25 protein-coding genes and 1 pseudogene (1 of these 26 only partly in view) are annotated in these 44822 nt (G+C 75.9%); 17 read left to right on the top strand and 9 right to left on the bottom strand.

Annotated elements, in window-relative coordinates:
• From ACIQTO_RS28420 to ACIQTO_RS28410, 3 genes are all read left to right on the top strand, one after another.
• Positions 1-2619: type I polyketide synthase (locus ACIQTO_RS28420; RefSeq protein WP_402393672.1), on the top strand; the 2619-nt coding region annotated here is incomplete at its 5' end.
• A complete protein-coding gene (locus ACIQTO_RS28415) occupies positions 2612-14482 on the top strand; it encodes an SDR family NAD(P)-dependent oxidoreductase (RefSeq protein WP_402393669.1) in 11871 nt (3956 codons plus the stop codon). The genes ACIQTO_RS28420 and ACIQTO_RS28415, both read left to right, overlap by 8 nt.
• Before the next feature lie 90 nt (positions 14483-14572).
• Positions 14573-21163: a type I polyketide synthase gene (locus tag ACIQTO_RS28410; RefSeq protein ID WP_402393666.1), complete on the top strand. Its 6591-nt coding sequence runs from the start codon at positions 14573-14575 to the stop codon at positions 21161-21163.
• 79 nt (positions 21164-21242) lie between these two features.
• Here the strand turns inward: ACIQTO_RS28410 and ACIQTO_RS28405 are convergent, their stop codons facing one another.
• A complete protein-coding gene (locus ACIQTO_RS28405) occupies positions 21243-22937 on the bottom strand; it encodes a fatty acid CoA ligase family protein (protein WP_402393663.1) in 1695 nt (564 codons plus the stop codon).
• A gap of 433 nt (positions 22938-23370) precedes the next feature.
• Between ACIQTO_RS28405 and ACIQTO_RS28400 the strand changes: the two genes are divergently transcribed.
• The gene (locus ACIQTO_RS28400) at positions 23371-24270 is read left to right on the top strand and encodes an SDR family NAD(P)-dependent oxidoreductase (RefSeq protein WP_402393660.1); all 900 of its coding nucleotides are present in this window, start codon (positions 23371-23373) and stop codon (positions 24268-24270) included.
• A gap of 11 nt (positions 24271-24281) precedes the next feature.
• On the opposite strand, the gene ACIQTO_RS28395 is transcribed toward ACIQTO_RS28400, so the two are convergent.
• Both ACIQTO_RS28395 and ACIQTO_RS28390 read right to left on the bottom strand, forming a co-directional pair.
• The gene (locus ACIQTO_RS28395; RefSeq protein WP_402393686.1) at positions 24282-25007 is read right to left on the bottom strand and encodes an alpha/beta hydrolase; all 726 of its coding nucleotides are present in this window, start codon (positions 25005-25007) and stop codon (positions 24282-24284) included.
• A 197-nt stretch (positions 25008-25204) separates the two neighbouring features.
• On the bottom strand, positions 25205-25558 hold the full coding sequence (locus tag ACIQTO_RS28390; protein ID WP_402393657.1) for a DUF6401 family natural product biosynthesis protein: 354 nt from the start codon (positions 25556-25558) through the stop codon (positions 25205-25207).
• 163 nt (positions 25559-25721) lie between these two features.
• On the opposite strand from ACIQTO_RS28390, the gene ACIQTO_RS28385 reads away from it, so the two are divergent.
• From ACIQTO_RS28385 to ACIQTO_RS28360, 6 genes are all read left to right on the top strand, one after another.
• Positions 25722-26648, top strand: coding sequence for an LLM class F420-dependent oxidoreductase (locus tag ACIQTO_RS28385; RefSeq protein ID WP_402393654.1), 927 nt, complete (start codon positions 25722-25724; stop codon positions 26646-26648).
• Positions 26649-26991: 343 nt separating this feature from the next.
• On the top strand, positions 26992-27645 hold the full coding sequence (locus ACIQTO_RS28380; RefSeq protein ID WP_402393652.1) for an AAA family ATPase: 654 nt from the start codon (positions 26992-26994) through the stop codon (positions 27643-27645).
• Between the two features lie 293 nt (positions 27646-27938).
• The gene (locus ACIQTO_RS28375; protein ID WP_402393649.1) at positions 27939-28949 is read left to right on the top strand and encodes a zinc metalloprotease; all 1011 of its coding nucleotides are present in this window, start codon (positions 27939-27941) and stop codon (positions 28947-28949) included.
• A gap of 256 nt (positions 28950-29205) precedes the next feature.
• Positions 29206-29667, top strand: a complete 462-nt coding sequence (locus ACIQTO_RS28370; RefSeq protein ID WP_402393646.1) for a universal stress protein — start codon at positions 29206-29208, stop codon at positions 29665-29667.
• Between the two features lie 71 nt (positions 29668-29738).
• Positions 29739-29951: a cold-shock protein gene (locus tag ACIQTO_RS28365; RefSeq protein ID WP_402393643.1), complete on the top strand. Its 213-nt coding sequence runs from the start codon at positions 29739-29741 to the stop codon at positions 29949-29951.
• Between the two features lie 49 nt (positions 29952-30000).
• A complete protein-coding gene (locus ACIQTO_RS28360) occupies positions 30001-30858 on the top strand; it encodes a DNA-formamidopyrimidine glycosylase family protein (protein WP_402393640.1) in 858 nt (285 codons plus the stop codon).
• Here the strand turns inward: ACIQTO_RS28360 and ACIQTO_RS28355 are convergent.
• The 3 genes from ACIQTO_RS28355 to ACIQTO_RS28345 form a co-directional block, all read right to left on the bottom strand.
• The gene (locus ACIQTO_RS28355) at positions 30806-31441 is read right to left on the bottom strand and encodes a uridine kinase (protein WP_402393637.1); all 636 of its coding nucleotides are present in this window, start codon (positions 31439-31441) and stop codon (positions 30806-30808) included. The genes ACIQTO_RS28360 and ACIQTO_RS28355 overlap by 53 nt on opposite strands.
• A gap of 94 nt (positions 31442-31535) precedes the next feature.
• Positions 31536-32858: a PQQ-binding-like beta-propeller repeat protein gene (locus tag ACIQTO_RS28350; protein ID WP_402393634.1), complete on the bottom strand. Its 1323-nt coding sequence runs from the start codon at positions 32856-32858 to the stop codon at positions 31536-31538.
• A gap of 172 nt (positions 32859-33030) precedes the next feature.
• On the bottom strand, positions 33031-33354 hold the full coding sequence (locus ACIQTO_RS28345; protein WP_402393631.1) for a DUF4326 domain-containing protein: 324 nt from the start codon (positions 33352-33354) through the stop codon (positions 33031-33033).
• A gap of 193 nt (positions 33355-33547) precedes the next feature.
• Between ACIQTO_RS28345 and ACIQTO_RS28340 the strand changes: the two genes are divergently transcribed.
• The 3 genes from ACIQTO_RS28340 (at position 33548) to ACIQTO_RS28330 (ending at position 38544) form a co-directional block, all read left to right on the top strand.
• Positions 33548-35974 (top strand): SpoIIE family protein phosphatase, encoded by a 2427-nt coding sequence (locus ACIQTO_RS28340; RefSeq protein WP_402393628.1) that lies wholly within the window; start codon positions 33548-33550, stop codon positions 35972-35974.
• Between the two features lie 125 nt (positions 35975-36099).
• Positions 36100-37782 carry a sensor histidine kinase gene (locus ACIQTO_RS28335; protein WP_402393625.1) on the top strand — a complete coding sequence of 561 codons (1683 nt, stop codon included), beginning with the start codon at positions 36100-36102 and terminating at the stop codon, positions 37780-37782.
• Positions 37783-37875: 93 nt separating this feature from the next.
• Complete coding sequence (locus tag ACIQTO_RS28330) at positions 37876-38544, top strand: response regulator (RefSeq protein ID WP_402393623.1); 669 nt, start codon at positions 37876-37878, stop codon at positions 38542-38544.
• A gap of 75 nt (positions 38545-38619) precedes the next feature.
• Here the strand turns inward: ACIQTO_RS28330 and ACIQTO_RS28325 are convergent, their stop codons facing one another.
• Positions 38620-39051 (bottom strand): Lrp/AsnC family transcriptional regulator, encoded by a 432-nt coding sequence (locus ACIQTO_RS28325; RefSeq protein ID WP_402393621.1) that lies wholly within the window; start codon positions 39049-39051, stop codon positions 38620-38622.
• A 70-nt stretch (positions 39052-39121) separates the two neighbouring features.
• Between ACIQTO_RS28325 and ACIQTO_RS28320 the strand changes: the two genes are divergently transcribed.
• From ACIQTO_RS28320 to ACIQTO_RS28305, 4 genes are all read left to right on the top strand, one after another.
• Entirely contained in the window at positions 39122-39805 is a 684-nt protein-coding gene (locus ACIQTO_RS28320; protein ID WP_402393618.1) for a LysE family transporter, read from the top strand.
• A 526-nt stretch (positions 39806-40331) separates the two neighbouring features.
• Positions 40332-41117 (top strand): transglycosylase family protein, encoded by a 786-nt coding sequence (locus tag ACIQTO_RS28315; RefSeq protein WP_402393616.1) that lies wholly within the window; start codon positions 40332-40334, stop codon positions 41115-41117.
• Between the two features lie 237 nt (positions 41118-41354).
• Positions 41355-42110, top strand: a complete 756-nt coding sequence (locus ACIQTO_RS28310) for an SDR family NAD(P)-dependent oxidoreductase (RefSeq protein WP_402393613.1) — start codon at positions 41355-41357, stop codon at positions 42108-42110.
• A 161-nt stretch (positions 42111-42271) separates the two neighbouring features.
• On the top strand, positions 42272-42871 hold the full coding sequence (locus ACIQTO_RS28305; RefSeq protein ID WP_402393610.1) for a TIGR03086 family metal-binding protein: 600 nt from the start codon (positions 42272-42274) through the stop codon (positions 42869-42871).
• Between the two features lie 44 nt (positions 42872-42915).
• Here the strand turns inward: ACIQTO_RS28305 and ACIQTO_RS28300 are convergent, their stop codons facing one another.
• A complete protein-coding gene (locus tag ACIQTO_RS28300) occupies positions 42916-44154 on the bottom strand; it encodes an alpha/beta hydrolase family protein (protein WP_402393608.1) in 1239 nt (412 codons plus the stop codon).
• A gap of 228 nt (positions 44155-44382) precedes the next feature.
• Positions 44383-44822, bottom strand: a pseudogene (locus ACIQTO_RS28295) ((2Fe-2S)-binding protein); its annotated part runs 7 nt beyond the window's last position; the annotation flags it as partial.

Below are 44822 nucleotides of genomic sequence, written 5' to 3'. Positions count from 1 at the left end.
GCCGGGGGTGGTGGGTTGTCGGTGGCGGCGGTGAACGGGCCGAACTCGGTGGTGGTGTCGGGGGATCCGTCGGCGTTGGCGGGGCTGTTGGCGGAGTGCGAGGCGCGGGGGGTGCGGGCGCGTCGGGTTCCGGTCGACTACGCCTCGCATTCCGCGCAGGTCGAGTCGGTGCGGGAGCGGTTGCTCGATGTCCTGGGCGAGGTCACGTCCCGGTCGGCGGATGTGCCGTTCTATTCGTCCGTGACGGGTGGCCTGTTGGATCCGGCGGTGTTGAACGCGGAGTACTGGTACCGGAATCTGCGGGAGCCGGTGCGGTTCGACGAGGCCGTCCGGGCCTGTGCGGCCGACGAGTTCCGGGCGTTCGTGGAGAGCAGCGCGCACCCGGTGCTGAACCTGGCCGTGGAGGAGACGGTGGAGGAGTCCGGCGGCGCGGCCGTCGCGGTGGGGTCACTGCGGCGGGGGGAGGGCGGCCTGGACCGGTTCCTCACTTCGGCCGCACAGGTCTGGGTGCGCGGTGTTCCGGTGGACTGGAGCGTGGCCGCTGCCGGTGGGCGTCGGGTGGATCTGCCGACGTATGCCTTCCAGGGTGAGCGGTTCTGGCTGGAGCCGGCCGGTGCTTCGCCGCTGAGTGCGGTGGATGCGTTGCGCTATCGCGTCGGGTGGCGGCCGTTGGAGGTGGTGGCTGCCGCGGAGGTGTCCGGGGGCGAGTGGTTGCTGGTGGTGCCGGACGGAGCTGGGGACGGCGAGCGGGCCGCGGCGCTGGAGGCGGCGTTCGCCGAACGTGGCGTGGGTTCAGGCACGTTGGTGGTGGAGGAGACGTGTGACCGTGAGTCGCTGGTGGCGCTGCTGAAGGGCCGGGAGCCGGCCGGTGTGGTGTCGCTGCTGGCGGCTGGACCGGGGTCGGCGGTCGGTGGTGGGGCGGTGCCGTGGGCGCTGGCGGCGACGGTGTCGCTGGTGCAGGCCCTGGAGGACACGGGTGTTGCGGCGCCGCTGTGGTGTGTGACGCGTGGCGCGGTGGCGGTCGGCGCCGACGAGCAGGTGCCGAGCCCGGAGCAGGCCACGGTCTGGGGCCTGGGCCGGGTGGTCGCCGCCGAACTGCCGGACCGGTGGGGCGGCATCGTGGACGTGCCGGAGTCCGGCGGCGGCGAGGTGGCGCGGGCCACCGTCGCGGCGCTGCTCGGGGGGCACGGCGAGGACGAACTGGCGGTCAGGGCGGCAGGGTCGTTCGTCCGCCGGTTGGAGCGGGCGCCGCTGGCCGGCGTGGCGCCGGTCCGTGCCTGGGAGCCCCGGGGCACCGTGCTGATCACCGGTGCCACCGGTGCCCTCGGCCGTCACGTCGCCCGTCGGCTGGCCGGCGACGGCGCCGAGCACCTGCTCCTCCTGAGCGAAGCCGGCTGGGAGGATGACGAGTTCGTTGCCGAACTGACCGCTTCGGGTGCGCGGGTCGCCATGGCTGTCTGCGACCTGTCCGACCGGGCCGCGGTGGCGGAGGTGCTCGCCGGGTTGCCGGCGGAGTACCCGCTCACCGCCGTGCTGCACACGGCCACCCTGCTCGACGACGCCCTGATCGGTGATCTGACGGTTGATCAGATGGAGCGGGTGCTGAGTGTCAAGGTCGGTGGCGCCCGGGTGCTGCACGAGCTGACCGAGGGCCTGGACCTCTCCGCCTTCGTGCTGTTCTCCTCCTTCGCCGGCACCTGCGGCCTGGCCGGCCATGCCAACTACGCGCCGGGCAACGCCTATCTGGACGCCCTGGCCCACCACCGGCGCGCCAACGGCCTGCCCGCCACCGCGATCGCCTGGGGCCACTGGGACGGGGCCACCCCCGGCGTCGAGGAGCGGATCCGCCGCCACGGCGCCCAGGACCTCGACCCGGAGCTGGCGCTGGACGTCCTGCGGGGGATCCTCGACCACGACGAGACCTCCGTCGCCGTCCTGCGCTGTGCCTGGGACGACCCGGCCTGGAGCGTGCCCCTGCTGGCCGACCTCCGCGCGGTGCGGCGCGGTGCCGCCGCCCCTGACCCGGTGGCCGCGACCGATCCGGACGGGCTCTCGACCGGCCTGGCCCGCCGCCTGGCGGAGCTGCCGGAGGCCGAGCGCCCCGGGGCGCTGCTGGAGCTGGTCCGGCCGGTGATCGCGACCGTCCTGCGGCACTCCTCGCCGGAGGCGATCGAGCCGGACCAGCCGTTCAAGGACCTCGGCTTCGACTCGCTGACCGCCGTCGAACTGCGCAACCGCCTGCGGGCGGCCACCGGCCTGCGACTGACCGCCACCCTGATCTACGACCATCCGACGCCGGCGGCGCTCGCCGATCACCTGTACGCCGAGCTGGCCCCGCGCCCCGACACCACGGTGGTGCCGATCCTGGCGGAACTGGACCGGCTGGCGGCGATCCTGGCCGCCGCCGCGGTCGCGGGGGCCGAACGGCAGGCGGTCGGCGACCGCCTCCAGGACCTGCTGGCCGGCTGGCGCGCCACCGCGCCGGGCGCCGCCGCCGGCCCCGCCGACACCGTCACCGAACTCGAAGCCGTGACCGACGACGAACTGATCGGACTCCTCGGCGACGAGTTCGGCATCTACCAGCCCGATGACTCCGCAGAGGGAAACGCTCATGAATGACGACCGGATGCGCTACTTCCTCAACCGGGTGACCGCCGAGCTGCGCGAGACCCGCGACCGCCTGCGGGAGGTGGAGGACAGCCGGCAGGAGCCGATCGCGATCGTCGGCATGGCCTGCCGGCTGCCCGGCGGGGTCACCTCGCCCGAGGGTCTCTGGGACCTGGTGGCGGCCGGCGCCGACGTGATCTCGGAGCTGCCGGCGAACCGGGGCTGGGACCTCACGGACTTCTACGACCCGGACCCCGACGTACCGGGCCGCTCCTACGTCCGGGCCGGCGGGTTCCTCCACGACGCCGCCGACTTCGACGCGGCGTTCTTCGGGATCTCGCCGCGCGAGGCGCTGGCGATGGACCCCCAGCAGCGGCTGCTGCTGGAGACCGCCTGGGAGGCCTTCGAGCACGCGGGCATCGATCCGGTGTCGGTCCGCGGCACCGATACCGGGGTGTTCGCCGGGGTGGTCTACGGCGACTACGCGCGGCGCGGTGCGAAGATCCCCCCGGATCTGGAGGGGCACGTCGGCACCGGCAGCGCCGCCAGCGTCGCGTCGGGCCGGATCTCCTACACCCTGGGCCTGGAGGGCCCGGCGGTGACGGTCGACACGGCCTGTTCCTCGTCGCTGGTCGCCCTGCACCTCGCCGTCCAGTCGTTGCGGTCGGGCGAGTGCTCGCTGGCGCTGGCCGGCGGCGTGACGGTGATGCTCACCCCCGAGGAGTTCGTCCGCTTCTCCCGGCTGCGCGGTCTGTCCACCGACGGGCGTTGCCGGGCCTTCGGGGCGGGCGCGGACGGCTTCGGCATGGCCGAGGGGGTCGGACTGCTGCTGGTCGAGCGGTTGTCGGACGCGCGCCGCAACGGCCATCAGGTCCTCGCCGTGGTGCGCGGTTCGGCGGTCAACCAGGACGGCCGGTCCAACGGGCTGTCGGCGCCGAACGGCCCCTCCCAGCAGCGGGTGATCCGGCGGGCTCTGGCCGATGCCCGGCTGTCCGCCGCGGAGGTCGACGTGGTCGAGGCGCACGGGACGGGGACCAAGCTGGGTGACCCGATCGAGGCGCAGGCGCTGCTGGCCACCTACGGCCGGGAGCGGCCGGAGCAACAGCCGCTGTGGCTGGGCTCGTTGAAGTCCAACGTCGGCCATGCCCAGGGTGCGGCCGGCGTCTCCGGGGTGATCAAGATGGTGATGGCGATGCGGAAGGGGGTGCTGCCCAGGACGCTGCACGCCGAGGAGCCGTCCCCGCACATCGACTGGTCCTCGGGAGCGCTCCGACTGCTGACCGAGGCCCGGCCGTGGCCGGCGCTCGACCGTCCGCGCCGGGCCGGGGTCTCCTCGTTCGGCATGAGCGGGACCAACGCGCACGTCGTCCTCGAACAGGCGCCGGCCGCGTCGGAGCCGGAGCGGGACGAGGCCCCGGTCGCCCCCGCGCCGGACGCCTCCGCCGCCTCCGCCCCGCCCGCCGTGGTGCCGTGGCTGCTGTCGGCGCGCAGCGCGCCCGCGCTGCGCGAGCAGGCCGTGCGACTGCGGTCGGCCCTCCTCCAGGAGCGTCCGACGGCTGACCGCGTGGCCGACCGTGCGACCGGCCGTGAGGCCGACGCCGTGGTCGGCCCGTCGGCGGTCGGGCACGCGCTGGCGACCACCCGGGCCGTCCTGGAACACCGCGCGGTGCTGCTCGGCGCCGACCCGGACGAACTGCTGCGCGGCCTCGCCGCCGTGGCCGGGGACTTGCCGGCGCCGGGTGTGGTCCGCGGCGTGGCGGCGGGGCCTGGCCCCGGCCGGACGGTGTTCGTCTTCCCCGGCCAGGGCGCGCAGTGGGTGGGCATGGCGGTCGAGCTGGCGGAGGCCTCGGAGGTGTTCCGGGCACGACTGGCCGAGTGCGCCGAGGCGTTGAAGCCCTTTGTCGACTGGGACCTCTTCGCCGCCCTGCGCGGCGGGCCGGACGCGCCGTCCCTGGAGCGGGTCGACGTGGTGCAGCCCGCGCTGTTCGCCGTCATGGTGTCGCTGGCCGAGCTGTGGCGCTCCTACGGTGTCGAGCCGGCCGCCGTGGTGGGGCACTCGCAGGGCGAGATCGCGGCGGCCTGTGTGGCGGGCGCGCTGTCGTTGTCGGACGCGGCCCGGGTGGTCGCCCTGCGCAGCCGGGCGCTGACCGCGCTGGCCGGCGGCGGGGGTATGGTGTCCGTTCCGCTGCCCGCCGACGAGGTCGGTGAGCTGCTCGTCCGCTGGCAGGACCGGATCCAGATCGCGGCGCTGAACGGCCCCGCCGGTACCGTGGTGGCCGGTGAACCGGGCGCCCTGGAAGAGCTGTTGACGCACTGTCAGAAGAAGGACCTGCGGGCCCGGCGGATTCCGGTGGACTACGCCTCCCACACCTCGCAGGTCGAGTTGCTGCGCGCCGAGCTGCTGGAGGTGCTCGCGCCGATCGAGCCGGGTCCGGCGGTCGTGCCGTTCTACTCGACGGTGGACGAGCGGTGGCTGACCGGTGCCGAGCTCGACGCCGACTACTGGTACCGCAACCTGCGCCGGACCGTCGCCTTCGAACCCGCGACGCGGGCGCTGGCCGAGCAGGGCCACGGCGTCTTCGTGGAGATCGGCCCGCACCCGGTGCTGACGACGAGCGTGCAGGAGACGCTGGCCGCGGCCGGGAGCCAGGGCATCACGGTCGGCTCGCTGCGCCGTGACGACGGCGGACTCGCCCGGTTCCTCGCCTCGGTCGCCGAGGTGCACGTCCAGGGCCGGCCGGTGGACTGGTCGGCGGCCTTCGGCGGCGTGCCCGCGCGGCGGGTGGAGCTGCCGACCTATCCGTTCCAGCGGCAGCGGTACTGGCTGAACGCCTCCGGGCTCGCGGCCGGCGGGCTGACCGGCGCCGGTCTCGGTACGGCGGACCACCCCCTGCTCGGCGCGGTGATCGAGCCGGCGGACAGCGACGAAGTCCTGTTCACCAACCGGCTCTCGCTGGACAGCCACCCCTGGCTGGCCGACCATGCTGTGGCGGGCACCGCCATCCTGCCGGGGACGGCCTTCGTCGAACTCGCCGTCCGGGCCGGTGACCAGGTGGGCTGCGAGCTGCTCGACGAGCTGGTGATCGAGCGGCCGCTGGTCCTGCCCGAGCGGGGCGGCCTCCAGTTGCAGGTGCGTGTGGGTGCCGCGCAGCCGTCCGGCGTGCGGCACGTCGGGATCCACACCCGGCCCGAGCAGGGCGGCGACGGGCCGTGGAGCCGGCACGCCACCGCCGTGCTGGCCCCCTTCGGTCCGGCCCCGGAGCCTTCGCCGGACGCCTTCGACGCCGGGGTGTGGCCGCCGCCGGGGGCCGTGGCCCTGGACACCGCGGGGCTGTACGAGCGGTTGGTGGCGGCGGGCTACCACTACGGGCCGGCCTTCCGCGGGCTGCGCGCCGCCTGGCGCCGAGGCACGGAGGTGTTCGCCGAGGTCGGCCTGGACGAGGAGCAGTCGGCCGAGGCCGGCCGGTACGGGCTGCACCCGGCGCTGCTCGACGCCGCCCTGCACGCCACCTTCCTGGCCGACGCGACCGACACGGCAGACGCAGCCGACACGGCTGGTGCGACCGCCGCCGCCACCCCGGCCGATGAGACCCCCATCCCCGCCCGCCTCCCCTTCGCCTGGAACGAGGTGCGCGTCCACGCGGTGGGCGCCTCGTCCCTGCGGGTACGCCTGCGCCCGGACGGGTCCGACCGGATGGCGCTGGCCGTCGCCGATCCGGCCGGCCGGCCGGTGGCGAGCGCGCGCTCGCTCGCGCTGCGCCCCGTCTCCGTCGAGGAGTTCGGCGGCGCCGGGGCCACGGCCGGGGACGCCCTCCACCGGATCGCCTGGGTGCCGGCGCCCGGCCGGTCCGGGGCCGCCGTCCCGGCGGCGTCGGCCGCCGAGGAGGCCGCCGAGGAGGCCGCCGTGGTGGTCGAGCACTTCCCCGCCCCCGGGGCCGACGAGGCCGACCCGGCGGGGGCGGTGCACCTGCTGGCCCGCCGGGCGCTCGAAACCCTGCAGTCCTGGCTGGCCGACGAGCGGTCGGCGGACCGCCGGCTGGTCGTGGTGACCCGGTCCGCGGTCGCCGCCCGGCCCGGCGAGGCCGCCGACCCGGCCGGTGCGGCGGTCTGGGGCCTGGTCCGCTCCGCGCAGGCCGAGCACCCGGGTCGCTTCGTCCTGGTGGACATCGACGACCCGGAGGCCGTGCCGCTGCTGCCCCCGGCCGTGCTCGGCTCCCCGGAGCCCCAACTGGCGCTCCGGGCCGGCGAGGTACTGGTGCCCAGGTTGGTGCGGGCGGTTCCGTCCGAGGGCGCCGCGCCGGCTTCGCGGTTCGGCCCGGAGGGTACGGTGCTGATCACCGGTGGGACCGGCACGCTGGGGTCGTTGCTGGCCCGGCATCTGGTGCGGTCGTACGGGGTGCGGCGGCTGTTGCTGGTGGGTCGGAGCGGTCCGGCGGCCGAGGGTGCGGGTGCGCTCGAAGCCGAGCTGAGGGAGCTGGGCGCGGAGGTGACGATCGCCGCCTGCGACACCGCCGACCGGGACGCGCTGCGCGCGCTGCTGGCCGGCCTGGAGCGTCCGCTGACCGGCGTGGTGCATGCCGCCGGGGTGCTGGACGACGGCCTGGTGGCCGGTCTGACACCGGAGCGGATGGCCGCGGTGCTGCGGCCGAAGATCGATGCCGCCCTCGCGCTGCACGAACTCACCGCCGACCAGGACCTCGCCGCCTTCGTCCTCTTCTCCTCCGCCGCCGGAGTGCTCGGCGGGGCCGGTCAGGGCGGCTACGCGGCGGCCAACGCCGCCCTGGACGCGCTCGCCGAGGCGCGCCGGGCGCGGGGCCTTCCGGCCGTGTCGCTGGCCTGGGGCCTGTGGGCCGAGGCCAGCGGTATGACGGGCCATCTGGACGGCGCCGACCACCGTCGGATCGCCCGGAGCGGGGTCCGGCCGTTCTCCTCGGCGCAGGGGCTGGCGCTGTTCGACGCCGCGCTCGCGGCGGGTGACGCCGTCCTGGTGCCGATGGCGCTCGACCTCGCCGGGCTCCGTGCGGCGGACGCCCCCGTCCCGGCCCTGCTGCGCGGCCTGGTGCGGCCGGGGCGGCGGGTCGCCCGGGCCGCCGAGGGCCGGGCGGACGGCACCCTGGCGGAGCGGCTCGCCGCCCGTCCGGCCGGTGAGCGCGGGCGGGCACTGCTGGAGCTGGTCCGCTCGCACGCCGCGACGGTGCTCGGCCACAGCACCACCGCCGGGGTCGAACCGGCACTGGCCTTCCGGGAGTTGGGCTTCGACTCGCTGACCGCCGTGGAGCTGCGCAACCGGCTCGCCGCGGCCTCCGGGCTGCGACTGCCGGCCACCCTGGTGTTCGACCACCCGACCCCCGCGGCGCTGGCCCGGTGGCTGGAGGCCGAGCTGTTCGGGGCGCCGGCGGCCGCCCGCGCGGCCGCCCCCGCCGTCGCGGCGCCGGACGAGCCCATCGCGATCGTCGGCATGTCCTGCCGGTTCCCCGGCGGCATCGACTCCCCGCAGGACCTCTGGGAGACGGTCGCGGCGGGCCGGGACGTGGTCGGGAACTTCCCGGAGAACCGGGGCTGGGACCTCGACGCGCTGTTCGACCTCGACCCGGACCGTCCCGGCAAGAGCTATGTCGACGCGGGCGGGTTCCTGGCCGACCCGGGTGAGTTCGACGCGGAGTTCTTCGGGATCAGCCCGCGCGAGGCGCTCGCGATGGACCCCCAGCAGCGGCTGCTACTGGAGGCCTCCTGGGAGGCGGTCGAGCAGGCGGGCATCGACCCGGCGTCCCTGCGGGGCAGTGACACCGGGGTGTTCGCGGGGCTGCTGTACCACGAGTACGGCGCACTGCTCGAAGGAGCCGAGGGCGCCTCCGAGTTGGAGCCCTACGCGGGTACGGGGGGTGCGGGCAGCGTCGCGTCCGGCCGGATCTCCTACTCGCTCGGGCTGGAGGGCCCGGCCATCACCGTCGACACCGCCTGCTCGTCCGCCCTGGTGGCGGTGCACCTGGCGAGCCGTTCGCTGCGCTCCGGGGAGTGCTCGCTGGCGCTGGCCGGCGGCGTGACCGTGATGACCACGCCGGCCGCGTTCACCGGCTTCTCGCGGCAGCGCGGGCTGGCGGCCGACGGCCGGTGCAAGCCGTTCTCGGCCGCGGCCGACGGCACCGGCTGGTCCGAGGGGGTCGGCCTGCTGGTCCTGGAGCGGCTCTCCGACGCCCGCCGCCACGGGCACCGGGTGCTCGCGGTGGTCCGGGGCAGCGCCGTCAACCAGGACGGTGCGAGCAACGGGCTGTCCGCACCGAACGGACCGGCCCAGCAGCGGGTGATCCGGCAGGCTCTGGCCAACGCGGGGCTCTCCGCCGACGCGGTGGACGCGGTGGAGGCGCACGGGACGGGGACCAGGCTGGGTGACCCGATCGAGGCGCAGGCGGTGCTGGCGACCTACGGCCAGGACCGGCCGCAGGACCGCCCGGTGTGGCTCGGGTCGGTGAAGTCGAACCTCGGCCACACCCAGGGGGCCGCCGGCGCCGCCGGAATGATCAAGATGATCCAGGCGATGCGGCACGGGGTGCTGCCGGCCACGTTGCACGTGGACGAGCCGTCGCCGCAGGTGGACTGGTCGGCGGGTGCGGTGGAGCTGTTGACGCGGGCGCGGCCGTGGCCGGAGACGGGGCGGCCGAGGCGCTCGGCGGTGTCCTCGTTCGGGATCAGCGGGACGAACGCGCACGTGGTGCTGGAGGAGGCGCCGCCGGAGGAGACCGAGCCGGTGGACGGCAGCGCGGACGGCGGGGTGCCGTGGCTGCTGTCGGGCGGTGACGAGGGTGCCTTGCGCGCCCAGGCGGGGCGCTTGGCGGCGCAGCTGCGGGAGCGGCCGGAGCTGGGAGTGCGAGACGTCGGGTACTCGTTGGCGACCACCCGGGCGGCGTTGCCCGAGCGGGCGGCGGTGCTCGGGGCGGACCGGGAGGCGATGCTGAGCGGCCTGGACGCGCTGGCCGAGGGCCGGCCCGCCGCCGGGACGGTGCGAGCCGGGGCGAGCGCCGACGACCGGGTGGCGTTCGTCTTCCCGGGCCAGGGCTCGCAGTGGCTCGGGATGGGTGTCGAGCTGCTGGCGGAGTCGGAGGTCTTCGCCGCCCGGATGGCCGAGTGCGCGGAGGCGCTGAAGCCGTTCGTCGACTGGGATCTCTTCGAGGCCCTGCGCGGCGGGCCGGGGGCGCCGTCGTTGGAGCGGGTCGATGTGGTGCAGCCCGCGCTGTTCGCCGTGATGGTGTCGCTGGCCGAGGTGTGGCGTTCGTACGGTGTCGAGCCGGCGGCGGTGGTGGGGCATTCGCAGGGGGAGATCGCGGCGGCCTGTGTGGCGGGCGCGCTGTCGCTGCCGGACGCGGCGCGGGTGGTGGCCCTGCGCAGCCGGGCGCTGACCGGGCTGGCCGGGCTCGGCGGCATGGTGTCCGTTCCGTTGCCCGCCGACGAGGTCGGTGAGCTGCTCGTCCGCTGGCAGGACCGGATCCAGATCGCGGCGCTGAACGGCCCCGCCGGTACCGTGGTGGCCGGTGAACCGGGCGCCCTGGAAGAGCTTTTGACGCACTATCAGGAACAGGGGGTGCGGGCCCGGCGGATTCCGGTGGACTACGCCTCGCACACCTCGCAGGTGGAGCGGCTGCGCGCCGAGCTGCTGGAGGCGCTCGCGCCGGTCGTGCCGGGCCCGGCGAGTGTGCCGTTCTACTCCTCGGTGACCGGGAAACTGACCGAAGGTCAGGAACTCGACGCCGCCTACTGGTACGCCAATCTGCGGCAGGCGGTGGAGTTCGAGGCGGCCACCCGGGCGTTGCTCGACGACGACCACGGGGTGTTCGTCGAGGTCAGCCCGCACCCGGTGCTGACCACCGCCGTCCAGGACACCGTGGAGAGCGCCGAGCGCACCGCGACCGTGACGGGCACGCTGCGCCGTGACGACGGCGGCGCGGCGCGCCTGCTGGCCTCCGTCGCCGGGCTCTGGACGGCCGGGCTGCCGGTGGACTGGAGCACCGCCGTCGCCGGCGGGCACCCGGTCGACCTGCCCACCTACGCCTTCCAGCGCCGCCGCTACTGGGTGCGGCCCGCTGTCACCGACCACGGCGGCTCGGCCGTCGGGCTCGGACTGGCCGACGCAGGTCACCCGCTGCTCGGCGCCGTGGTCGCACCGGCGGGCGGCGACGGCCTGCTGCTCACCGGCCGGCTCTCGCGGCGCGGCCACCCGTGGCTCGCCGACCACGCCGTGGCGGGCACCGTCCTGCTGCCGGGCACGGCCTTCGTCGAACTGGCTGTCCGGGCCGGCGACGAGGTGGGCTGCCCGGTGATCGAGGAACTGGTCATCGAGGCACCGCTGCCGCTGCCGGACGGGGCGGCGGTCGGCATTCAGGTGGCGGTCGGCGACCGCGACGACACCGGACGGCGGACGGTGACCGTCCACGCCTGCCAGGGCGAGGGGCAGCCGTGGACCCGGCACGCCGGCGGCCTGCTGGCCCCGGCCGAACCCGCCGGAGCGTCCGACGAGCCCGCCGGGGAGCCGGACCTGAGCGTCTGGCCGCCGGAGGGCGCGGTCGCGGTGGACACGGCGGGCTTCTACGAGCGCCTCGACGAGGCCGGTTACGGCTACGGACCGGCGTTCCGCGGGCTGCGGGCGCTCTGGCGGCGCGGGGCGGAGATCTTCGCCGAGGTCGGGCTCCCGGAGTCCGAACGGGCCGAGGCCGGGCGCTACGCCCTGCACCCGGCCCTGCTGGACAGCGCCCTGCACGCCTGGGCGCTCCAGGGCGCCGGCGGCGCCGCGCGGCTCCCCTTCTCCTGGAGCCGCTACCGTCCGCACGCCTCGGGCGCCGCGGTGCTGCGGGTCCGGCTGGTGCCGACCGGTGAGGACACGGTGACGCTGCTGGTCGCCGACGAGGACGGCCGGCCGGTGGCCTCCGCGGATTCGCTCCTGGTCCGGGAGATTCCGGGCGGCTCGCTCGGGCAGCACCCGGCGACCGGCGCCGACGCGCTCTTCGACGTGGTGTGGAGGGCACTGCCGCTCCCGGCCGGTCCCGCCGGTCCCGCCGCACAGCCGGCGCGGCTCCTCGTCACCCCGCCGTCCGAGGGCGGCGCCTCGCCCTCCGAGGACGTCACCTCGCCCTCCGGCGCCGACCCGGCCCGGGACGCCCGGGACGCCGTCCAGCGGGTGCTGACCGAGATCCGTGCCCGGCTGGCCGAAGCCCCCTCCGACACCGGCCCGTTGGCGGTGGTGACCCGGGGCGCTGTGGCCGCCCTCGCCGCGGACGGTGCGCCGGACCCGGTCGGCGCGGCCGTCCTGGGGTTGCTGCGCTCCGCGCAGGCCGAGCACCCCGGCCGGTTCGTCCTCGTCGACCTCGACGACGACCCCGCCGCGCCGGAGCTGCTGAACGCGGCCGCCGCCACGGGCGAGCCCCAGATCGCCGTCCGGGGCGGCGCGTTGTACGCCCCCCGGCTCGTCCGGGCGGCGGCCCGGGGCGAACTGCGGGTGCCCGAGGGGCCCGACTGGCACCTGGCCACCGACGAGCCGGGCACGCTGGAGAACCTGGCGCTGGCCCCGCACCCCGAGGCGCTCGCGCCGCTGGCCGCCGGAGAGCTGCGGATCGCCGTCCGCGCGGCCGGGCTGAACTTCCGCGACACCCTGGTCGCGCTGGGGATGTACCCGGACCCGGCGGCGTACCTCGGCGGCGAGGGCGCCGGAGTGGTGCTGGAGACCGGACCGGGGGTCACCGGGTTCGCGCCCGGCGACCGTGTCCTCGGCATGCTGCCCAAGTCCTTCGGGCCGCTGGCGGTGGCCGATGCCCGGCTGGTCGCCCGGATGCCCGAGGGCTGGTCGTTCGCCGAGGCGGCGGCCATGCCGGTGGCCTTCCTGACGGCCTACTACGCCCTGGTCGACCTGGCCGGCCTGCGCGCCGGTGAGTCGGTGCTGATCCACGCGGCCGCGGGCGGGGTCGGGACGGCCGCCGTCCAGCTGGCCCGGCACCTGGGCGCCGAGGTCTACGGGACGGCCGGCCGGGGCAAGTGGGCGGCCCTGCGCGCACTGGGACTCGACGAGGACCGGATCGCCGACTCGCGGACCACCGGGTTCGAGCAGTCGTTCCTGGCGGCCAGCGGCGGGCGCGGTGTGGACGTCGTCCTCGACTGCCTCGCCGGGGAGTTCGTCGACGCCTCGCTGCGCCTGCTGCCGCGCGGCGGCCGGTTCGTCGAGCTGGGCAAGACGGACGTCCGCGCGGCCGAGGAGGTGGCCGCCGCGCACCCGGGCGTGACGTACCGGGCGTTCGACCTGGTGGCGGCCGCCGGGCCGGACCGGATCCGGCAGATGCTGGCCGAGCTGGTGGACCTCTTCGAGCAGGGCGTGCTGTCGCCCCTGCCGACCACCTGCTGGGACGTACGCCGGGCACCCGAGGCCTTCCGGCAACTGAGCCAGGCCCGGCTGATCGGCAAGGCCGTGCTGACCGTTCCCCGGCAGCTCGGCCCGGAGGGTACGGTGCTGATCACCGGTGGGACCGGCACGCTGGGGTCGTTGCTGGCTCGGCATCTGGTGCGGTCGTACGGGGTGCGGCAGTTGTTGCTGGTGGGTCGGAGCGGTCCGGCGGCCGAGGGCGCGGGTGCGCTCGAAGCCGAGCTGAGGGAGCTGGGCGCCGAGGTGACGATCGCCGCCTGCGACACCGCCGACCGGGACGCGCTGCGCGCGCTGCTCGCCGGCGTCCACCCGCCGCTGAGCGCCGTCGTGCACACCGCGGGCGTCCTCGACGACGGCGTGGTGGACTCCCTGACCGCCGACCAGGTGGCCGCGGTGCTGCGGCCCAAGGCCGACGCGGCGCTCGCGCTGCACGACCTCACCGCCGGCGAGGACCTCGCCGCCTTCGTGCTCTACTCCTCGGCCGCCGGTGTGTTCGGCAGCCCCGGGCAGGGCAACTACGCGGCGGCCAACGCCTTCCTGGACGCGCTCGCCGCTCGGCGGCGGGCCGCGGGCCGGCCGGCCCTGTCGCTGGCCTGGGGGCTCTGGCAGCCCCGCACCGGTATGACCGGGCACCTCGGCGCGAGCGACCACGGCCGACTGGCCAGGAGCGGCGCCGTCGGGATGACGCCGGAGCAGGGTCTGGCGCTCTTCGACGCGGCCGTGCGGCTGGACCGGTCGACGCTGGTGGCCGCGCCGCTCGACCTGGCCGGCCTGCGGAGCCGGGGCGAGGACCTCGCCCCGCTGCTGCGCGAACTGGTCACCCCGGCACGGCGGACGGTCCGCACCGACCGGGCGGAGGACGAATCGCTGGTCGTGCGGTTGACCCGGCTGCCGGCCGCCGAGCGCGCCCGCGTCCTGCTGCGGGCGGTCCGGGGCCACGCCGCCACCGTGCTCGGCCACGACGGACCGGACCTGGTGGGGACGGACCGCCCGTTCAAGGACCTGGGGTTCGACTCGCTGACCGCCGTCGAGCTGCGCAACCGGCTGAACACGGCGACCGGGCTGCGGTTGCCCGCCACCGTCGTCTTCGAGAGCCCCAGCGCGCGCGAACTCGCCGAGCGGGTGCGGCAGGAGCTCTTCCCCGACGGAGCCGACACCGGAGCCGACACCGGGACGGTGACCCCGTCCGCCGCCACCGCCGCCACCACCGGCGGGTCCGGGCCCGGTGAGGAGGAGATCCGCCGGACCCTCGCCGCGCTCCCGCTCGACCGGCTGCGCGAACTCGGGCTGCTCGACCTGCTGTTGGGCCTCGCCGGCCGGCCGGCCGAGTCCGGCCCGGCCGACCGGCCCGACCTGCCGGCCTCCCCGGCGCCGTCCCCGTCCCCGGCGCGCGGGGCGGCCGACGACGAACTCGACCGGCTCGACGGCATGGACGCCGACGACCTGATCGCCCGCGCCTTCGGCAGCGCGACATGACCGCGCGACCCGGCCGCGGCGCCGGCCGGCCTGCCCGGCCGACCGGCGCCGCGGCGGCCGCCCGACCCGGAACCCGCCAGTGGAGGAAAGATGCCTGAGACCCAGGACCGCCTCGTCGAAGCCCTGCGGCTCTCGCTGAAGGAGAACGAGCTGCTGCGCCGGCAGAACGCCGAACTCGCCGACAGCGCGGCCGAGCCGATCGCCATCGTGGGCATGGCCTGCCGGCTGCCGGGCGGGGTGCGCACACCGCAGGACCTCTGGACGCTGCTGACCGACGGCACGGACGTGATCGCCGACCTGCCCCGGGACCGGGGCTGGGACATCGACGGCCGCTACGACCCCGACCCGGACGTGCCCGGCACGTTCTACGTGCGGCAGGGCGGATTCCTGGACGACGTCGCGGACTTCGACGCGGAGTTCTTCGGGATCAGCCCGCGCGAGGCGCTCGGGATGGACCCGCAGCAGCGGCTGCTGCTGGAGACGTCCTGGGAGGCCGTCGAGGCGGCGGGCATCGACCCGCACACGCTGCGCGGCACCCGCACCGGAGTCTTCGCGGGCCTCGGCTACCACGACTACGGCACCCGGCTGAGCCGGGTCCCGGAGGGGCTGGAGGGCTACCTCGGCAACGGACGGTCGGGCAGCGTCGCCTCCGGCCGGGTCTCCTACACGCTCGGGCTGGAGGGGCCGGCCGTCACGGTGGACACGGCCTGTTCGTCCTCGCTGGTCGCCCTGCACCTCGCGGCCCGGTCGCTCCGGCAGGGCGAGTGCGATCTCGCCCTGGCCGGCGGAGTGACCGTGATGTCCACCATGGACGGCATCCTGGAGCTCGCCCGGCAGCGCGCCCTGGCCCGCGACGGCCGTTCCAAGGCCTTCGGCGCCGGCGCCGACGGGATGAGCGTGGCCGAGGGGGTCGGCCTGCTGCTGGTGGAGCGGCTCTCCGACGCCCGCCGCCACGGGCACCCGGTGCTCGCGCTGCTCCGGGGCAGCGCGGTCAACCAGGACGGCAGGTCGAACGGTCTGACCGCGCCGAACGGTGCCGCGCAGCGCCGGGTGATCCGGCAGGCCCTGGCCGAGGCGCGGCTGACGGCCGACCAGGTCGACCTGCTGGAGGCGCACGGCACCGGTACGGCGCTGGGCGACCCGATCGAGGCCGTCGAGCTGCTGGCGACCTACGGCCAGGGCCGGCCGCAGGACCGACCGGCCTGGCTGGGGTCGGTGAAGTCGAACCTCGGCCACACCCAGTTCGCGGCCGGTGTCACCGGGGTCATCAAGACCGTGCTCGCGATGCGGCACGGGGTGTTGCCGGCCACGTTGCACGTGGACGAGCCGTCGCCGCGGGTGGACTGGTCGGCGGGTGCGGTGGAGTTGTTGACGCGGGCGCGGCCGTGGCCGGAGACGGGGCGGCCGAGGCGTTCGGCGGTGTCCTCGTTCGGGATCAGCGGGACGAACGCGCACGTGGTGCTGGAGGAGGCGCCGCCGGTGGAGTCCCCGGTGGTGAGTGGCGGCGGTGACGGGGTGCCGTGGCTGCTGTCGGGCGGTGACGAGGGTGCGTTGCGGGCGCAGGCGGGCCGGTTGGCGGCTCATCTGCGGGAGCGGCCGGAGCTGGGCACGCGGGATGTCGGTCATGCCTTGGCGGTGACCCGGGCGGGGTTGCCGGAGCGTGCGGTGGTGCTGGGTGAGGACCGGGAGGCGTTGCTGCGCGGTCTGGACGCGCTCGCGCAGGGCCGGCCCGCCGCCGGAATCGTCCGGTCCGCCGTCACCCCGCACGACGGCACCGTCTTCGTCTTCCCGGGCCAGGGCTCGCAGTGGCTCGGGATGGGTGTCGAGCTGCTGGCGGAGTCGGAGGTCTTCCGAGGCCGGATGGCGGAGTGCGCCGAGGCGTTGAAGCCCCATCTGGACTGGGATCCCCTGGACGTCCTGCGCGGTCTGCCCGGTGCTCCCTCACTGGACCGGATCGACGTGGTGCAGCCGGTGCTGTTCTCGGTGATGGTGTCGCTGGCGGCGGTCTGGCGGTCCTACGGGGTGGAGCCGTCCGCCGTGGTGGGGCACTCGCAGGGCGAGGTGGCGGCGGCCTGTGTGGCCGGTGTGCTGTCGCTGGCGGACGCCGCCCGGCTCGCCGCCCTGCGCAGCCGTGCGCTCGCCGCGTTGACCGGTCGCGGCGGGCTGGCCCCGGTGTTCCTGCCGGAGGCGCAGGTGCGCGAGCGGCTGCGGGGCTGGGAGGGGCGGCTCTCGGTGGCTGCCGTGAACGGGCCGGGCACCGTGGTGGTGTCGGGGGATCTCGACGCGCTGGACGCCTTCGTGGCGGCCTGCGAGGCGGACGGCGTCCGCGTCCGCCGGGTTCAGGCGGGTGTCGCCTCGCACGGGCCGCAGATCGACCTGGTCCGGGACGAGCTGGTCGAGGTGCTGGCGCCGGTGGTGCCGGGCCCGGCGAGTGTGCCGTTCTACTCCTCGGTGACCGGGCGGCGGATGGACGGCGAGGAGCTGGACGCCGCCTACTGGTACGCCAATCTGCGGCAGGCGGTGGAGTTCGAGGCGGCCACCCGGGCGTTGCTCGACGACGACCACGGGGTGTTCGTCGAGGTCAGTCCGCACCCGGTGCTGACCACCGCCGTCCAGGACACCGTGGAGAGCGCCGAGCGCACCGCGACCGTGACGGGCACGCTGCGCCGTGACGACGGCGGCGCGGCCCGGGTGCTGGACTCCGTCGCCGGGCTCTGGACGGCCGGGCTGCCGGTGGACTGGAGCACCGCCCTCGCCGGCGGGCGCCCGGTCGACCTGCCCACCTATGCCTTCCAGCGCCGCCGCTACTGGCTGGAGGACCAACCCGGGTACGAGCAGCCGCAGGACGAGCCGGACACCGGCGAGCGGCCCCTCGCGGACCGGTCGTTCTGGACGGCCGTCGAGCAGGGCGACGTCGAGGCACTGGCCGGCGCGCTGGGCGTCGGCCCGGACCGGGGAGCGGCCGTCGACGCCCTGGCGCCCGCTCTGCCGGTGCTCGCGGCCTGGCGGCAGCGGGAGCGGACGCGGTCCGTGGTGGACGGCTGGCGTTACGTGGTCGACTGGCAGCCGCTGCGGGAGCCGTCCGCGCCGGCCCTGAGCGGCACCTGGCTGGTGGCGGCTCCCGCCGGCCACACCGGCGACCCCTGGGCCGCCGAGGCCGGACGGACCCTCACCGAGCACGGCGCCCGGGTGCTGCGGATCGCGCTCGACCCGGCCGACGACCGCGCCCGGGTGGCCGGGCGGCTGCGTGAACTCACCGCCGGCGAAGCGCCCTTGGCGGGGGTGCTGGCGCTGCCGGCACCGGCCGGGCAGCCGCATCCCGACCACCCCGCGCTGCCGGTCGGCCTGGCACTCGCCCTCACCCTGGTGCAGGCCCTCGGCGATGCGGGCGTCGGGGCCCCGCTCTGGTGCGCGACCCGCGGCGCGGTCTCGGTCGCCGGCGACGACCCGCTCGACAGCCCCGACCAGGCGGCCCTCTGGGGTCTCGGCCGGACGGTCGCGCTGGAGCACCCCGACCGCTGGGGCGGTCTGGTCGACCTGCCGGAGGAACTGGACGACCGGGCGCGCGCCCGACTCTGCGGCGCGCTCGCCGGGATCGACGACGAGGACCAGCTGGCCGTGCGGGCCGGCGGCCTGTACGCGCGCCGCCTGGTCCGCGCGGCCGCCCCGGCCGCCGAGGCCGGAGCCGTCGGCTGGCGGCCGCGCGGCACCGTGCTGCTCACCGGTGCCACCGGGGCGGTGGGCCCCTACCTCGCCCGCTGGCTGGCCCGCAGCGGGGCCGAACACCTGGTGCTCACCAGCCGCTCCGGCGCCACCGGTCCGGCGACGACCGCGCTCCAGTCCGAACTCGCCTCCGCCGGAACGAGGTTGACGATCGCCGCCTGCGACGTCGCCGACCGCTCCGCGCTGGCCGCGCTGGTGGCCCGGCTGGCGGCGGACGGTACGCCGGTGCGAGCCGTCGTGCACGCCGCCGCCTTCATCCGCCTGAGTTCGCTGGACGCCACCACGCCGGCGGAGTTCGCCGAGGTGCTCGCCGCCAAGGCGGACGGCGCCCGCCACCTCGACCAGATCTTCGACCGGCACGACCGGGAGAACGGCGCCGACCGCGCCGACCGCGCCGACCTGGACGACCTGGACGACCTGGACGCCTTCGTGCTGTTCTCGTCCGTCGCCGGGGTCTGGGGCAGCGGCGACCACGGCGCCTACGCGGCGGCCAACGCCTACCTGGACGCCCTGGCGCAGCAGCGCCGGGCCCGGGGCCTGCGGGCGACCTCGGTGGCCTGGGGGCTCTGGAACACCCCGGACCGCTGGGGCGCCGAGGGCCCCGCCAAGGAGGCGGAGGGCCGGCTGTTCCGACAGGGGCTGCCCCTGATGGACCCCGAACCGGCTGTCGCCGCCCTCCAGCAGGTCCTGGACCGCGACGAGACCTTCGTCGCCGTGGTCGACGTGGCCTGGGACCGTTTCGTCCCGGCCTTCGCCTCGGCCCGGCCGCGACCGCTCCTGGACGCGATACCCGAGGCCCGCCGGGGCCGCCGGAGCGAGCGGCCGGAGCAGGGGCCGGGACAGGGGCAGGCGGCGGACGTGCTCGCGCAGTGGCGCCGTCGTCTGGCGGGCCGTCCGGCGGAGGCCGACCGGGAGCTGCTGGAGCTGGTCGCCGGGACGGTGGCGGCGGTGCTCGGCCACGCCTCGCCCGAGGCGGTCGCGACCGGGCGGCCCTTCCGCGACCTCGGCTTCGAGTCGCTGGCCTCGGTCGATCTGCGCAACCGGCTGAACACCGCGACCGGGCTGCGGCTGCCGACCACCGTGGTCTTCGACCACCCGACGGTGCTCGCGCTCGCCGGCCGGCTCCGGACCGAGATCCTGGGGGAGTCGCCCCGGACGGCCGAGCAGCCGGCGGCCGCCGGCACCGACGACGACCCGGTGGCGATCGTGGCGATGAGCTGCCGCCTGCCGGGCGGCGTCCGCACGCCCGAGGACCTGTGGCGGCTGGTGGACGCCGGTACCGACGCCGTCTCCGGCCTGCCCACCGGGCGCGGCTGGGACCTCGCGGGCCTCTATCACCCGGAGCCGGGCCGCCCCGACACCACCTGCACGCGGGAGGGCGGATTCCTCCACGACGCCGCCGAGTTCGACGCCGGGTTCTTCGACATCGGCCCGAGCGAGGCCCTGGCGATGGACCCGCAGCAGCGGCTGCTGCTGGAGGCCTCCTGGGAGGCCGCCGAGCGCGCGGGCATCGACCCGCACACCCTGCGCGGCAGCCGGACCGGTGTCTACATCGGCTCCCGCTACCAGGGGTACGGCGCCCAGGCCGAGGTCACCGACGAACTGAAGCCGCACCTCGGCCTCGGCGACGTGATCAGCATCCTGTCCGGCCGGGTCTCCTACGCCCTCGGCCTGGAGGGCCCCGCGGTCACCGTCGACACGGCGTGCTCGTCCTCGATGGTGGCCCTGCACCTGGCGGCCCAGGCGTTGCGCCAGGGCGACTGCTCGCTCGCCCTGGCGGGCGGGGTCACGGTGATGTCCTACCCCTCCGAGCTGGTCGGGCTGAGCCGGCTGGGCGAGCTGTCGGCGGACGGCCGCTGCAAGTCCTTCTCGGCCGACGCGGACGGCATGGGGATGGCCGAGGGGGTCGCCGTCGTGCTGCTGGAGCGGCTGTCGGACGCGCGCCGCCACGGGCATCCCGTGCTGGCGCTGGTCCGCGGTTCGGCCGTCAACCAGGACGGCGCGAGCAACGGGCTGACCGCACCCAACGGGGCGGCCCAGCAGCGGGTGATCCAACAGGCCCTGGCGAACGCGGGGCTGACGCCGGATCAGGTCGACGCGGTGGAGGCGCACGGGACGGGCACGGCGCTGGGCGATCCGATCGAGGCCACCGCGCTGCTGGCCGCCTACGGGGCCGGCCGGTCGCCGGAGCGGCCGCTCTGGCTGGGCACCGTGAAGTCCAACATCGGCCACACCCAGTCGGCGTCCGGGGTGGCCGGAGTGATCAAGACGGTGCTGGCCATGCGGCACGGCGTGCTGCCCAGGACCCTGCACGCCGGGCAGCCGTCGCCGCGGGTGGACTGGTCGGCCGGGGAGGTCAGGCTGCTGACCGAGGCGCGGCCGTGGCCGGAGACCGGCCGGCCGAGGCGGGCCGGGGTGTCCTCGTTCGGGATGAGCGGCACCAACACGCACGTCGTCCTGGAACACGTCCCCGACCTCGCGCCGCCGGCCGAAGCCACCGGGGCCGCCGAGACCACCGAGACCGCCGGCCCGGACGGCGGGCCGCTGCCCTGGGTGCTGTCCGGCCGCACCGCGGCCGCGGTGGCCGCGCAGGCGGAGCGCCTCGCGGCCTTCGTGGCCTCCCGGACCGAGCTGTCCGCCCGGGACGTCGCCTTCTCGCTGGCCACCGGCCGGGCGGGCCTGGAGCACCGCGCGGTGGTGCTCGCCGCCGACCGGGAGGGGTTCCTCGGCGGCCTGAAGGCCCTGGCCGAGGGGGTGCCGGCCGAGAACGTGATCGCGGTCGGACCGGAACCGGCCTCCGCAGCACAGCCGGCCGCCCCGGCCGGGCCGGTGGAGGAGCTCGCCCGCGCGTGGGTGCGCGGCGGGGCGGTCGACTGGCGCCCCGTCCTCGCGGGCGGGCGGCGGGTGGACCTGCCCACGTACGCCTTCCAGCGCCAGGCCTTCTGGCTGACGCGCTGACCCACGGGGCTCCTCGCGGGCTCCTCGCGGGCCGGTCCGGGCGGGAACACCGCCCGGACCGGCCCACCAGGGGGAGGGCTCAGGCGCGGGTGACGCTCTGCTGCTCGGCCCAGCCGGCCAGCTCCTCGCGCCCGATCTTCGCGTTGTGCCGGATGTCGACCGGGAACCCGGGGTGCCGCAGGAAGTCCCGCAGCCCCGCCGTCAGCGGTTGGTCCGCGCCGAGCCGGCGCAGCTCGTCCAGCAGCTCCGGCCACTGCTCCTCGCCGACGCCGGGTTCGGTCTCCACGCACACCACCGGCCGCTGGGCGCCGGGGGCGCCGACGCCGACCAGCGCGCTGCGCCGGACCAGCGGGTGCGCGTTGAAGACCCCCTCGCACCGGACGGTGTGCAGGTCGCCCTCGGCGGTGCGGACCCGCTGGGCCCGGCGCCCGCAGAACCAGAGCCGCCCGGCGTCGTCCAGATAGCCCAGGTCACCGGTGCGGTGCCAGCTCCGCTCGGGGCCCGCCGCCGGCCGTTCGTGGATCTTGTACTGGGCGTTGGCGTCCGCGGTGGCGTGGTAGCGCGGGCTGACCACGTCCCCCGCGACCACGATCTCGCCGATCTCCCCGGGGGTGACCGGGAGGCCCGCGTCCCACTCCGGCAGCGGGTCGTCGCTGACCCGGACGATCCGCACCTCCGTCCCGTCCACCGGCCGGCCCACGCAGGTGCCGTCGCCCAGCGCCCCGCGCGCCGCCGTCTCGCCCAGGATCTCGGCCGACTCGATCGAGGAGATCGGCATCGCCTCGGTGGCACCGTAGGCGACGTGGATCCCGGTCCGTTCGTCCAGCACCCGGCGCAGCGTGGCCACCAGGTCCGGCGGGACGGGCGCTCCGGCGGACACCACGCTGCGCAGCGCGGGCAGCGGGACGCGCTCCCGTTCCAGGTGCGCGGCGAGGACCCGGAACAGTGCGGGGGAGCCGAACACGGTGGATATCCCGAACCGGGTCAGCGCCGCCGTCAGCAGCTCCGGGTCGGCCTGTGCCACCTTGGCCGGGGCGATCGGCGCCAGCACCATGGTGGAGCCGTAGATCAGGTCGAACAGCCCCCAGATCGGCACGGTGACCAGTGAGATGTCGTCGCGGTCGCGCCCGTGCGCGGCGTGCATCTGCCGGGCCGTCGCGGTGGCCATCCGGTGGACGCTCTCGACGCCCTTGGCCGCGCCGGTGCTCCCGGTGGTGAACGCGATCATCATCAGGTCGTCGCCGGTGACCGGCCGGGCCGGTGCCGACCCGGAGCCGCCGAGCAGCCCGTCCAGGGTGTGGCCGCCCCAGAACCAGCGGCGCCCCAGCGTCACCTTGATCCGGACGGTGGCGAAGGTGCGGCGGCCGAGCACCCGGACGGCGTGGGCGACCGAGGGGCCGACGAAGGCCTCCGCGCCCACCGCGCGGTAGCAGTTGAGCATCCGTTTGATGCCCATGCCCGGGTCCACCACCACCGGCACGGCGCCGATCCGCAGCAGGGCGAAGACGAGGATGTACAGATCCGGTCCGGGCTTGGGCATCAGGATGGTCCGCATGCCCGAGGTGATCCCGATCCGGCTGAATCCGGTGGCCAACTCCTCGACCCGGCGCTGCAGTTCGCCGTAGCTGAGCTCGCGGTAGCGGATCCCGCCGTCCGGTTCGCGGCCGTCCGGATGGATGATCGCGGTCTTCTCGGGGTCGGTGCGGGCGTGTCGTTCCAGGTAGTCGGCGAGGCCCGCTTCGGGCTCGAACGGGTGGCGGGGGGAGAGGGTCATCCTCGGGCCGCCCGTCCGGCGGCGGGCTCGCCCGCGGGTACGGTCTCGACTTCGCCGCGGCGGCTGGCAGTCATCACTGGTGCTCACTCCTCGGGGTCCACACGAAGGCGCGCTCCCCGCAGCGCTGCCCTGACACGTCGCACCGGGCGGCGCCCGGTGCCCGTGGGGCAGCCGGTGCCCATGGGCCTCGGACGACAGGAGTGACGCTACCGGCCGCGCGATCACGGCGGTCGGAAACCGCCAAAAAGGGTCGTGGGCAATGCACCTGACGCCGCGGGGGGAGGCGGTCGGCGCGACGGCCGGTCCGTCGGGGGCGGGGCGGCTTCCACCCTTGAGACGAGACGTTCCGTCTTGACGGGAAGATCGGGGCGGGCGATAGTGGGGACGTCACACGAGACGAACCGTCTCGTCTCAATCGAGGGGAGTGCCGCTGATGCGTAGCTCAGCCGGACGTACCGACCGCGTTTGGTTCATCACGGGTGCCGGCCGGGGGCTCGGTCGCGCCTTCGCCGACGCGGCCCTGGCCGCGGGCGACCGGGTGGCCGTCGCCGCCCGCGGCACCGGGCCGCTGGAGGAGCTGGCGGCCGCCCACCCCGGGCGGGTGCTGCCCCTGCGGCTGGACGTCACCGACCGGGACGCGGTGTTCGCGGCCGTCGCCGAGGCGGTCGGCCACTTCGGCCGGCTCGACATCGTCGTCAACAACGCCGGCATGCTCTCGATGGGCATGGTGGAGGAGTTCGGCGAGGCGGAGGCCCGCGCCCAGCTGGACGTCAACTTCTTCGGCGCGCTCTGGGTCAGCCAGGCGGTGATGCCCACCCTGCGGGCCCAGGGCGCCGGGCACCTCGTGCAGATCTCCAGCATCGCCGCCCTGGGCGGCTTCCCGAGCACCGGGCTGTACAGCGCGAGCAAGTTCGCCCTGGAGGGGCTGAGCGAGGCGCTCGCCAGGGAGGCGGCCGGCTTCGGCGTGAAGGTGAGCATGGTCCAGCCCGGCGGCTACTGGACCGACCTCTATACGGCGATGCGCAGCACCGACCCCCTGGCGGCCTACGACCCGCTCCGAGCCGAGCTGGCGAAGCAGTTCGCCGAGGGCTCGGTCGACAGTGACCCGAAGCTCGCCGCCGAGGCGCTGCTCAAGCTCGTCGACAGCGAGGAGCCGCCGCTGCGCCTGCTGCTCGGGAGCATGGTCTACGACCTGGCGTTCGACATCGCGCGGAGCCGGATGGCGACCTGGGCGGCCTGGGAGGAGGTCAGCCGCGCGGCCGAGCACGCGGTGCCCGCCCCCGGCGCGACCGCCGGGGCGGCGGCGGACGGCGACCGGCCCGGCGACCGGTGAGCGGTCCGGAGTCAGGCGTCGGTCGGCAGGACCGGAGTGAGGCGGCCCGGCGGCGCGGTGCGCGGCTGGGCGGGCAGCGGGAGACCGAGGGCGCCGGGGGCGTCGGCGGGCAGCGCGAGCGCGGCGTCGACCTCGGCGGGGAGGTCACGCAGTCCGAGCAGGCCGGCGCAGAGCCGGGCGGTCGCGCGGTGCCAGTCACCGGAGCGCTGGAGCAGGGCGTGACCGCTGCCGAGCACGGTGTAGCCGCAGACCCGGGCACCGGCCGCGCGGCTGCGGGCGGCGAAGGCGCGGGTGTCGGCCGGGCCGGTGACCTTGTCGCGGTCGCCGTGCAGCATCAGGACGTCCCGGCCGGCCAGCTGGTCGCACGGGTCCGCCGCCGGACACCACGGCGCCAGCGCGACCACGCCGGTGACGTTCGGGTGGCCCGCCGCGCGCAGCGCCGCCCGGCCGCCCATCGAGTGGCCGACCAGTACCGTCGGCACGTGGCCCAGCTCCTCGGCCAGGTCGCCGAGCGCGGCGCGGGCGTCCCGGGCGGCGTCCGCGCGGTCGCCGTTCCAGCCGCGATGGCGGTAGCGGACCGTGCCGATCGCCACCCCGGCCCCCGCCGTCTCCCGGCGCAGCGCCCGGACGAACCCGTACATCCGCAGGCCGGGCAGGTTGAGCGGGCCGGGCCGGCCGCGGCTGTGCTCCTGGCCGCCGTGCAGCACCAGCACCGCGGCCGCGGGGCGCTCGGGCAGCTCCCGCCAGACCAGGGCCCGGTGCCCGGCCGCACTGCCCTCGCGACCGGTCCGGACCGTGTTCGCCGTGTCGTCGCCGCTCACCCTGTACCGTCCCGCCCCGCCGTCCGTCCGTTGGACGGCCACTGTACGCGCAGCCCGACCGGCGGCGGGGCCCACCCGGAAGAATCGTTCCGGCCGGACGGTACGGTCCGCCGTCAGGGGGCGAGCAGGCCCTGCTCGCGCACCAGCCAGCAGATCGCGGTCAGCCGGTGCACCGCGAAGTCGTAGCCCACCGGTTCCCGCCAGCCGATCTCGACGAGCGCGTCGAGGAAACCCTCCGCGTACTCCGACAGCTCCGCGCGGCCGAGGGCCCGGGGCAGCAGCTCCGGCCCCTGCGCGTAGAGCAACTCGCGCAGCTGGGCGACGTGCTGGTCGACCGCGGCGACGAAGCCGGGCTCGAAGGCGAACTCGGCCAGCCGCGGCGTGAAGGCGGCGACGATCCCGGGCAGCGGGCAGCCGGCCGGCTGGTCGGGGGAGCCCCGGTGGGACTCGTCGGGCGTGGCGAACATCCGTCCAACGGTAGGCGAGCCGGCCAGGCGGGGCGGCCGCGCGGGCTGAGACCTTGGCCACCCCACCGGTCGCGGCGGTGGCCGTCCGCCGGCGGGCCGCGCCACCCGGCCGAAACTGCGGATCACCCGGAAGCACGGGGTGGTCTGTACCAGAATGGACCGCATGGATCTTCGAATCTTCACCGAGCCCCAGCAGGGCGCCAGCTACGACACCCTGCTCCGGGTGGCACGGACCGCCGAGGAGCTCGGCACCTTCAGCGCCTTCTTCCGCTCCGACCACTACCTCAAGATGGGCGGGGTGGACGGCCTGCCCGGCCCGACCGACGCCTGGATCACGCTGGCCGGCCTGGCCCGCGACACCAGCACCATCCGCCTCGGCACCCTGATGACCGCCGCCACCTTCCGGCTGCCCGGTGTGCTCGCCATCCAGGTCGCCCAGGTCGACGCGATGAGCGGTGGCCGGGTCGAGTTCGGCCTCGGCGCCGGCTGGTACGAGGAGGAGCACGCCGCCTACGGCATCCCCTTCCCGAAGGAGAAGTTCGGGCGGCTGGAGGAGCAGCTGGCCATCATCACCGGCCTCTGGAGCACCAAGGTCGGCGACACCTTCGACTTCGCCGGCGAGTACTACCGGCTGACCGAGTCGCCCGCGCTGCCCAAGCCCGCCCAGCAGAAGATCCCGGTGCTGGTCGGCGGCAAGGGCCCGACCCGGACCCCGGCGCTGGCCGCCCGCTTCGCCGACGAGTTCAACCTGCCGTTCGTCTCGGCCGAGGAGAGCGCCGCCCAGTTCGGCCGGGTCCGGGCCGCCGTCGAGCGGGCCGGCCGCCGGGCCGACGACCTCGTGTACTCCAACGCCCTGGTCGCCTGCGTGGGCCGGGACGACGCCGAGGTGGCGCGCCGGGCCGCCGCGATCGGCCGCGACGTGGCCGAGCTGAAGGCCAACGGCCTGGCCGGGACGCCCGACGAGGTGGTGGCGGCGCTCGGCCGCTACGCCGCCGTCGGCACCGAGCGCGTCTACCTGCAGATCCTCGACCTGGACGACCTCGACCACCTTGAGCTGATCGCCTCCCGGGTCGCCCCGCAGCTGGGCTGACCGGCCCCAGCACCCGCGCCGGGCCGCCCCGCCCACCCCGCGCCGCCGGGGCGGGGAGCGGGCGGCCCGGCGCTTCCGCGCGGCCCCGCACGGGCCGTCCCGCACGGGCCGCCCCGCACGGGCCGTCCCGAATGCGTCGGTCCGAGGGGCGTCCTGCGAGGGCGTTGTGCGGGCGGCGTCGCGCCGGTGCGAAAGGGCTCGGTCGGACCGGCGCTGACCACTAGTCTTTACTCTCTCTTGAAGGGGGAAGGCTCCTTCGGGAGGCGGAGGCCGGGGAGTCGGGGCCGCGGAGTCAGGGGGAGTGCCGGTGGTTGAGGTCGGGGTGTCCGGGGCCAAGGTGCCCGTGCCGAGATCGGCGTGCGCCGCGCAGGCCCGCCCGGCCGCGGCGGTGCTGCGCCCGCGCGGTCTGCACGACCTGCGCCGGGGGCACGTCGAGGTGGTCCCCGCCGGGGTGTCGGCGCAGGCGCTGCACTACCGCGCCGAGGACCTGCTGATCGTGTCGGGCCTGCCGGGGAGCGGCAAGAGCACCCTGATGCGCCGCTGCATCCGCGCCCCGCTGGTCGACTCCCAGCAGGTCCGGGAGGAGTACGCCGCCCGGCTGCCCGGCTGGCTGCCGTATTTCGTCTACCGCCCGCTGGTGCGGGCCGCGCACTACCGGCGGCTGCGCCGCGCCGTGCTGGCCGGCGGCCCGCTGGCGGTGCACGACTGCGGCACGCTGCCCTGGGTGCGGCGCTGGCTGGGCCGGGCGGCCGCCCGGCAGGGCCGGCGGGTGCACCTGATCGTGCTGGACGCCAGCGCGGACGAGGCCCGCGGCGGCCAGCGGGCCCGTGGGCAGCGCGTCTCCGCGTACGCCTTCGCCCGGCACCGCGAGTCGGCCCGACGGCTGCGCGGGAGGCTGGCGGGTACCGGGGAGCCGCCGGCCGGGTGTGCGTCGGCGGTGGTACTCGACCGGGCCGGTGCGCGCGCCGTGCGGGAGATCGTCTTCGTGGCGTCGTAGTCTCGGCGAGGCGGTGCGGGGCCGCCGACCCGACCGGTCCGGGCGGCCTTTCGACGGCCACCGGGTGGACGGGGCGTCAACTTTCGGACAACCCTGGGGCATCACCCCGATCGCTCGGCACCGGAAATGTTCCACCTGTGACCGGGGTCACTCGATCGGGCTTCCGGGTTATGTCCGGTATGTCGTCAGAACTTTCAGGCCGGAACAGATCTGACGCGTACACGCGGCCCTGCGTAGCCTAGGCTCGGCGGCCCCCCTCCGCCGCCCCCCACAACTCCCCCTCAGGAGCGCAGATGCGTCGTTCTGTCCGCGTGCCCTCGCGTGTCCCCCGCAGATTCCTCAGCGCCGCCGCCCTCGTCGCCGCCCTCGGGCTCACCCAGTTCGCGGCCCCGTCGGCGTTCTCCACCACCGCCGCACAGACGTCCGGCCAGGTCGCCGCCGCGTGCGTAGGCGGGGACGGCCAGGACGCCGGGGCCCGCAAGCCCGCCGGCAGCCCGGGCGGCCAGGAGCCCAACGCCGTCACCGAGGCCCAGGCCCAGGCCATGGACGCCGACCTCAACGCCCGCGTCGCCCAGCTGGCCCACTCCTCCCAGGGGGGCGCGCTGCTCGCCCCCGGCACGCTGGCCGCCACCACCACCGTCCCGGTGTACGTGCACGTGGTCCACGCCGGGACGACGGGCAAGCTCAGCGCGACGGACATCAGCAGGCAGATCTCCGTCCTCAACGCCGCCTACGGCGGCCAGGGCGCGGGCAACACCCCCAGCCAGTTCCAGTTCCAGCTGGTCGGCACCGACTACACCGACAACGCGACCTGGTACAACGGCATCACCCCGGGCTCCTCGGCCGAGCGGTCGATGAAGAGCTCGCTGCGCAAGGGCGGCGCCAACGCCCTCAACCTCTACACCGCCAAGCTCGGCCAGTCGCTGCTCGGCTGGGCGACCTTCCCCAGCTCCTACCGGTCGAACCCGAGCGACGACGGCGTGGTCATCCTCGACAGCTCGTTCCCCGGCGGCGCGGCCGCGAACTACAACGAGGGCGACACCGCCACCCACGAGGTCGGCCACTGGCTCGGGCTCTACCACACCTTCCAGGGCGGCTGCGGCGGCCAGGGCGACTACGTCGCGGACACCCCGGCCGAGAAGAGCGCCGCGTACCAGTGCCCGACGGGCCGCGACACCTGCACGGCCACCGGAGTCGACCCGATCCACAACTTCATGGACTACACCTACGACTCCTGCATGACCCAGTTCACCGCCGGTCAGGTCGCCAGGATGTCCAACTCCTGGGCCGCCTACCGGGCCTGACGGCCCCGGCCGTCCGCGAACGCTGGCGGGTGCGTGGGTGATGGGGCCCGCGCACCCGCCAGTACCAGCTCCGGCGCCCGTGCCCGGCGGACGCGCGCTCCGGACGGGACTTCTTCGGTGCCGGGCCGGAATCGCACAGGGTTCGAAAGCGTTCGGTGCCCCCGGCGTGGCAATTGGCGACCGTATGTCCGTATCGATCTATGTTTGGGGGGTCAGCGGCAGGTGAAGCCGAGGTAGTCGAGCAAGGAGCAGCGGCATGGCCAACAGCGCGAACCCCCGGATCGTCGTCGGTGTGGACGGCTCGCCCGCCTCGGAGCGGGCGCTGCGTTGGGCGGTCGACTACGCCAAGCTGGTCGGCGGCAGCGTCCAGGCGATCGCCGCCTGGGAGTACCCGGCGTTCTACGGCTGGGCCGGGCTCGCCGTGCCCCCGGCGGAGGGCTTCAACCCCGAGGAACTGGCGGGGCGGACGCTCTCCGAGACGGTCACCAAGGTCGTCGGGGAGGACCCCGGCGTCCGGATCACCGAGGCCGTGATGCCCGGCAACGCCGCGCAGGCCCTGCTGGAGGCGGCCGGCGGCGCCGCCCTGGTGGTGGTCGGCAGCCGGGGCCTCGGCGGATTCACCGGCGCGCTGCTCGGCTCCGTCAGCCGTCACCTCACCGAGCACGCCCCCTGCCCGGTGGTCGTGGTGCGCGAGCCGCAGGCGCCGCCCGCCGCCTGACCGGCCCCGCGGGCCGGCGAACCGCGCGCCCTCGGCGCCCGGTCGGAACACGTGAACCGGAGGGAGTGGACATGTCGCAGCGTCAGTCCGGCACCGTGAAGTGGTTCAACGACGAGAAGGGGTTCGGCTTCATCACCCCCGACAGCGGCCCCGACCTCTTCGTCCACTTCAGGGCGATCCGGCAGGAGGGCTTCAAGAGCCTCCACGAAGGCCAGCGGGTGACCTTCGTGGAGGTGCCGGGCCCGAAGGGCATGCAGGCGGACGAGGTCGTCGTGGAGGCCTGAGCGCCCGCCCGGGCCGCCGCGGGGCCGCCCGGCGGGGGAGGATGGAGCCATGCCAGAAGGTGACTCCGTCCACCGCGTGGCGGCCCGGTTGCACCAGGAGCTCGCCGACCGGGTACTGACCACCGCCGACCTGCGGGTCCCCGCGCACGCCACCGCCGATCTCACCGGGCGGCGGGTCCTGGAGGTCGCCGCGCGCGGCAAACACCTGCTCACCCGGCTCGAAGGCGGCCTCACCCTGCACACCCATCTGCGGATGGACGGCCGCTGGGAGGTCTACCGCCCCGGCGAGCGGTGGGCCGGCGGGCCCGCCTGGCAGATCCGGGCCGTCCTCGGCACCGAGCACGGCACGGCGGTCGGCTACCGGCTGCCCGTCGTCGAGCTGCTGCGCACCGCCGACGAACCGCGCGTCGTCGGCCACCTCGGACCCGACCTGCTCGGCCCCGACTGGGACCCGGCCGAGGCGCTGCGCCGGCTCCTCGCCGAGCCCGGCCGGCCGCTCGCCGAGGCGCTCCTGGACCAGCGCAACCTGGCCGGCATCGGCAATGTCTACGCCAACGAACTCTGCTTCCTCGCCGGTGTCACCCCGTGGACGGCGGTGGGTGGACTGCCGCGCCCCGAAAGGCTGGTGGAGCGGGCCCGGCAGCTCCTGGAGGCCAACCGGCTGCGGCCCGGACACGTCACGACCGGTGACACCCGGCCCGGCCGCCGGCACTGGGTGTACGGCCGGGCCGGGCGGCCGTGCCCGCGCTGCGGGACGCTCGTCCGGACGGCGGCGCAGGGCAGTGCGCCGCGGGAGCGGGTGGCGTTCTGGTGCCCGCACTGCCAGCGCGGGCCCGCGCCCGAGGTGTCCACCGCTACGGGCGCTCGACCAGGGCAGGGTGGCGGGGGTCGTCGACCCGGACGGTGAGGTCGGCCGCCTCGGCCGGGACGGTCTCGGCCGTGTAGCGGGCGAAGGCGGGCAGGGTCCACCGCTCCTCGGGCGGGGTGCGGCGGCCCAGTGCGGCCGGGGTGAGGGCGAGGTGGACGGTCAGTTCCAGCGGCAGCCACCGGCCGAGCAGCAGGGCGCCGTCCAGCAGCAGCACACCGCCGGCCGGCAGCGTGGTGTACGGCACGCGGGTCGCGCGGTCGGTGGCCGGGTCGCGCAGGGACGGCAGGACGCGGCCGGTGCCGCCGGGCTCCAGCGGGTCCAGCACCTCGCGCAGCAGGGCGCCGTCGTCCAGCCAGAGGTCGTGGTAGGCGTCCGGGTCCTGCTTGCCGTACTCCAGCCGGACCGAGGCCGGCCGGAGGAAGGCCGAGGCCGACACCCGCAGGGTCGGCAGGCCGCGCACCCGCAGCGGTTCGACCAGTGCGTCCGCGAGCGCGTCGGGCCGGGCGGCCGGGGCGCCGTCGACGGCGACCCGCAGGGGGCGCTCGCCGGCCCCGGGCAGGGCGGCGATGCGGTCGGTGAGGAGTTCGGCGAGCCGCTCGGGCGAGATCGGGTGTACCTGCACGCCGCCATCCTGCCCCGGCACCGAGGGCGGCGCGGGGCCGGGGTGCGGACCGGAGCGCGTACGGACCGGAGCGGGTACGGACCGGAGCGGAGGCTCAGATCAGCGGGAGCGCGTGCAGGACGTCGTCGTGGCCGGCGAAGAGGTGGCCGGAGTCGTTGGAGAGCGACCAGACGTCGACACCGGGGCCGGAGTCGCGGAAGGTCCAGCGCTCCTCGCCGGTCGCGGCGTCCAGGGCGCAGACGCCGGCGGCGGCCGGGCCGGGCACGTAGAGCGCCGGTCCGGCGAGCAGCGGGCGGCTGCGGCGGTCCAGCCGGAACGGCAGGTGGTGCTCCCAGAGCTGGGCGCCGGTGGCCACGGTGTGGGCGCTGACCAGGCCGTTGTCCCGGAACAGGTAGACCAGGGCGCCGCCGGCCACCGGCGGCAGCAGCCGCCACTGGTCGGCCGGTCCCGGGGCGACCGACCAGTGCGGGGTGCCGTCGGCCAGTCGTAGCGCCCGCAACCCGGCCGGGCCCCCAGGGGCGTAGACGTGCTCCGCGTCGGCGACGGCCCAGGTCAGGCCCGCCTCCGCGGGGACCGCCCAGAGCCGTGTCCCGCTGACGGCCTCCAGCAGGGCCAGCCGCGAGCCGCCGGCCGAGCTGTCGAGGACCGGGACGCGGCCGCCGGCCGGACCGAGCGGGACGAACGGCCGTTCACCGAGCGGGGACGGGCGGTTCCAGAGCACCCGGCGGTCCGGGACGTGCACGGCGAACAGCTCGCCGTCGCCGGAGTACGGGCGGGGCCTGACCTCGCCGTACACGATGTCGCCCGCGCAGCCGAACAGGGTGGCGGCGCCGTTGCCGGCCTCCCCCGGCAGCGGCAGGCTCCACTCCGCCGCCGGATCGGTGAGGTGATGGCTGTCGAGGTGGCCGTTGGAGGTGGTGAACACCCGGTCGGTGCCGACGACCACGCGGCTGTTCGGCTGGTCCACGTCGTTCGGCCAGTCGGCCTTCGCCGCGGCGAAGGTCAGCATCCGCAGCGGCGTGCCGGCCGCCGGGTCGAGCACCTGGAGCCCCTCGCGGGAGAGGAGGACCGGGACGGCGGGGCGCCCGGCCAGCCGCTCGGGCGCGGCGGACTCCCGGCCCCGGTACGTCCAGAGCGGCTCCGGCCCGGCGGCCCGGGTGGGCAGCGGCCGGGGCGGGGCGGGGTCCGGGCCGCCGGCCGAGCGGGCGAACGCCCAGACCGCGGCGCCCGCCGCCAGCGCTCCGGCGCCGGCCAGCAACCGCCGCCGCGTCGGCCGCGGGCCGTCGTCGTCGCCGCCTCCGCTCAGCACCTCGGCCGGTGCGGCCGGGCGGTCGTCCGCGTCGCTGTCCCACTGCCAGGCGGCGTCGGCCCGGTCGGACGCCGACGGGCGGGCAGGATCGGACGGAGCCGGCTGCATGGGTGTACTCGCTTCCCCCGGGGCAGCCGTTGTGCTGCGCTGTCCGACGGAGGATATCGAAAGCCGTTCGGACGGTTCGCGGGCGGCCGGTCCCGGCGGACCCGCCCCGGACCCGCGGAGCGCCCGGCCGCCGGGACGCCCCGGGGCGGTGGGGGCGGGTCCGGGCCGGGGGTCAGCGGCCGTCGTCGGCCAGGTCGGCGAGCACCTGGGCATGGCAGGGGAGGGGGACGCACCAGCAGCCGAGCCGGCGGCCGCGCAGCGCCGGCACCAGGGCGAGCAGGTCGGGCCGGCCCAGCAGGTAGTCGCGGTAGTCGACGAGCATCCGTGCCCGGGTCAGGCCGGGACCGGGCCGGTAGGGGCAGTGCAGCGGGGACTCGTCCAGGTGCCGGCCGCCGCGGTGCACGGCGCGGCCGACGTAGACGACATCGGCGTAGCCGGGGTCGTCGCGGTGTCCCTTGAGGTTCACCACGGTGGTGCGGCCCGGGTCGGTCGGCATGGTGACCATGCTCGCGCGACCGGGGCCGGGGGGCGACACCGGGCCGGGCCGGGCTCGCCTTGACAGTCCCTTGACCCGGGCGTAGCAAGGGAGAATGCGCCAGGGTGTGCCGGCGGACCGGTCCGGTCCGCACGTGACCGGCGGTCCTCGGGCGACGCGACCCGAAGCGCGCCGCCCCTGGGAGCGCGATGCCGTGGCCGGGGCGACGCACGAGCGGGACGCGCTGCTCGCGACCGCGGTCCGCAGGGTGCTCGCGGAGACCGACGCCTACGGCGGGATGGTGTACCTGCGCGCCCGGGACCGCCGTTCGCTGGTGCTCTGCACCCTGGCGGGCGTGCCGCTGTCGATCATCGCCCCGTTCCGGCGGGTCGCGGCGGCCGGGCCGATGCCGGTCGCGGTCAGCTTCCGGACGGGCCGCACGGTCGCGCTGGCCGACACCGAGGACACCATGCGGCGCTTCCCGCAGCTGGCCGTCGCCGTGCCCTACGACTTCGCCTCCGCCTGTGTGCCCGTCAAGACGGCCGAGGAGACGTACGGGGTGATCAGCGTGCTCTGGGCCGCCTCGGACGAGGGGGTGCCGGGCGGCGCGCAGCGGCACCTACGGGTGGTGGCCGACGGGCTGGCGGCCGCGCTGGCGGTCCTGGACGGGCAGCGGCGCCTGATCGAACCCAACGGCGAGACCGCCGTGGTCGAGCTGGCGCCACCGGCCCCGCCGACCACCCGGGTCGGCCTGTTCGACTGGAACCTGGCCACCGGGGCGATCTCCGCCGACGAGCAGTTCTGCGAGATCTTCGGGCTGTCGCCCACCGAGTTCGACGGCCGGGCGGCCACCCTGACCACCCGGATCGCCCCCGGCGACCTGCCCGAGTTCCGGGCCGCCGCCCGCGCCGCGCTGGACCACGGCCGGGTGCTGGCGGCCCGGGTCCGGGTGCTCGACCACGACGGGCACCCCTATCCGGTCGAGCTCTGGGGCCGTGTCCCCGACGCCGGCGGGCCGGACGGCCGCTCCCACCTGGTCGGCGCCGTGCTCGACACCCGGACCGGCACCGCCGCCGCGGCCGCCGTCGAGCGGCTGCGCGACGGCGTCTTCTCCCTCGACCTGGACGGTCGCATCACCTATGCCAACCGCAGCGTCGAGCTGCTGCTGCACGCCCGCCGCGAGGACCTGGTCGGCCACCACCCGTGGGACGTGCTGCCCTGGCTCTCCGACCCGGCGTACGAGAACCGCTACCGCGCCGCGATGCTCTCCCAGCAGCCCACCGCCTTCCTCGCCGCCCGGCCGCCGGACGGCTGGCTGGCCTTCTCGCTCTACCCGGACACCCACGGCGTGACCGGCCGGGTCGTCGCCGCCGAGCCGCCCGCCGGCGCGGTCGAGCCGCCCGCCGAACCCCCGCCGGGCGCCCGGACCGGCGTCGGGGCGATGTACCACCTGCTCCAGCTGGCCAGCGCGCTGAGCGAGGCCGTCACCGTCCGGGAGGTCTGCCAGGCCGTCGCCGAACAGATCCTGCCGGCCTTCGGCGGCCAGGAGCTCGCCATCTACACCGTCCGCGACAAGCGCCTGCACCTCATCTCCCAGACCGGCTACCCGGACGGCTTCCTGGACCGCTTCGAGGGCACCCCGACCGGCGCCCGGGTGCCCGGCGCCGAGGCGCTCAGCTCCGGCGCGCCGATCTTCTTCGAGTCCGTCCACGAGCTCGCCGCCGCCTACCCCGGCATCGCCCTGGACGAGATGCGCGCCTGGGCCTTCCTACCGCTGATCGCCTCCGGCCACCCGGTCGGCAGCTGCATCATCGGCTTCGACGAGTCCCGCGGGTTCACCCTGGAGGAGCGCGGGCTGCTGACCGCCCTCGCCGGCTTCATCGCCCAGGCGCTGGAGCGGGCCCGGCTCTACGACGCCGAGTTCGCCCTCGCCCGCGGCCTCCAGCAGGCCCTGCTGCCGCACCGGCTGCCGCACCTGGAGAACGTCCGGATCACCGCGCGGTACCTGCCCGGCACCCAGGGGATGGAGATCGGCGGGGACTGGTACGACGCCATCGTCACCGGCCACGACCTCAACCTGGTCATCGGCGACGTCGAGGGCCACAGCGTCGGCGCCGCCGCCACCATGGGCCAGCTGCGCAGCGCGGTGCGGGCCTTCGCCGCCAGCGGGCACCCGCCGGACGAGGTGCTGACGCGCACCAACCAGCTGATGCTCGACCTCGACCCCGGGCTGCTCGCCAGCTGCTGCCTGATCCGGCTCACCCCCGCCGACGGCACCGCCCGGATCGCCCGGGCCGGCCACCTCCCGCCGGTGCTGCGCCACCCCGACGGGAGCACCGAGGCGATGTACGTGGCGGGCGGGCCGCTGCTCGGCGTCGACCACCGGGCCGAGTACCCGGTCACGGAGTTCCGGCTGGCCCCGGGCTCGCTGCTCGCGCTCTACACGGACGGGCTGGTCGAGGATCCGGCGGTGGAGATCGACCATGGCGTGGACCGGCTGCGCGCCGCCCTCACCGGGACAGCGGGGGAGGTCGGTGCGGAGGAGGACGCGCTGGAGCGGCTGGCGGAGCGGCTGCTGCAGGAGGTCGGCTCCACCCACCGGGTGGACGACGTGGCGCTGATGCTCACCGCCTACGGGTGAGGCCTCACCCGCGGCGGGTCGGCCGGGGCGACCGTCGGCCCCCGGCGGCACGTCGCGACTTTCGTCGGTGCGGACAACGACGAACGGTGGCGTCGCCCGGCCGGCCGGTTGGCTAGCCTCGCGGGGTGGACGCGATAGCGAAGGCCTGGTCGAGGGCGGTACGAACGGCACTGCCCGGGCCCTGGCGGCCCGGCCTGGTGGTGCGGGAGGCGGTCGGCGCGCTGGTGCTGGGCGGGCTCGCGGCGCTGATCGAGGTGGTCTCCCGCTCGTGCCTGTGGCCGGTCACCGGACTCGGGACGGCCGCGCTCTTCCTGCTCCGGCGCGGCCTGCCCTCGACCGTGCTGCTGGTCACCGCCACCGTCGCCGGCTGGGCCGCCGGGCCGTTGCCGCTGCTGGCCTGCGTGGGCTGGTCGGCCGGCGCCCGGGTGAAGCGGGTGAGCGTGCTGGCCGGCTCCTTCGCCGGCGCCTTCCTGCTGATGACGGCCACCGGCGCGGTGAAGGACGCGGGGGAGGCGCCGGTGAAACTGATGCTCGGGCTCTCCCTCGGCGGATTCCTGCTGGTCGCGGTGCTGCCCGCGCTCTGGGGCCGCTACCGGGCCCAGCGCCGGGCGCTGTCGGACGCGCTGCGGGAGCGCAACGAGCAGCTGCTGCGCGAGCACGCCATGGTGGCGCACCAGGCCCGGCTGCGGGAGCGGCACCGGATAGCCCAGGACATGCACGACAGCCTGGGCCACCAGCTCGCCCTGATCTCCGTGCACTCCGGCGCGCTGGAGGTCGACCGCACCCTGTCCGACCGGCAGCGGGAGGCGGTCGGCGTGCTGCGGCTGGCCGCCGTCACCGCGATGCGCGAGCTGCGCGAGGTGGTCGGAGTGCTGCACGACGAGTCGACCGCCCCCGGGCCCGCGCCGGTCGCTGCCGCGGCCGGCGGCGGCGCGCGGACCGGTGGTCTGGAGGGCATCGAGAAGCTGGTCGAGTCCTCCCGGGCGGCCGGGACGACCGTCTCCTTCGGGGAGGACGGCGAGCGTCGGCCCCCGGCCGCCAACGTCGGGCAGGCCGCGTACCGGATCGTCCAGGAGGCGCTCACCAACGCGCACAAGCACGCCCCCGGCGCGCCCATCTCGGTCGCGCTGCGCTACGAGCCGGACGCGCTGGTGGTGGAGGTGGCCAACCCGCGGGCGCCGGAGCCGGCCGGGGTACCGGCGGGCGGCCGGCCGGCACCGGTCAGCGGTGGCCAGGGGCTGACCGGGCTGCGCGAGCGGGCCCGGCTGGTCGGCGGGATGGTGCATGCCGGGCCGACCGCGGAGGCGGGGTTCCGGCTCGCCGCCGTGCTCCCGTACGAGGGGGCCGGTGGCGGGCCGGCCGCCCCGGGCGCCGCCGGGGAGGGCGAGGCCTGGGTGCTGGACGCGGTGCCGGTGGTCGACGGCGGGCCCGACCGCCGTCGGCGGCGCAGCCCGGCGATCGGCTGCGCGGTCGGCGGGGCGGTCGTCCTGCTCACCGTGCTCGGGCTGCTGGTGTGGGGGGTGGTGGCCTTCATCGGCGCCGCCAACGAGGCGACCGTGGAGCGCTCGCTGTACGACTCGATCCAGGAGGGCACGCCCGAGGCCGACGTGGTGAGCCGGCTGCCGGTGGGCAACGGCTTCTTCACCAAGGACTACGAGGGCAGCGGCCCGACCCCGCCGGAGGGGTCGTCCTGCCGCTACTTCCTCTCCGGGGACACCTCCGGCGCGGGCCGCGAGGACGCCGTGGCCCGGTTCTGCTTCAAGGACGGTGTGCTGGTGGAGAAGCAGCACTACCTGGGGAGGTTCTGAGCCCGGCGCCCGCGTGGTGACGGGGCCGGCCCGGGAGGTGTGAGGATGGTGCCGAGCAGTGCCACCCGCACCACACCGAGGGGATGACCAGCAGTGATCCGAGTCCTCGTCGCCGACGACGAGCCGCTCATCCGGGCCGGGATCAGGATGATCCTGTCCTCCGCCGACGACATCGACGTGGTCGCCGAGGCCGCCGACGGCCGGCAGGCCCTGGACCTCGCGCTGGCCCACCGGGCCGACGTCGTCCTGCTGGACATCCAGATGCCGGTGATGGACGGGCTGACCGCGCTCGGTGAGCTGCGCCGGGTGGTGCCCGGCGCGCGGGCGCTGATCCTCACCACCTTCGGGGAGCGCGACAACGTCCTGCGCGCGGTGACCGAGGGCGGTGCCGGGTTCCTGCTCAAGGACACCGCGCCCGCCGAGCTGATCCAGGCCGTCCGGGCCGCCGCCACCGGCAACGCCTTCCTCTCGCCCGCCGCCACCCGGCACATCGTCGACTCGCTGGCCGGTGCCCGCGGCGGCCCGGCCGCCGTCCGGGGGGCCGCGGCCCGGCAGCGGCTGGAGGTGCTCACCGCGCGTGAGCTGGAGGTGCTGGCGTTGCTGGGCGAGGGCCTTTCCAACGCGGACGCGGGCACCCGGATCCACATGAGCGAAGCGACGGTGAAGACGTACGTCAGCCGGATCCTGGCCAAGCTGGGGTGCGAGAACCGGGTGCAGGCGGCGTTGCTGGCCCGCGACGCGGGGCTGGGCGGCGGGATCTGACCCGGGCCGGCGAGGTCGGCGACGGCGGCGCGGGCCATGGTCGTGCTCAGCGGGGTGGTGCTCCGCGGGTGGTGCTCAGCGGGTGGCGATCCGCAGGGCGAGGCGGGTGTTGGAGTGCGCGACGCCCGCCTCGTGTTTCAGCCGGCGCAGCAGCTGGTCCAGCCCGGCGGCGTCGGCCACCCGGGCGCGCAGCAGATAGTCGTACTCACCGGTGACATGGGCGGTCTCGGTGACGCCGGGCAGCCGTAGCGCCGTGGTCTCGAAGGTGTCGCTGTCCGTCTCCGGCCGCAGCCGGACGTCGACGAAGACGGTCAGGCCCGGTCGGGTGCTGTCGGCGGCCGGGTCGACCAGGGCGGTGAAGCCCCGGATCACGCCGGTCCGGAGCAGCCGGCGGACCCGGTCGGCCGTCGCGTTGGCGCTCAGGCCCACCCGGGCGCCGAGGTCGCGGTAGGAGATCCGCGCGTCCGCGCGCAGTTCGCCGAGGATTTCGCTGTCGAGGGCATCCATACCGCGATTGTCGCGGGTCCGGCCGGATTCCGGCCGTCGTTGTCGCGGTGTCTGCGTCACGGTGGCCGCCATGACGGATGTGACGGGTACGGCGGCGGCGGCGGCGGCGCTGGCGGGCGTCGGGGCGGGGTTGGGCGTGGCGGTGCCGCTGGGGGCGGTCGGGGTGCTGCTGCTGGAGGAGGGGCGGCGCGGGCGCGCGGCTGCGGTGAGCGCGGCGTGCGCGGTGGCGTTCGTGGACGCGGCGTACGCGGCGCTCGCCACGGCGCTCGGCTCCCGGTTGGCCTCGACGGCGGCCGGCTGGGAGGCCTGGGCCCGGACGGGCTCGGCCGTGGTGCTCACAGCGGTGGCGGTCCGCGGGCTGCTCGGGCTGCGCCGGCCAGTGGCCGCCGCCGGGGCAGCGGGCGGTGCGGGGGCGTCGGGTGGGCCGGGGACGCCAGGTGGGCCGGGGGCGTCGGGGACGCCAGGTGGGCCGGTCCGGGCCTTTCTGCGGTTCACCGCGCTCACGGCGGTGAACCCGACGACCGCGCTCTACTTCGCCGCCCTGGTCACGGGCGGTGGCGGCCCACGGGGCGGCGCGGGCGGGGCGGCCTTCGTCGCGGGCGTCCTGGCGGCCTCGCTGCTCTGGCAGCAGGTGGTGGCGGTGGTGGGTGTCTCGGTGGGTGCGCGGCTCTCGCCGCGGGCGCGCAGGCTCAGCTTCTGCGTCGGATACGGACTGGTCGTGTTCTACGCAGTGCGCACAGCGTGGCCACGCTGAGTAATCGGTGTGGGCGATACCACGACAGCACCGCGCGGAACCGGGAACTCCGGTGCCGGCGGTGACGGTCCGTCGGTTCGCGGTCGCGCTCTGTCGACGGTGTGGGCGGCTTCACAGATGGACAGATGTGAGCGGGAGCACGGAAATTGACCATTCGATCTTGAAAATACGGTCAAATGCAGTCATTTCGGATGCGTGTTCATGATCGATACCGCCGGTAACAGTCAACTGACCTGCAGCGTCCAAGAATTGCTTGAAGCCGCCCCGGAGGGCCCGTAGCTTCATTGGCGGTGCAACGAGCACCACCCGGGTTCACCCCCGACGCACAGCCCGCCGACTGACCCCCGGCGCGAGGGCCGTGCCCGTTGACGCGACCGGCTCGAACAGGCCGTCGGCGAGCGAGGGTGGCCGGGGCGGCACGGCACGTCCGACACGTGCCCCGCCGCCCGTCGAGTGAGGTGAGCGCGACGGCCCTGCCAAGGGCCTGGTTCCGTCTGCCCGCCCGGGGCTTGTCGAGAGGACTTTCATGACGATCCGTAACGAGACCGCCGCTGCCACCACCAACACCACCACCGCCGGGAAGCGCCGCAGCCGTGCCCGTCTGGTGCTGGTCGGCGGGGCCGTCGCGGCCCTCCCGGTGGCCGGCCTCGTCACGGCCACCTCGGCCTCCGCCGCGTCCACCTCGACCTGGGACGCCGTCGCCCAGTGCGAGAGCGGTGGCAACTGGAGCATCAGCACCGGCAACGGCTTCTCCGGCGGACTGCAGTTCACCCCGTCCACCTGGGCCGCGTACGGCGGCACCGCCTTCGCGTCGCAGGCCAACCAGGCCACCAAGGCCCAGCAGATCTCCATCGCCGAGAAGGTGCTCGCCTCGCAGGGCCCCGGCGCCTGGCCGGTCTGCTCCGCCAAGGCCGGCCTGGCCAAGGGCGGCGCCCCGGCGGCCGTCGACACCTCGGCCCCGGCCGCCGGCGCGGCCAAGCCGGCCGCCCCCAAGGCCGCGGCCCCCAGGGCGCAGCAGCCGGCCAAGCCCGCGCAGACCCCGCAGGCGAAGCAGGCCCCGAGCAAGCCCGCGCAGGGCGACCAGGCTCAGAAGACGCAGTCCTGGAAGTCCCAGGACGTCGCCAAGCCGGCCAAGCCGGCCGCCAATGACCGGAACGCCTCCGGTGGCAGCTACACCGTCAAGAGCGGCGACACCCTGAGCGACATCGCGGCCAAGTTCGGCCTCGACACCGCGAACCTGCACGCCAAGAACGTCAAGGCGATCGGCGGCAACCCGGACCTCATCTTCCCGGGTCAGACCCTCAGCGTCTGACGCCCGCCCGCACCCGCGCCGAGCGGCCACCCCGTCCTGGGGTGGCCGCTCGGCGCGTCGGCGGGGTCGTCCGGCGGGCAGCGGCGCGCCCGGACGGGCGATGCGCGGGGCGGTCCGGAGGGTCGGCCGCGATGATTGTTGAAGATTGAACGCGAGGTCCGAATACCGCCGGACTCCTGGGCGGCGTGGGCCGAGGATCGAGTCATGTCCGAGAGCGAGTCAAGGAGTTCTGACGATATGACGATCAACCAGATCATGGCGCTGGACGGCCGGGTGGCCCTGGTGACCGGCGGCAGCCGGGGGATCGGGGAGGCGGTGGCCCTGCGGCTGGCCGAGGACGGCGCCGATGTCGTGGTCACCTACCGGAGCGACGCGGAGCGGGCCGAGGCCGTCGCGGCCAAGATCACCGGGATGGGCCGGCGCGGCTGGGCGGTCCGGGCGGACAGCGCCGACCCGCAGGCCGTCCGGTCCGTGGTCGAGGCCGTGGTCGAGCGCCTCGGGCGGCTCGACATCCTGGTCAACAACGCCGGTGTCGGTGTGATCGGCCCGATCGGCGAGCTCGCGCTCGACGACGTGGACCGGGTGCTGGAAGTGAACGTCCGGGCGCCGTTCCTCTATGCCCAGGCAGCCTCCGCCCATCTGGCCGAGGGTGGCCGGATCATCACCATCGGCAGCTGCCTCGTGCAGCGGGTCGCCTTCCCCGGCGCCACGCTGTACGGGGCCAGCAAGGCCGCGATGGCCGGTCTCACCAAGGCGCTGGCGCGCGAGCTGGGCCCGCGGGGGATCACCGCCAACGTCATCCACCCCGGCCCGATCGACACCGAGATGAACCCGGCCGACGGCCCGTCGGCGGAGTTCCAGCGAGGTCTGACGGCGCTCGGCGCGTACGGCAGCGGCGCGGACATCGCGGCCACGGTCGCGCACCTGGTCGGCGAGGGCGGCCGGTACATCAGCGGCGCCGAGATCGCCGTGGACGGCGGCCTCGCGGCCTGACCCGGCCGGCCGCCGGTCGGCGGCGGGGCGGTGAAGGCCGCCGAAGGGTCGACGGCGGGGCGACGACCGGTCCGGCGCGGTGTTGCGCCGGGCCGGTCGTCGGTCCTCCCGCATACGATCGGCCGGTCCGATCGCCCGACCCCGAAGCGAAGAGGTGTGCCATGACCGCGGCGGAAGACCCGATCGACCTGCTCGCCCGCGCCCTGGCACAGACCGCCGGGCTGATCGACGGCATCGGCGCCGAGCAGGCCATCCACCCGACCACCTGCCGCTCGTGGGACGTCGCGCAGCTGGTCAGCCATCTGCTCTTCGACCTGCGGCAGTTCACCGTCCGGGCCGAGGGCGGCGACCCGGACTGGAAGCAGTCCTTCACCCGGCTGGAGGGCGACTGGCTGCACGCCTTCGAGGCCGGTGCCGAAGGGCTGGTGGCCGCCTGGCGCGGGGCCGGTGACCTCGGCGGCGTCATCGAGGTGCCCGGCGTCGGCGAGCTGCCCGCCCGCTTCCCGGTGGACCAGCAGATCGCCGAGTTCGCCGTCCACGGCTGGGACGTGGCCCGCTCCACCGGCCAGTCCACGGCCGGCCTGGACCAGGACGTCGCGCGCGCCTCGCTCGTCTGGGGGCGCGGTGCGCTGCGCCCCGAGTACCGGGGTAGTGAGGAGGAGCGGCACGCTTTCGGTCCCGAGGTGGCGGTGTCCGAGGACGCGCCCGTCTACGACCGGCTGGCCGCCTTCTTCGGGCGTGATCCGCAGGCAGGGGGGTGACTCGGGGTCGGGTTCCGACCCCACGGTTGTGGGCCGGCGGGGTGTTACCGGCCCTGGCTCCAGCGGAACTCGATCTCGGGGTAACGGGTGGCGGGGCCGTTCAGCAGGGCCGAGGGGCGCCCGCGCAGGAACCGGTCGAAGTAGGCGCGGGTGTACGCGCGGGTCAGCTCCGTCGCGCGCCCCGGCGCGATGGTGCCGAAGAGTTCGGCGTAGACCTCGGCGGGGAGATGGGCGGCCAGCTCGCCGGGGCCGGCGGCGTGCGGCAGGTCCGTGAAGCCGAGGTGGCCGGCGCCGCCGAGGCGCAGCTGCCGGCCCCAGCCGCGCTGGTGCTCGCGCCAGCGGCTCCAGGTGTCGTGATCGGCGAGCGAGGTGAGCAGCAGGAACGGGCGGTCCAGGCCGAGTTCGGCCACCGGGGAGCCGAACAGGCCGCCGTCGAGGTCGAGGCCGGCGACGATACGGTCGTCCCGGCGGACGGCCTCGGCGGCGGCCGCGCCGCCCATCGAGTGGCCGAGCGCGCCGATCCGGCGGGGATCGGCGCCCGGCAGCCCGGGGCGGCGGGCGGTGGCGCCCGTGGTCAGCTCCGTCGCGACGAACCGCAGGTCCTCCACCCGGGCGGCGATCTCCGCGCGCTCGGCCGCGTCCCAGTCCTCCGGCGCGTCCGACAGCGCGCTGCGGACCAGCCGGCCGTCGGGGAACTCGACGGCGGCCGCGTCATAGGTGTGGTCGATCGCGGCCACCAGATAGCCGTGGGCGGCCAACTCCTCGGCCAGCGCGGTGCAGTTGCTCCGTCCGCCCTTGCGGCCGTGGCCGAGCAGCAGTAGCGGCAGCGCGCCGGGGGCGGCGGGGGCGCCGGTGCGGGCGGTGGGGCGGAGGGCGCCGATGGTGCCCGGGTTCAGCGGCAGCGCGGTCTCGATGACGGCGGCCACCCGGGCGGTGGTGTACGGCGCGCGGGGCCGGCCGGCGGTCCCGAGGGCCGGGTACCAGAGCTGGACCATGAGCTCGCGCGGCCCGGGGACGGGGGCGAACGGGTCCTGCCGGGCGCGGTCGACCAGGTGCAGGGTGACCGTACCGACCGGGCGGCCGGCGGTCGGCGCCGGGAGGTCGATCGGCCGCGGTCGGGCGGGTGTCGAGGCGGGTGCCGAGGCGGGGACCGGGGTGGCGGCCCGGGCGGCGGTGGCCGGGAGGGTGAGCGCGGCCGCGCCCAGCCCCGTGACGGCCAGCAGTGAGCGGCGCCCGATCATCGTCATCCACCCCTCGGACCAGCGTTCCTGATGGAGCTTCACCCTAGGTGGACTGGACCAATCTGGCCAGGCCGCTGTCCGGCCGGTCCTGCCGGGCGGACCGGACCAGGGCGTGGATCAGGGCGTGGACCGGGGCGTGGGCCGGGGCGCGAGCCCGGGTGCGAGGCCGGTCGTGGCCCGGGTCGGGACACCGGGGCCGACCGTGGTCGGGGCGGCGGACCCGAGTCCGGCCGTGGTCGGGGCGGCCTGCCCCGGGGCGGTCAGGCCGGCGGCGGCCGCTTTCTTGATCGCCTCGCGGATCCGCGGATAGGTGCCGCACCGGCAGATGTTCTGGATCTGGTCGATGTCGGCGTCGGTCGGGTTCGGGGTGCGGCGCAGCAGGGCGACCGCCGTCATGATCTGGCCGGGCTGGCAGAAGCCGCACTGGGCGACGTCGCACTCCAGCCAGGCCTCCTGGACGGGGTGCAGGATCTCGCCGTCGGCGAGGCCCTCGATGGTGGTGACCGCGCGGCCGGCGCAGTCCTTGACCGCGGCGGTGCACGGCTGGAACTCGGCGCCGTCCAGGTGGCTGGTGCAGGCGCGGCAGACCCCGACCCCGCAGCCGTACTTGGGACCGGTGACACCGAGCTTGTCGCGCAGGACCCAGAGCAGCGGCATGTCGTCCGGCGCCTCGACGGTGACCGGCTGCCCGTTGAGGACGAAGGTGTGGC

Source organism: Kitasatospora sp. NPDC091207, from assembly GCF_044768625.1.
In the GTDB taxonomy this organism is placed as follows: Bacteria; Actinomycetota; Actinomycetes; order Streptomycetales; family Streptomycetaceae; genus Kitasatospora.
This window is presented reverse-complemented; position numbering and strand designations above follow the sequence as displayed.

What these genes read in the sequence shown, in the direction of transcription:
- ACIQTO_RS28410 (WP_402393666.1), top strand. Translation starts at nt 14,573, where the DNA reads ATGCCTGAGACCCAGGACCGCCTCGTCGAAGCCCTGCGGCTCTCGCTG.
- ACIQTO_RS28370 (WP_402393646.1), top strand. Translation starts at nt 29,206, where the DNA reads ATGGCCAACAGCGCGAACCCCCGGATCGTCGTCGGTGTGGACGGCTCG.
- ACIQTO_RS28405 (WP_402393663.1), bottom strand. Translation starts at nt 22,937, where the DNA reads ATGACCCTCTCCCCCCGCCACCCGTTCGAGCCCGAAGCGGGCCTCGCC.
- ACIQTO_RS28400 (WP_402393660.1), top strand. Translation starts at nt 23,371, where the DNA reads ATGCGTAGCTCAGCCGGACGTACCGACCGCGTTTGGTTCATCACGGGT.
- ACIQTO_RS28315 (WP_402393616.1), top strand. Translation starts at nt 40,332, where the DNA reads ATGACGATCCGTAACGAGACCGCCGCTGCCACCACCAACACCACCACC.
- ACIQTO_RS28365 (WP_402393643.1), top strand. Translation starts at nt 29,739, where the DNA reads ATGTCGCAGCGTCAGTCCGGCACCGTGAAGTGGTTCAACGACGAGAAG.
- ACIQTO_RS28325 (WP_402393621.1), bottom strand. Translation starts at nt 39,051, where the DNA reads ATGGATGCCCTCGACAGCGAAATCCTCGGCGAACTGCGCGCGGACGCG.
- ACIQTO_RS28305 (WP_402393610.1), top strand. Translation starts at nt 42,272, where the DNA reads ATGACCGCGGCGGAAGACCCGATCGACCTGCTCGCCCGCGCCCTGGCA.
- ACIQTO_RS28375 (WP_402393649.1), top strand. Translation starts at nt 27,939, where the DNA reads ATGCGTCGTTCTGTCCGCGTGCCCTCGCGTGTCCCCCGCAGATTCCTC.
- ACIQTO_RS28415 (WP_402393669.1), top strand. Translation starts at nt 2,612, where the DNA reads ATGAATGACGACCGGATGCGCTACTTCCTCAACCGGGTGACCGCCGAG.
- ACIQTO_RS28360 (WP_402393640.1), top strand. Translation starts at nt 30,001, where the DNA reads ATGCCAGAAGGTGACTCCGTCCACCGCGTGGCGGCCCGGTTGCACCAG.
- ACIQTO_RS28385 (WP_402393654.1), top strand. Translation starts at nt 25,722, where the DNA reads ATGGATCTTCGAATCTTCACCGAGCCCCAGCAGGGCGCCAGCTACGAC.
- ACIQTO_RS28390 (WP_402393657.1), bottom strand. Translation starts at nt 25,558, where the DNA reads ATGTTCGCCACGCCCGACGAGTCCCACCGGGGCTCCCCCGACCAGCCG.
- ACIQTO_RS28310 (WP_402393613.1), top strand. Translation starts at nt 41,355, where the DNA reads ATGACGATCAACCAGATCATGGCGCTGGACGGCCGGGTGGCCCTGGTG.
- ACIQTO_RS28350 (WP_402393634.1), bottom strand. Translation starts at nt 32,858, where the DNA reads ATGCAGCCGGCTCCGTCCGATCCTGCCCGCCCGTCGGCGTCCGACCGG.
- ACIQTO_RS28320 (WP_402393618.1), top strand. Translation starts at nt 39,122, where the DNA reads ATGACGGATGTGACGGGTACGGCGGCGGCGGCGGCGGCGCTGGCGGGC.
- ACIQTO_RS28345 (WP_402393631.1), bottom strand. Translation starts at nt 33,354, where the DNA reads ATGCCGACCGACCCGGGCCGCACCACCGTGGTGAACCTCAAGGGACAC.